Raw genomic sequence first — 57671 nt, 5'->3', positions numbered from 1 at the left:
ATGCTCCGCGTGGGAATGCATCCCGTGACGCTCCGCGTCACCCGTGCGCAGGACTGAGGTCTTGCGTCGACAGCGGGACGCGGAGCGTCCCCGGCGGCATTCCCACGCGGAGCGTGGGAACGATCATGTGCGGGCGGGCTTGCTCGCGATGCTGTTGATCTTGCCGTTGCCGTTGCCGTTGCTTCGGCTTTTGATCTTGATCTGTTGCCCCTTTCCCAGAGGCCGAACGCAGGCGTTGCGCAGGGGGCACCGCGGCAAGGATGCCGCGGTAGCCGCCCTCGGCCAGGGATGGCCGATGGCGGCGGGCCCCCGGAGCAATGCCGGAGTGAGGGCATGCCGAGCCACAGCGAGGCACCGAATGGAGGGGCAAAGCGTTTTGGTTCCTTTTGGGCGTTTGCAAAAGGGACTCGCTGTAAGAGCGAAACCGCCAGCCGCCGTTACCGCAGGAATGGATATGTACACCTGAAAGAAAATGGTCGGCTATCAGGCCGCCATCGCGAGCAAGCCCGCTCCCACATTTGGGCTGTGTACATCCGCAAAAAACCCCGTCAGCAACGACAGGGTTTTCCGCAAGCTCAAGCGAGGTATCGATCAACCGTCAGGATCAGTGGTTGTAAGCACGCTCATTGTGCTCAGCCAGATCCAGCCCCATGTCTTCCACCGACTCATCCGCACGCAAGCCAACCAACGCGTTGACCACTTTGAGAATGATCCAACTGATGACAAAGCAGTAAACCGTCGTCAACAGCACACCCTTGATTTGCGCCACGACCTGAGCGCCCATGGTCACGCCTTCGACCAATCCGCCCATCGACGGCACGCAGAACACCCCGGTCAACACCGCGCCAATCATCCCGCCGATGCCGTGCAAGCCATACACGTCGAGGCTGTCGTCATAGCCGAAGCGGCGCTTGAGCACAGTAACGCTCAAATAGCAGAACACCCCGCACAACAGGCCGATGGCCAACGCACCACCGACACCCACATAGGCGCACGCCGGCGTGATCCCCACCAGACCGGCCAAGGCACCGCTGGCCAGGCCGAGTGCACTCGGTTTGCCGACCTTGAACCACTCGGTAAACATCCAGCCAAGAATCCCGGCACACGCGCCCAGTTGGGTATTGAGCATGACAATGCCGGAGGTGCCACTGAGGCCGCCACCGGAACCGATATTGAAGCCGAACCAGCCGACCCAAAGCATCGCCGCACCGGCCATGGTCAGGCTCAGGTTGTGCGCTGGCATCGGGGTATTTTGATAACCCTTGCGCTTGCCGAGAATCAGGCACGCCGCCAGCGCCGCGACACCGGCATTGATATGCACCGCAGTACCGCCGGCAAAATCCAGCACACCCCAGTTATGCATCAACGCGCCCGAACCGCCCCAGACCATATGCGCCACCGGGGCGTAAACCAGGGTGAACCACAGCGCCATGAACAGCAGCGCCGCCGAGAACTTCATGCGTTCGGCAAAGGCCCCGGCAATTAGTGCCGGGGTGATGATGGCGAAGGTCATCTGGAAGGTCACGAACACGCCTTCCGGTATGTCCCCCACCAGACTTTCGGGGGTCATGCCGGCCAGAAACGCCCGACTCAAACCGCCGACAAAGCTGTTGAAGGTCACCTGCCCCTCGACCATGCCGGTGCTGTCGACCACCATGCTGTAGCCATAAACCACCCACAAAACACCCACCAGACCGGCGATGCCAAAACACTGGGTAAACAACGAGAGCATGTTTTTCGCCCGCACCAGCCCGCCGTAGAACAAGGCGAGACCCGGCAGGCACATAAACAGCACCAACACCGCCGCAGTGACCATCCAGGCAGTGCTACCCGTGTTCAAAGTTGGTGCATCAGCCGCCTGCGCCAACGGTACAAGTGCACCGGCCGCGAGTAAGCCAAGAAGGGATTTGCCAAGAAGACGATTGACCATGTTCAAAGCTCCTGCAAAAAAATGGAAAGTGCCTGGCAGTGAGCAACTTAATTTTCATGGGCCTCTTTGTGGGCCCCTCAATCTGATCGTTCCCATGCTCCTGCGTGGGAACGAGCGTCATCAACCCCGTTTCAGTAACCGGAACCCGAACCAGGAATCCAGCTGGTCCCCGCCAACGGCACCCGCGCCATGGCCGCCGATTCCACCGTCAATGCCACCAGATCCTCAGGATCAAGGTTGTGCAGGTGCGACTTGCCGCAAGCCCGAGCCATGGTCTGGGCCTCCAGCACCATAACGCGCAGGTAGTTGGCCAGACGTCGGCCGCCTTCCACCGGGTCCAGACGCTTGGACAGCTCCGGGTCCTGGGTGGTAATGCCGGCCGGGTCGCGGCCGTTTTGCCAGTCATCATAGAAACCGGCGGCCGAGCCGATTTTTTTCAGTTCCTCGTCCAGACGTGGATGGTTATCGCCCAGGGCAATCAGCGCCGCCGTGCCGATGGCCACCGCATCCGCCCCCAACGCCATGGCCTTGGCCACGTCGGCACCGTTGCGAATACCACCGGAGACAATCAGCTGAACCTTGCGATGCATGCCCATCTCTTGCAAAGCCTGTACCGCTTGCGGGATGGCCGACAAAATCGGGATGCCGACGTGTTCGATAAACACTTCCTGAGTCGCCGCGGTCCCGCCTTGCATGCCATCGAGCACGATCACGTCCGCGCCGGCTTTCACCGCCAACTTGACGTCGTAATACGGCCGGCTCGCGCCAATCTTCACGTAGATCGGTTTTTCCCAGTCGGTGATTTCCCGCAGCTCGGCAATCTTGATCGCCAGGTCATCCGGTCCGGTCCAGTCCGGATGACGGCAAGCGCTGCGCTGGTCGACCCCGATCGGCAAGGTGCGCATACCGGCCACGCGCTCGGTGACTTTCATGCCCAGCAGCATGCCGCCGCCCCCCGGTTTGGCGCCCTGCCCCAGGACGATTTCAATCGCATCAGCCTTGCGCAGGTCGTCCGGGTTCATGCCATAACGGGAGGGCAGATATTGATAGACCAAGTGCTGCGACTGACCGCGTTCTTCCGGGGTCATGCCGCCGTCACCGGTGGTGGTGCTGGTGCCGGCGATGGTCGCGCCACGGCCCAGGGCTTCCTTGGCATTGGCCGACAGCGCACCGAAACTCATGCCGGCGATAGTCACCGGAATCTTCAGGTGAATCGGCTTCTTGGCGAAGCGGTTGCCGAGGATCACGTCAGTGCCGCACTTCTCCCGATAGCCTTCCAGCGGGTAGCGCGAAACACTCGCGCCGAGCAGCAGCAGGTCATCGAAATGCGGCAGCTTGCGCTTGGTGCCACCGCCGCGAATGTCATAGATGCCGGTTTCCGCGGCACGCTGGATTTCCTGGATGGTCAGGCGGTCGAAGGTGGCCGACTCGCGCAGTACCGGAGGGGTTTTCTCGGACATGTTTTGTTCTCCTGGATCAGTACGCGGACGCGTTATCGACTTTGAAGTTGTACAACTGACGGGCCGAACCGTAGCGCTTGAAGTCAGCCGCCTGGTGGTCGAAACCTGCACGGTTCAGCAGCGCTTGCAGCTCTTCCAGGTGTTCGGCGCGCATCTCTTTTTCGATGCAATCCGAGCCCAGGGACTCGACGCTGCCTTTGACGTAGATGTGGGTTTCATACAACGAATCGCCCAGTGCATCGCCGGCATCACCACACACCACCAAGCGGCCGGCCTGCCCCATGAAACAACTCATGTGGCCGATGCTGCCGCCGACGACGATGTCGATGCCCTTCATGGAAATCCCGCAACGCGCCCCGGCATCGCCTTCGATCACCAGCAGCCCGCCATGGGCCGTGGCACCGGCAGCCTGGGAGGCGCTGCCTTTGACCCGGACGTAGCCGGACATCATGTTCTCGGCGCAACCGACACCGACATTGCCGTGCACGGTGATCGAGGCTTTTTGATTCATGCCCGCGCAGTAGTAACCGGCGTGACCCTGGATATCGATGGACACGGCTTCATTCACGCCCACGGCGAGGTTGTGCTTGCCATTGGAATGAGTGACGACCCACTCGCGGTCTTCAACGTTGTTGACCTGATCGTGCAGCGCCTGATTGAGATCGCGCACAGTGGCAGTGGAAAGATCGATGGTTTTCATGTGTGCGCTCCTTAAGCTGACTCGCGTTCCCAGATGTACAGGGTGGCCGGTGCCGGCTCCCAGATCCTGGCGTTTTCGATTCCCGGCAGGCTCGACAGGGCCTGATATTCGGAGGCCATGGCGACGTAGTCGTCGGTCTCGGCGAGGATCGCTGGCTTGCAGGCAATCGGGTCGCGGATCACTGCAAAACCGTTGCGGGTGCCGATGGCGAAGGTAAAGAAACCGTCCAGGTCCTCCAGCGAATGATCCAGCGCCTCCTTCAATGAATCGCCCTGTTGCAGGCGCCAGGTCAGGTAACCGGCGGCCACTTCAGTGTCGTTGTCGGTTTCGAAATGGATGCCTTCGCGTTTGAGTTCCTGACGCAGGCGGAAGTGGTTGGACAGCGAGCCGTTGTGCACCAGACAGAGGTCGGCGCCGGTGGAAAACGGGTGGCTGCCTTCCATGGTCACCGCGCTTTCGGTGGCCATCCGGGTATGGCCGATGATGTGGCTGCCCTTCATGCCGGCCAAGCCAAAACGTTGGGAAATTTCCTGCGGCAAGCCCATGCCCTTGAGGATTTCGATGCTCTGCCCCGCACTCATGATCCGCACGCTCGGCGCCAGTTCGGCGAGGGCCAGGCGGACCGGTGCCTCTTCGGCATGAATCTTCAGCACGGCGGCGCTGGCGTTCTGGAACCAGTCCAGCGAACAGCCGAGGCGGCCTTCCAGTTCGCCCATCAGGACTTTCCAATCGAAGCCATCAGTGGTCGCTTGCAGCGTCAGCTTGACCCAGCCATCCGCCACTTCATCGCCATAGATAGCGAAACCGGCGCTGTCCGGGCCACGATCGGTCATGGCCTGCAACATCGGTTCAAAGAGCTTGCCGAGCTGGGATTCCAGCTGCGGATTTTTCAGGTACAGACCTACGATTCCACACATATCAAGTCTCCTTCGGAGGCACTGAACGCCCGACGCCACGCCGGGTGCCCGAATGGTTGTCGATGCAAAAAGTCAGAAAAATTCGGTGTAGCGCTGGATCTCCCAATCGGAGACGTGGCGGCTGTATTCCACCCACTCCATGCGCTTGAGCTTGATGAACTCGCCAACGATCTGCGGGCCCAGCACCTCGGCGAACAGCGGGTCGGCTTCGAGCGCATCGCACGCTTCCTTGAGCGATTGCGGCAGGGTCTTGATGCCGCGCGCAGCGATCTGCTCCAGGCTCAGGCTGTAGAGGTTTTCATTGCAGACGTGGTCGATTTCCAGCTGACGGTCGATGCCGTCCAGGCCGGCAGCGATGATCGCGGCGCTGACCAGATAGGGATTGCAACCGGCGTCCGGCAGCCGGAATTCCAGGCGTCCGTAAGGCACCCGCACCATCGCCGAGCGGTTGTTGGCGCCGAAGGCAATAAAGGCCGGCGCCCAGGTCGCGCCGGACAACGAATTACCGACCACCAGACGCTTGTAGGAGTTGACCGTCGGCGCGGCGAAGGCGCACAACGCCGGGCCGTGGGCCAGCAAACCGGCCGCGAAGTGATAGGCCATTTTCGACAGGCCCATGCCACTCGGGTCGTTGGCGTCATGGAACAGGTTCTTGTTGTCGGCACTGCTGATCGACAGGTGAAAGTGCATGCCGTTGCCCGCGCGTTTCGGGTCAGGCTTGGGCATGAACGAGCAGATCATGCCGAGGTCATTGGCGATCTCGCCGGCGGCCATGCGGAAGAAGGTGAAGCGGTCCGCCGAGGTCAGGGCGTCGCTGTAGGTGTAATTGATCTCGAACTGACCGTTGGCGTCTTCGTGGTCGATTTGATAGACCTCGAAATCCACCGCTTGCAGGGCTTCGGTCAGGCGTTCGAGGAACACCCGGGAGCGCGACAGGCCTTTGTAGTCGTAGCAAGGCTTGTCGAGGTTGTCGCTGGGGTCGACCAGTTGCAGCTTGCCGCTTTCATCGCGGCGCATCAGGTTGAACTCGGGTTCCAGACCGGTGTTGAGGGTCCAGCCCTTTTCCTCCAGGCGCTGCACCTGCTGTTGCAGGACATAGCGACTGTCATACGGATGCGGCTTGCCGTCGACATGACCGATACACACCACTCGGCCATAACCCGGTTGCCAAGGCACTGGGGTCAGGGTCGACAAGTCACCGCGCGCCATGAAGTCCGGCCCGTGGGGTTCCATGCCCATGCCGCTGATCGCGAAACCGGCGAACCCTGCGCCCTCCTCGGCCACGGCTTTGAGGCCGCAGATCGGCACCGATTTGGTCTTGGCCGCGCCGTGTATATCCACAAACTGCGCAAGCACGTACTTGATCCCGTGCTTGTCGATGATGCGCTGGGTTTCTGCTGGCAACATTGCTTGTCACTCCTCGCGAAAGGCAAAACGTTGTGGATTGGCCTTGACTGTCTTTTTATTCCTAAAAAGAAAGTTAGTTTCCCAATAGGAATGCAAGGCCCTTGCCAGATTCGCGCGTGCAACGCTGATTCGCCCTGAAAGGCGCTTTTGTGCTGTATATATGGGAATATTCTTTTCCCGGTGGGAATACCGCCCGAAGGATGCGAGCCGAACGCCGCGATTTGCACTTTCTCAGTGCGAAACTAATATTACTGAACGGAAAGTGTGCAGGATCTGATGACTATGTCGACCGAAACCGCCCCGCGCCTCAAGCTTGAGCAATACCTGGGTTTGCAGATCAAGCGCCAGCGCCAGGCCCAGGATCTGAAGTTGTCTGACGTGGCGAAGATTGCCGACATCAGTCAGGGGATGTTGAGCAAGATCGAAAACGCCCAGGTGTCCACCAGCCTCGATACCCTGAGCCGTCTGTGCGATGTGCTTGGCCTGCCGTTGTCGAAGTTGTTCAGCGAATATGATCAGCAGGATGGCAGTGCGTTATTGGTCAAGGCGGATGAGGGCATGGAAGTGGTGCGCCGGGGTACCGAGAAGGGGCATACGTACCATTTGCTCAATCACACGCGTGGGCCGAAGAAGAGTTTTGAGGCGTACATGGTGAGCATGGACGATGCGAGTGAGGAGTTTCCGACCTTTTCGCACCCTGGCACCGAGTTCCTTCATCTGCTTGAGGGTGAGCTGATTTATCGCCATGGGAATCAGCTGTATCGCATGGAGGCGGGTGACAGCTTGACCTTTGAAGGCGAAATTCCCCATGGGCCGGAGGAATTGGTGCGGGTGCCGATTCGGCTTTTGTCGATCATGAATTATGGGAGTGACAAGGAGTAAAGGCACGCTGATGGATTTGTGTGCATATCCATTTTTTGGTTGCGGCCGCTATTGGTTTCGCCCTTACGGCGAGTCACTTGGAAGAGCCCCAAGTAACCAAGGGCTCTTGCCCCTTTCGTTCGGTGCCTCGCTGTGGCTCGGCATGCCCTCGCTCCGGTCCTGCTCCGTGGGCCTCACGATGGGGCGGTGCATCAAGATCAAAAGCACGGCGGCCTGCAGGCCGGCCTGACTGGCGAATACGCATTCCCCTATAGGAGCGAGCTTGCTCGCGAAGAACGGTGCCTGTGGGTCCATCGCGAGCGAGCTCGCTACTACAGTGGACGTTGTTTTTTACTCAATCACCCCCCAGGCCAACTATCAGGCCGCCATCTAAATTTCCTCACAGTTAAAAAACTTTCACAAAACCCCTAGACGTCACGCCCTCATTTCCCCTATAAAGCCACCAACAGGAATAATATATTCCCCACAAGAAAACGCGCTCAAGGAATGAGCCTGCTGTCCGCTGACACTTATTTTCGCTATGCGATGAGCTGCCGCCATCATCCCGAGGACGTGTCATGCAACACGAAAAAAACCATTTCATCATCAAGATTACTTGTCCCGCGGTGTCCGGCATCGTGGCCGCCGTCACCACCTACCTGGCGGACAACGGTTGCTACATCGGGGAGATGGCGCAATTCGATGACGATTTCAGCGGCCGCTTTTTCATGCGCGCGGTATTCCGTTTCAACGACGGCCACGTAGGCGATCTGCAACAGATCAAGGACGGTTTCGCCGACGTTGCCCAAGCCTTCGACATGACCTGGGAACTGCACGACACCCGCGAACCGATGCGCGTGTTGCTGATGGTCAGCAAATTCGACCATTGCCTGACCGACCTGCTCTACCGCTACCACAAGGGCGAGATGGACATGACCATCACCGCCATCGTCTCCAATCACCTCGACCTGCGGCCCATGGCCGAACGCGAAGGCATTCGTTTCATCTATCTACCGGTCACCAAAGACACCAAAGCCCGGCAGGAAGCCGAGTTGATGAAGATCGTCGACGACACGGGCACCGAACTCGTGGTGTTGGCGCGTTACATGCAAATCCTCTCCGATGACCTGTGCAAGCAACTCTCAGGCCGGGCGATCAACATTCACCATTCGTTCCTGCCCGGTTTCAAGGGCGCCAAGCCGTATCACCAGGCCTACCAGCGCGGCGTGAAACTGATTGGCGCCACCGCCCACTACGTCACCAGCGACCTCGACGAGGGACCGATCATTGAGCAGGAAGTGCAGCGCGTCGATCACGTCTACCTGCCCGACGACCTCGTGGCGACCGGCCGTGATACCGAAACCGTGGCCCTGTCCAAGGCGGTCAAATACCACCTGGAGCACCGGGTTTTCCTCAACCAGGACAGAACGGTGATCTTCCGGTGAACACGCATAAATTGATCGACGGCAAAGCCACCGCCGCCCGCGTGCTAGTGCAGGTCCGCAAGGACGTGGAGCGCCTGCGCGAGCAAGACATTCAACCGGCACTGGCGGTGATCCTGGTGGGCAGCGACCCCGCCAGTCAGGTCTATGTGCGCAACAAAATCCTGCGCGCCGAAGAGGTGGGTATCCGCTCGCTGGAACATCGGCTGTCCACGGACACCAGCACGGAGCAGCTGCTTATTCTGATCGCCCGACTGAATGCCGATCGCTCGATCCACGGCATTCTTCTTCAACTGCCGTTGCCAGCGCATATCGACGAATTGCGCGCACTGGAAGCTATCGCGCCGGACAAGGACGTGGACGGCTTCCACAGTCAGAACGTCGGCGGTCTGAGCCAGGGTCGCAGCGTACTCGCGCCCTGTACGCCCAGCGGCTGCCTGTATTTACTGGAGCAAACCTGTGGCGATCTGCGCGGCAAGCACGCGGTGGTGATCGGCCGTTCGAACATCGTCGGCAAACCCATGGCCGCCTTACTGTTGCAAGCAGACTGCTCGGTGACCGTACTGCATTCGCGCAGTCTGGATGCGCAGGCCCTGTGTCGTCAGGCAGACATCGTCATCGCCGCCGTCGGCCGACCACAGCTGATTGATGCCAGTTGGCTCAAGCCCGGCGCGGTGGTGATCGACGTCGGTATCAACCGGATCGAGGGCGATGGCCGCAGCCGTCTGGTGGGTGACGTCGATTTCGATAGCGCCCTGACCCAAGTCGCGGCGATTACCCCGGTACCCGGTGGAGTCGGCCCGATGACCATCGCCTTTCTGATGAAAAACACCGTGACCGCAGCCCTTGCGCAACATCAGGCCCTACGCAGCCAATCGGAGGCCGTATGCCATTCAATCTATTGAAATACGGGCTGAGTTCGGAGTACCCGGTTGAGGTGGATTTGCCGCCGCCGAAGGAACTCAAGTCAAGCTATGACGTGGTCATCATCGGCGCCGGCGGACATGGCTTGGCCACCGCCTATTACCTGGCCAAGTACCACGGCATCACCAACATCGCGGTGCTGGAGAAGTCCTACCTGGGCGGCGGCAATACCGCGCGCAACACCGCGGTGATCCGCTCCAACTACCTGACCAGCGAAGGCGTGCGTTTTTATGCCGAGTCAGTGCGGATGTTTCAGTCGCTGTCCAACGAGTTCGATTTCAACATCATGTACTCCGAGCGCGGCCAACTGACCCTGGCCCACACCGATGCCACGGTACGTTCGTTCCGTCAGCGCGCCGAGGTCAACAAACACTTCGGCGGCCGCACCGAAATGATCGACCGCCAGCAGATCCGCGAACTGGTGCCCAGCCTCAACCTCGACCCCGGCCACTTGCCGGTGCTCGCCGGGCTTTGGCACATCGACGGTGCCACCGCGCGCCATGACGCCGTGGCCTGGGGTTACGCCAAGCAGGCGGCCAAACGCGGCGTGGAAATCCATCAGCTCACCGAAGTTCAGGACCTGATCATCGAGAACGGCGCCATCACCGCCGTCAAAACCAATCGCGGCACCATCAAGTGCGGCTGCGCGGTGCAGGCGATTGCCGGGCACAGCTCCTTGTTGATGGCCAAGGCCGGGATCCGTTCGCCGATCCAGACCTTCCCGCTGCAAGCGATGGTGACCCAGCCGTTCAAGCCGTTTCTCGATCCGCTGGTGAGCTCCTCCGCCCTGCACTGCTACGTGCAGCAGACCAGCCGTGGCGAGGTGGTGTTCGGTGGCGGTTCCGACCCGTATCCGCTGTTCAACACGCGCTCGACGCTGGACCTCAAGGAAAGCCTGCTGGCCCATGCCATCGAGATGTTCCCGTTCCTGGCCAACGCCAAGTTAATGCGCCAATGGGCCGGCATCACCGACATGACCCCGGACTACAGCCCGATCATGGGCCTGTCGCCGGTGAAGAATTACTACCTCGACGCCGGCTGGGGCACCTGGGGCTTCAAGGCCACGCCGATCTGCGGCAAGACCATGGCCGAACTGGTCGCCAGTGGCGGCAAGGTCCCGGACCTGATCAAGCCCTTTGCCCTTGAGCGCTTCTCGACCTTCCAGCAAGTCAACGAAATGGGCGCCACAGCGGCCAGCCACTGACGGAGAGCAGACCATGAAAATCATGAATTGCCCGCTCAACGGGCCGCGCAATATCAGCGAGTTCACCTATGGCGGTGAATTCAAACCCATTCCCGACCCGCTGACATGCAGCGACGGCGAATGGGCCGACTATGTGTTCAACACCGACAACCTCGCCGGCGTCGTACGTGAGTGGTGGATGCACACGCCTTCCAGTTACTGGTTTCTCGCGGAGCGGCACACCGTCACCGATGAAATCCTGCGTACCTTCGATCCCAAAGAGCTCTTCAGCACCCGTGTCGAATTCACCGCCGCCGCCAAGGAGATCGCAGGATGAACCGCCTACCCGCCCCCATGGGCCTGCTGATCGACCGTGATCAGTCACTGGATTTCAGTTTCGATGGTGAACGTTATCAAGGCTTGCAAGGCGACAGCATTGCCAGCGCCCTGTTGGCCAACGGGCGCTTCCTGATCTCCCGTTCGTTTAAATACCATCGCCCGCGCGGCCCGCTGACCATGGCCGGCCAGGACGCCAACAGCCTGGTGCAATTGCCTGAAGAACCCAATGTGCTGGCCGATGCTCACGCGCTGTCCGCCGGTTTGCAGGTCACTGCGCAAAACGTCAACGGCTCGCTGGACAACGACAAGGACGCCTACCTCGGCAAGTTCTCCAAATTCATGCCGGTGGGTTTCTACTACCGCTCTTTCTACAAGCCCAAAGGCATGTGGAAAGTCTGGGAACCGATCATTCGAAAAAAAGCCGGGCTCGGTGTACTCGACTTGAAGTTCCAGCCCGAGTACTACGACAAGGCTTACCTGTTCACCGATGTCGCGGTGATTGGCGCCGGACCTGCCGGGCTGCACGCGGCGCTGACAGCAGCCAACGCTGGAGCCAAGGTTTTGCTCATTGAACAGCAGCCGATTCTCGGCGGTTCGCTGACCTATGCCCGGTTCGATATCGACGGTAAAAGAGCTGAATCCCTGCGCCGCGAATTGCTCGCAGCGGTGCAACAGCACGCCAACATCCAGATCCTCACCGACGCCACCTGCAACGCCTGGTTCACCGACAATTACCTGCCAGTGATCCAGGGCAAACGCATGTATAAAGTGCGCGCCCTCCAGTGCCTGGTGTGCAGCGGTTCCTTCGATCAACCGGTGATTTTTCGCAACAACGACTTGCCCGGCGTGATGCTCACCAGCGCCGCGCAACGCTTGATGAAACTGTATGCGGTCAAACCCGGCAAGCGCGCGGTGGTGCTGACCGGCAACGATGACGGTTACCTCGCAGCGCTCGATTTGCATGATCAAGGGGTAGAAGTGGCGGCAGTGGTGGACCTGCGTCATGCGCCGGCAAATACCTCGCTGTTCGGTGCGTTGGCGCAACGCAAGATCCGTTGCCTGAGCAACAGCACGGTGTACGAAGCCCTGCACGAAAAAGGGATGCGTCATGTCACTGGCGTCGACATCCGCAAAATCACCGCGCAAGGTGAGGTTGCCGATAGTGCTCTACAACTGGACTGCGACTTGCTGTGCATGTCCGCCGGTTACATGCCGGTCTATCAACTGCTGTGCCAGGCCGGCGGCAAACTCGCCTACGACGACCAGCGTGCCGAGTTCACCCTCAGCGGGCTGCCAAACAACCTTTCGGTCGCAGGCTCGGTCAATGGCCGCCATGGACTGGACAACGTCATCGCCGATAGCGTCAACGCCGGTGCCGATGCGGCGCTCGCCCTGGGCCTTGAGGTTGGCACCCAGCGTGCGCCTTTCGCTGCAGAAGCCCGGGTCAACTTCAATTGGCCGATCTTCCCTCACCCCAAGGGCAAGGACTTCGTCGACTTCGACGAGGACTTGCAAGTGGCCGATATCGTCAACGCCACCCGCATCGGTTATCGCGACGTGCAACTGGTCAAGCGTTACTCCACCGTCGGCATGGGCCCGTCCCAGGGCCGTCACTCGGCGCTGCCGACCGCACGCCTGGTGGCTTGGGCGACCCAACGCAACATCAGCGAAACCGGTGTGACCACGGCACGACCGCCCTTCGTCGCGGAGAAACTGGCGCATGTCGCCGGCCGTGCCTTCGACCCGTACCGGCAAACGCCGATGCACGCGCGCCACCTGCAAGCCGGGGCGAAGATGATGCCCGCCGGCATCTGGCAGCGCCCGGCCTATTACGGCAGCGCCAAGGACCGCGAGGCCTGCATGCAAGCCGAAGCCCTGCACGTGCGCAACAAGGTCGGCCTCATCGACGTCTCGACCCTCGGTGGCCTGGATGTGCGCGGCCCGGACGCTGCCGAACTGCTCAACCGGATGTACACCTTTGCCTTCCTCAAGCAACCGATCGGCCGTTCCCGTTATGCGTTGATGACCAATGAGCACGGGGTGGTGATCGACGATGGCGTCTGCGCGCGGTTTGCCGAAAACCACTTCTACGTCACGGCCACCACCAGCGGTGTCGACCGGATCTATCAGCAGATGCTCAAGTGGAATGCGCAGTGGCGCCTGGACGTGGACGTCGCCAACGTCACCGCCGCCATCTGCGCGGTCAACGTCGCCGGGCCGGACTCGCGAAAAGTGCTGGAAAAAGTCTGTAGCGATCTCGATCTGAGCGCCGAAGGATTCCCTTATCTGGGCGTGCGTCAGGGCACGGTCGCCGGGATCAAGGCGCGCTTGCTGCGGGTCGGTTTCGTCGGCGAACTGGGGTATGAAATCCACGTTCCTGCGCGCCACGGCCTCATGCTTTGGGATGCGCTGATGGAGGCCGGCAAGGCTCACGACATTCGTCCTTTCGGCGTCGAAACCCAGCGCCTGCTGCGCCTGGAAAAAGGCCACGTGATCATCAGCCAGGACACCGACGGCATGACTCACCCGGCGGAAATCGACATGGGTTGGGCGGTCAGTCGCACCAAGCCGTTTTTCGTCGGCCGCCGCTCGGTGGACATCCTCGAAGCCCAACCGCTGAAACGCAAATTGGTGGGTTTCGCCCTGCCCAAGGGCAGTCTGCAACCGCTTGAAGGCCATTTGGTGCTCAACGGCCCCGACATCAGCGGCAGCGTCACCTCCTGCGAGTATTCCGCCACCCTGGGGAAAATCATCGGACTGGCCTACGCCGACATCGACCAGAGCCAACCCGGCCAGCGCATTCCGATCCGTGTCGAGGGCGGCATTCTGCTCCAGGCCGAGGTGGTGAAGCTGCCCTTCTTCGATCCCGACAACCAACGGCAGGAGCTTTAAGCCATGACCAGCCTGAGAGAACAACACAGCGTCGGGCAACACGCGCTCGCGCCATTGCCGAGCTGCACCCTGACGGATCTGACTGACCTGCCTCGGGTGGGTTTTCGTGGCGCACACAGCGCCGCGTACCTGCAAGCCCGCAATTTTGTCCTGCCGGACGCCCCCAATCGCGCCGTCGTCCAGGCCGATGGTAGCCACGTCGTACGCCTGTCCCAGACCGAGTACCTGCTGCTGGGCAGCCCCTCGGACCTAGGCAAGCGCATCGCCGATGAAGAAGCCCGTTGGGAGCTCGACCACCAGGCCAACTACCTGCTGCCGCGCCAGGACAGCCATGCCTGTTTCCAACTGAGCGGCGAACACCTGGCCGAGGTCATGGCCAAGCTCTGCGGCGTCGACTTGAGCCCACTGGCGTTCGGCGCCGGTGCGGTGGCGCAAACCTCGGCGGCACGCATCAATGTGATCGTGATCAACTCCAGCACCGCGCAACAGCCGGGGTTTCACATCCTTTGTGATCGGGCATCGAAAACGTATTTTCGTGAGGCGCTGCTGGATGCGATGCAAGAATTTGGTTGAGCGCACCTGACGCACGGAGCGAAAAACCATAACGCGATCTGTGTAGCCGCTAGCGAGGCCTGCTGCTACACAGTAGGTGTTGTGGCTGAAAACGGCTACCGCCGAAGCTGAATCTCGCGCCAGTCCCTGGGTGCATGACCATAGACCCCACGAAACACCCGGCTGAAGTGCGAAAGGTCATTGAAGCCCCAACGAAAAGCGATGTCGGAGATCCGCAACGTGGCGTTGGCCGGGTTCAACAGATCAGCGCTGCAACGTTCCAGGCGACGACGCAACAGGTAGCGCATCAGCGAAGAACCTTCATGTTCAAACAGCTTATTGATGTAACGCGCTGAAAGACCTGTGCCCAGCGAGACCTGTTGGGCATTGAGTGTCGGATCACGCAGGTTGTCGTTTACAAAAACCTTCACCCGCATCAAGGTCAGGGCCTGGTTGCGCGAGTGTTCAGGGTACAGGGTTTGCAAGTTACCCAGCGTCAGCGCAATCAGATTGGTGGCCGACTCCGACAACTTGATCATCTCGGTGGCAGAGAACTGGCCAATTTGTGAGGTCACACTCTCCAGGAACAGGCGCATGACGCGGCCGACCGGATTGTCCATGGAGACTCGCGTCGCCATCCGGCTTTCCATTCCCACCACCAGTTGATTCAGGCCGGGCCTTGGCACGCTCACGATGATCTGCCGCCAATCATTGGCAAAGCTCAGTTGATGCGGGCGTGTTGCATCATAAATGGCGAAATCCCCGGGCCCGATAATTGCCCTGTTTCCGTCCTGTTCCAACTGCTCGGTCCCCTCGAGCATCAACACCGCAAAGTATTTGTCTTCGTCCCGCGACCTTGGTTGCAGGTGACGACGGTTGACGGCCTGAGCCGCTGCACTGACGTCACTGATGCGCAATAGCTCGCACTTCTGCGACCTGACTTTGCCGAAGAACGCCGGGTTCGGGACAGCGCCGATTTCGACGTCGGCAAACATCCGCAGAATCATTTCTCGCCAATAATCCACTCGCTCGGACGTGGAACCGCTTTGGGTGGCGACGTCGATGTGTTCGCAAGACCAATTGGTTACCGGCACCTGACTGCCGCCACTCAGGTCAACGGCACTTGCCCCCCATCCCTTCAAGCCCCCTTCCTGTTGCTTACCCATCTGCGAAGCCCCCTTCCTGCGGAAGTGATTTTGGAATGACCCCATACCAGGCACATCCGTGGGCCTAACGAAGCAACCTCTGCATCAAACGTTTTCTCAAACCCTGGAACACTTCTTACCTCACTCCCCGATCGCTTCGCCACCAACAGCGACCAAAGGGCCGCCTGAGAAAACTTTTTGTTCCCGCATAGCCAAGAAGCCAATTCCTGACCGCCGCATCCTTGAGCCACGGGTGAACACCCCGCAAGGCAAGTTCCTTAAATGTCCCCCTACGAAGGGACAATCAACAATAGGCGACAGACAATGAGCAAAGTTAAAGCGTGGCTAGTGCGACAGAAAAAGTCCGTATTGCTGGGGTTGATCCTGATAGGGACATCGTTCGCCACCCTGGCGGTGGAAGTGGCACCGGGTGACTACGAGCAATACCCGATAGGGGCGACGATCGGGGCGGTCTATTACCAGCATGCAACCACCGACTCGTGGCGATCCAACGGCCACCAGGCGATTTCGGATTTCAACCTGACATCCGATATCGGCATTCTGCGGTTGCTGCATGTCTACCAACTGAGCGAATCGGTGACCATCGACCCGCAGTTCCTGCTGCCGTTCGGTCAGCTTTCCGGCCATGGCAGCGCCTCGGCGCTCGGCGACGCCAGCGGCACCGGCGACCTCATCCTGACGGCGCCGATCAAGGTGCTCCTCAACAGTGCCCGAGACACCCTCAGCGCCAACGCCTACCTCTATGTACCCAGCGGTACCTACGACAAGAACGAGCCGATCAACCTCGGTGAAAACCGCTGGAAAGTCGACTTTCAGGGCGCCTACATCAAGCACTTTCTCGACAAGTGGGCGGTGGACCTGGTGGGCGATGCGATCTGGTATGGCGATAACGACGCCTACGGCGCCAGCTCCGCGGTGCTCAAGCAAAAAACCTCCTACAGCGCGCAGGTCATGACTCGCTACATGCCGGATCCCGCCACCTCTTTCGCCGTGGGTTTCGGGCACATCTGGGGTGGGGAAACCGAGGTTGATCGGGTCGAGCGCGATGATGCGATGCGCACCACCAACATTCGTTTGACCGCCACCCGATTCGTCACGCCCCAGGATCAACTCCAGCTCCAGCTAGGCCGGGATCTCTCGGTCGAGAACGGTCCCAAAGAGGACTTTCGCATGAACCTGCGTTATGCGCGGGTGTTTTGACGCCCTTCCCTCCTTCAAACAAGCACCCGCCCACTTGCACCGGTTACGTGCAGTTGGCATGCCAATGGCCTGAATAAAAAGAGAGCAACGTATGGAATCCGCGATTGATAAACACCTGATGTGCCCTCGGTCTCGTGCCCGGCGGATTGAAGATGATTACACACCGCCCTACCCCGGCTGGGTAGGCCGCGCCGATGGCTCGGTCGAGCAAGTGGTCATGGCCTATTTCGGCGTCCAGTCAAAGGGCGAGCATTACCTGGGTCCAGCCTGCGCGGCACTGCGCAACATCGTGCAGCATTTCGGTCTCGCCGACGGACCGGGCCATCACGACATCACTCACTACGTCGACGCCGCCGGCTACGACAACATGATTGCCATCGCCTATTGGGATAGTCCTCAGTCCTTCCTCCGCTGGCAGTCCAGTGAACAGGTCTCGCAATGGTGGGACAGCGACGCACTGGGCAGCGACGGCCTGGGATATTTCCGGGAAATCCTGACCCCGGGCGTCGAACGTTTTGAAACCTTCTTCGCCATGCCCAATGACCTGGAAGGGATCGGTCTGGTCATGGGTTCGCGCAGTGACGAAATTCAGGAACACGGCTACTGGGGCTCAATGCGCGACCGAATCCCTTTGTCCCAGACCGACCCCATGTCCCCAACCGGCCAGCTCGAGGCCACCCTGGCTTCACGTCGAAAAGTGATCAAGGGCCACGAGAATCTGGTGGTCATTCGTTCGGGCCAGGACTGGAGTGAAACCGAAGGAACCGAACGTGACCTGTACCTGAACCAGATGGAACCGGCGCTGCGAGCCGGCATGGAATTCTTGCGCGATGACGGTCTGCCAGTGGGCTGTTACAGCAACCGTTATATGCAGCATCTGAACGCCAACGGGCAAAGGCTGGAGAAAACCTTTTCAGTCAGCCACTGGCGCTCGCTGGCGCACCTGGAGCGCTGGTCCGAATCCCATCCGACGCACATCGAGATATTTGGCACCTTCATGAAGATCGTTCAGGAACTGGGGGGCGAGCTCAAGTGGAAGGGCTATCACGAGGTCAGCGTCCTGCGCGCCGAAGATCAGCTTTACGAGTACATCAATTGCCACGCCGAGACCGGCCTGATGCAGCACAGCTGAGACCCGGTATCGTCAAGAGGATAACGATCATGAACGACCACTCCAATAACGCGCAGGCTTCGGCTGCCGTACGCGCCGTCGCCCTGAAAAACGCCCTTGAGGAACGCGCATTGGTTCCAGAAGGGTATGTCGAGAAATTCACCGAGATCATGCAAAACGATTTCGACCCTGCCAATGGCGCACGCGTCGTCGCCAGGGCCTGGGTCGATCCGCACTACCGCGAGCTGCTACTGAGCGATGGCACCGCGGCCTGCGCGCAGTTCGGTTACACCGGCGTACAAGGTGAGTACATCGTGGCACTGGAAAATACGCCAGCCCTGCAAAACGTCATCGTCTGCACCTTGTGCTCGTGCACGGCCTGGCCGGTCCTCGGCCTGCCACCTGACTGGTACAAAAGCTTCGAATACCGCTCCCGCGTCGTGAGGGAGTCGCGAACGGTACTTCGCGAGATGGGCCTGGATTTGCCGGACGAGGTCGAAATCCGGGTCTGGGACACCAGCGCGGAAACCCGCTACATGGTGCTGCCCTTCCGCCCGTCCGGCACCGAGGACTGGACTGAAGAACAGCTTGCCGCGCTCGTCACCAAGGATGTGCTGATCGGCATCGCACGCCCCGGCGCCCCCACCCAGCAGCCGCGAGTGAAGCAATGATGGATGGCATCCATGATTTGGGCGGCGTTCAGGGATTTGGGCGCGTGCAGCACAGCGCCAACTCGCTGAGTTACAAACCGGTGTTCCATGAAGACTGGGAACACCTTGGCTACAGTCTCCTGTTCCTCGGTGCCGGGGAGCTGGGACTGTTCAATGTGGATGAGCTGCGCCACGCGATCGAGCGAATGGAGCCGAGGCAATACCTCGCGTCCAGCTACTACGATCGAATTATCGTGGGTGTCGCCTCGCTGTTTGTCGAAAAAGGCGCCATCACCCAGCAGCGCCTTGAAGAACTCGCCGCCGGTGCGTACCCGCTGGCGCTGCCGCTCGGCCCCGGACGCGCCGCCCACCCGCCAGCCATCCCGTTCCGGAACGGCGATCGGGTACGCGTTCGCGACGAGTATGTCGACGGTCATGTGCGCATGCCCGGCTATGTACGGGGCAAGTATGGGGTTGTCGTGCACCGCACGACTCATGCATGGCCGTTTCCCGACACGGTCGGTCACGGCCAGCCAAGCGCAAGCGAGCCGACCTACCACGTGCTCTTCACCACCCAGGAACTGTGGGGCGATGCCGCAGACGCGGGCACCGTGGTGGTGGACTTGTTCGGCAGCTACCTGCTCAAGGCCTGAAAACTCCCTTTTTACAGCGAGGACGCAACATGTCTGTTATTCGACCCAACACCGACGAACTCGGCGCGATTGCCAACCGCCTGGGCATTCGCCTGACGGCCAGACAACTCGACGATTATCACTCCGTACTGCAAGCCAATTTCGACGCCTATGACGTGCTTGACCAACAGGCCGACTTCCTTCCGGAGGTCACTTACCCACGGTCGGCCGGTCACGTCCCGAGCACCGAGCAGAACCGTCTCGGTGCGTGGCAGTGCCAGGCGCATATCCAGGGCAACAGCGCGGGTCCGTTATCTGGAAAAACGCTGGTGATCAAAGACAACATTGCCGTCGCCGGCCTGCCCATGCTCAACGGATCATTTACCCTCGATGGCTATCGGCCCGAGGTCGATGCGACGGTCGTGACACGCCTGCTGGATGCCGGTGCCAGCGTCGCGGGCAAGGCTGTCTGTGAAGCCCTGTGCTTTTCCGGGGGATCGCACACGTCGGCCAGCGGTCCGGTGCACAACCCGCTGCGTCCGGGCTACTCCGCTGGCGGTTCGTCCTCGGGCTGTGCAGCGTTGGTCGCCGCCGGTGAAGTCGACTTGGCGGTGGGCAGCGATCAGGGCGGATCAGTGCGCATACCCGCCTCTTTCTGCGGCGTGTATGGGATGAAACCGACCCACGGCCTGGTGCCGTATACCGGCGCAATGCCGATAGAAAGTACCCTTGATCACCTGGGCCCCATTACCCGGACGGTGCAGGACAACGCCCTGATGCTCGAAGCAATGGCCGGCGTCGACGGGCTCGATCCGCGTCAATTGGCCGGGACCAGGACTGCGCGCTACACCGAGGGTCTGGCGCGTGGCATTACAGGGCTGAAGATAGCGGTGCTCAAGGAAGGCTTTGGCCATGCCAACTCTGAGACCGATGTCGACCAGGCGGTACGTCAGGCCTGCGAAGTGTTCCGCGCTCAGGGCGCGACGGTCGAAGAAGTGTCCTTGCCCATGCACCTGTTGGGTCCAGCCATCTGGCTGGCAATCGCCGCCGAAGGCGCCACCCAGCAGATGATGCTGGGCAACAGCCACGGCTTCAACTGGCGGGGGCTCTACCTGACCGACATGATGGAGCACCATGCGAGCTGGCGACATCGAGCGGATGATCTACCCGATACGGTCAAGACCACCATGATCCTGGGCGAGTATTTCAGCCGCCACTACCATGGGCGCTTTTACGGCAAGGCGCAGAATCTCGGGCGCAAGCTGCGCCTGGCCTACGACGAGATACTGACCCGCCACGATCTGCTGCTTATGCCCACACTCCCCCTCAAAGCCACGCCACTACCGCCAGCCGATGCGCCACTGGCGGACTACCTGGGGCGCAGTTTCGAGATGCTCGCCAACACCTGCGGCTTCGATGTCACCGGACACCCGGCCCTTTCACTCCCCTGTGCCACACGCGATGGCCTGCCGATCGGTTTGCAGCTGGTGGGCAAACATTTCGCCGAAGCCGACCTATACCGCGCGGCCTATGCCTTCGAGCAGAACGCTGACTGGAAGGTCTGTTAAATCGACGACACCCCCGACGTGAGTCGCATCACGTCGGGGTCCCGCCCTAATCGTTGTTGAAAGCAAAAGTATCGATCACTGGTAGTGACTCGCGAGATCGGCCACCTGTCCCACCAACAACAGCCATCGATCACTGCCTGAACACCGCAGGCGAGCTCCCGAGTGGGCATTGATCGCAAGCGCCAAGAACAAAAAACCAACCTGGCCTGAACAGCATGCATCCGCAAAGACAAACCCTGCACAACGAACTGCACGCACGCCCGTCACTGTATTTCGATGAGCCGGCCCATGTGTTTCATCTGGCCTTTCTCGGCGGCGAGCAAGCGTGCAACACGCTCCTTCAGGACTGCTGCCCTGCCACCTTCGACCTGACCGCCGCCCAAGGTATTACCGAGCTCAATGGCCACGCACTGAAGTGGGAACGCCACGCCGAGTTCTTCACCCTCACCCTCGTCGTCACTTCATCGAGCAATGACCTGTCCTGGACATCACTGCCAGAGGTGCTGGCGCAAAAGGTCGAAGCGTATTTGCCGCAGCTGATCAACTCGGCGCAGATCGTCGTGCGTGGCGAAGCCGGCCTGGACATCGCCGGCTACGGTTTCAAGGACCCGTGCGGTTCCTGCGTGGGCGGTGGCGATGCGGTGGTCTGGAGCGACTTTCGTCTCTGCGAGGACGGCAGCAACCACTTGTTGTTCATCAACCGGCGCCTCAATGCCTATCGCCAGGGGCGGATGATCCGCCGTCTGCTGGAGATCGAGACGTACCGCATGATGGCCTCGCTGTCGTTGACCACGGCCAAGACCTTGAGCGCGCAACTCGATGGCTTTGACAAAACCCTGGTCACCCTCTCCGAGCGTAACGCCCATGCCAACGGCGGCAACGCAAAAGCCCTGCTGGCGGACATCTCCAACCTGTCAGCCCAAGTGGTCAGCAGCACCGCGAAAACCCGCCACCGCTTCAGTGCCACTCAGGCCTATGCCCAATTGGTGTACGAGCGCCTCGGCGAACTGCGCGAAAGCCACGTAGGCGATTGCCAGCGCCTTGGGGTGTTCATCGAACGCCGCTTCAAACCGACCGTCAGGTACTGCACCGCCACCGAACAGCGCCTGGAGCACCTGGCCGAAAGCGTGGCCAACCTGGGCGATCTGTTACAAGCCCGGGTTCAGGTTGAAATGGAAGAACAGAACTCGGAAATCCTCAAAAGCCTGAACGCCCGCGCCGATGCCCAGATCAAGATCCAGCGCGCCGTCGAAGGCCTGTCGATTATCGCCATCACTTACTACCTGCTGAGCCTGCTGAAGCTCGGCTATTCAGGGCTGCACTTGCTCGGCGTCGACATCGCCCCACGGGAGGCCATGCTGGCCATGACGCCGCTGGCGATCGCGATCCTTGCGCTTATTGTGATACGGATCAGGAAAGTCAAAGGGCATTGATGTCACGAAGCGCAGGACTTCATGAGGCTAAAAATCAAGCCCCGAAAACAACTCGGGGCTTGATGTGAATCACACGGCATCAGGATTTACGTCCGCCATCAGGGCCTTGGTCACCTCCTTTGCGCCCTGCATCAGACATTTTATCCTTGTCGGCAAAGTTACCGTCGCGTCCACTTCCCTGGCCGCCGCTGGTCGACTGATCCGCATCGGTGGATTGCCGGCCGCCCGAAGCCTGGCCGCCTTTCTGGCCTGACTGCGAGGTTTTGTCGCTGTCGTCGGTAAAGCTGCCTCCGCGTCCTGCGCCCTGACCGCCGCCGGACATACGGTCAGCGTCTTTGGACTGCTGTCCGCCTGAAGCCATGCCACCTTTTTGGCCCGCTTCAGAAGCCCGTTGTGGGTCGTTGGCAAAATTGCCGCCTGATGCCTCCCCGCCTTTCTTGCCAGCTTGCGAGGCCTTGTCCCGGTCTTTGTCAAAGTTTCCAGGGTTGTTGTTTCCGGTGTTAGCCATTTTTGTTCACCTCTTTCTCAGGGACGAGCGCGTTGCTCGCCTACAATTACGAGGTCATGAAAAATCGAAAGTTTGAAAGAAAATGCCGCTCTCAGGACGGGCGGAATGAGCCAGATAGTTCCCGGAAAATCTGCCCCGAGCGACTGACGGCCGGGGCACCGCCGATCACCCTGCAATTGGATTATTTTTCAAAAGAGTTCAGATTTTCACTAGGCTATAAAAGCGTTTGAATCCTGCGTGCATTGTGCAATGGGAGGTCAGTCAATGACCGAACACATCGTCCATTTTCACTGCCAGATCGATCAGGGCACGACCGAGCGTTTCAGGGATTGTTGTCTTGAAGCCATCGATCAGGGCGCTACGTCGCTGCTGTTGAATCTGTCGACGTGTGGTGGCAGCACCAATTTCGGTTTTACGCTCTACACCTTCCTGAAGTCATTGCCGGTGCCGCTGTGCGCTATTAATGCGGGCAACATCGAATCGATGGGCATTATCATGTTTTTGGCCGCAAACCGGCGCATCACTTCGCCTCACGCGCGCTTTTTGATTCACCCGATGAACTGGTATTTCAGTCAGAAATCGGTCGATCATCAACGCTTGCGCGAGTACCTGTCGAGCCTCGACAACGACCTCGCGCGCTATGTGCAGATTTTCACCCTCGAAACCGCTGAGGCAGAGACCAAACTGGATATTTTCCATTGCCTTTCAGCGGAAGAAAAAGTCATCGCCGCCCACGAATCCCTGGCCTATGGCATCGCTCATGAGATGCAGCAGATGGTCTTCGCCGATGACGTCAAACACTGGAAAGTCAGCGGTGGATGAGCATCCCACAATCCTGTAGCAGCTGGCGAAGCCTGCGTCCGGCTGCGCAGCAGTCGTAAAATCAGCCGATGCGGTGTATCAGGAATACCGTGCGTGCAGGGTTTACGACTGCTGCGCAGCCGGACGCAGGCTTCGCCAGCTGCTACACGGTTGGGGTTGCGGCTGAGTGACAGGGCTCTTGTGCCGTTTCCATCAGCAATTGGTCCACGACTTGCGACAGAGCCGCAGGCACCTCCGCTCCGCCGCGCAAGGCTCGTGCGTAGGCGTGCCTCTGCCGCTCTGCACTGGTGCCGTCCCGGAGCATTCGGCGAGCGTGGGAAAAGACGTTTTCCACGCGCAGTTTCTGCGCTGTTTCGCCCAGCATCTGCTGCGCCAGGAACAGCCATTGCTCGGCAGAGAATGGCCGGTCGTAACCTTCAACGATGAATGAGCCATGGATGCCAAATCGTTTGGCCCGCCAGCGATTTTCCTTGAGTAGCCATTGGGACGCTTGCGAATAGGCCGAGCCTGGCCGAGGTTGATCCATGGCGTAGGCGACCAGCAATCGAAACAACGAGGCAATGCACAGGGCGTCGTCCACGCGTGGGCAAGCGTCCGTCATGCGTAATTCCAGGGTCGGATACCGGGCGGCAGGCCGAACGCCCCACCAGCATTCGCTGGCCTGCTTGATCGTACCGGTACGGATCAACAAGGCGACGTAAGCGGCATAGGCCGCTTCGTCCTCGAAGAACTCCGGTATGCCCATCCTCGGCCACTCGTCACACACCGTTTGCCGGTAGCTCATAAAGCCGCTGTCGGCGCCGTCCCAAAAGGGTGAAGAGCTGCTGAGTGCCAGCAGCAACGGCATCCACGGCAAGACTTCGTTCATCACCTGAATGCGATCCAGGTGCCCGGCGATTTCAACATGCACGTGCAAACCGGATAACAGGCTACGCCGAGCCACGCACTGGTAGTCTTCAAACAATTGAAGAAAATGATCCTGCTCAGTGGCCTGTTGCGTACGCCAGTCGGCCAACGGGTGGCTCCCGGCGCAGAGCAGTCCCAGGCCGAAAGATTCCAGTGCGCAGCGCAGTCTTTTGCGAGCACTGACAAGGTACTCCTCGGCCTGCGCAAGGCCGGTGAAGATGGGGGACGCCACTTCGATTTGCCCCTGGAACATCTCATAAGCGAAACACTCGCCCATCACCTGTTTGCACGCTTCAATCGAAGCGCCAAGAGGCTGCTCGGACATGCGTCGAGTGCCCAGATCAGTGACGAAGTATTCCTCTTCAATGCCGAATCTCAATGGCCTGTTCATCGAATTCATAGCAATGCAATCCCTGAGCTATTTCTGCTGGGTCAACAGGATTCGATGCAGGTTCACTAGCGCCGACAAGAGGTGCAAATCCGAACGAAAAAGACACCTGATTCAAACGCTTCAGAGGGTCGGCTAAACACTTTGAATTTTTTTTGACGCGCTCACTCCTTTGTCTATGAGCAAAAGGAGGGGGCCTCATGAACCGCACTGATCTCTTCGTTATCGAGTACAAGCTCCATGGCGAGCCGAAGTCTTTCATCATCCGGGCCAAGGCGATGAGCAATGCCGATGCCTGGCACTGGGCGAGTTGTGATGCCGGACTGGCGCCTATTCCAAAACCGGGGAAGCCGCCGCTCAAAGTCGTCTCCAAACCTCAAGCGGAGAGGTACGGGGTCACGCAGGTGAAATGGCGCGAGTCTGCCATGCTGGACTGGACGGAGATTCAGTCCTCATGAACGGTCGATACGAAAACCGCGTTCAACCCAACGCGGTATCGAGAAACATCATGACCCCGAAGCCCAGCATCAGGCCCAACGTCGCGGGCGTTTCGTGGCCATTACGATGGGTCTCGGGAATGACTTCATGGGAGACGACAAAAATCATCGCGCCGGCAGCGAGGCCTAACGCTACGGGGTAACCCAGGGCGAAACTGGTGGATAGTCCGAGGCCGACAACGGCGCCTAACGGCTCCATCAGTCCTGATCCGACGGCAATCACCGCCGCTCGTAGTGTCGAGACACCGGTCACGCGCAGCGCCAGCGCGATGGCCAGTCCTTCGGGAATGTCCTGGATGGCGATGGCCGTGGTCAGCGGCAAACCCACCTGCATATCGCCAGTGGCAAAGCTGACGCCGATGGCCATGCCCTCGGGCAAGTTATGCAGCGTGATCGCCAGAACGAACAGCCAGACTCGATTAATGCGCTGGACATCCGGGCCTTTGCGTCCACTCTTCTGGTGCTCATGGGGGATAAAGCGATCCAGCCCGATCATCAGTGCCACGCCCAACACCAACCCCAGGACCACGACGCACGCTGCCAGCAGCTTGTTGCCGCAAATCGACTGCGCCGCCGCAATGCCGGGGAGGATCAGGGAGAACGAGCTGGCGGCGAGCATCATGCCGGCGGCGAAGCCCAGCATGATGTCCTGGGTCCGGGCGGCGATGTCGCGCAACACCACCGCCACCATCGCACCGAGCGCAGTCGCGCCAAACCCCGAGAGACCACCGAGGAACGCATACTGCAGGTTGACCCGGTTAGCCCCGGTGAAGGCGCTGTAGCCGCTGATCAGCAAAAGAACGCAGACACCCACAAGGGTTGACCAGAAAAACAGGCTCAGCCAACGGCCGCTCTTCCCAATGTCAAACCAGGCGTGCCAGGGCGTTTTGACCGGTGAAGAATGCTCCGACATGAGAACACCTATTTTCCATTGGAGCGCTTATGGGTGGCTCTCGGGTTCACCGTGTGAATTTGTCTCGACAGCCGTGAAGCGTCTCGCTCGAAGGCCATCGCGGTGGCACTGAACAGACGCGAAAAACCCTCCACCGACTCCGCAGAAGAAATGCTTGTTTTAGAGATCATCGGGCTCACCTCAACACGTGGGAAAAACAAAGGAGCCGCACGCCTGAGCAGCGTGCGGTGATCCCGTCAGGCATTGGCTTTTTCCTGCATACCGGCCCCCAGATCGGCGCCGGTGATGGGATCGCTGTCCGGGTCAGACATCGTCCGTACTTTCATGTCCAGCAGCAGGCCTTCTTCCTCCTCGCTCAGCTGAACACTGGCGCTGCCGTCCCCGCCATCGACGGCGGGCATCGGCTCTTCCACGTACTCCCAATCCTCACCCTCGTTCCATGGCCCGCGGGTGCTGCCTTCGCCCTGGGACAAGTTGAAGTAGACGTTGGTGAACTCAGGCATGCCGGGCAACTTGCCTTGAGGGAAGTTCGGCTGGATCGAGTGCAAGGCTTTTTCAAACGACAGTTGGTGAGCGATTTCCCGGGTCATGAGAAATCCCAGCGCCTCTTTCACGCCTGGATCGTCGGTGATGTTCATCAGCCGTTCATAAACAATCTTGGCGCGTGCCTCGGCGGCAATGTTGGACCGCATATCGGCCGTTGGCTCGCCAATGGTGTCGACATAGGCGGCTGACCACGGCACGCCAGCGGAGTTGGTCAGTGGCGCACCCGCCCCGTATAGCAGGCTGGTGATGTGCGAGTCGTTACCGGCGCCATTGATCGCGCGATACAGTTCGCCTTCTTCTTCCACACCTTCGGCCATGCGGCCCTTGGCGCCCTTGTTGAGCATCACAATGATCGAACCGACGATCTCAAGATGACTGAGCTCCTCAGTTGCAATGTCCATCAGCAGATCTTTTCTTCCCGGATCATCTTCAGCCAATGCTTGAGTGAAGTACCTGGACGCGGCTGCCAGCTCACCCTGCGCCCCGCCGAATTGCTCAAGTAAAAGGTTCGCCAACCCCGGGTTGGGTTGGGCGACACGCACGGTGTATTGAAGTCGTTTGTTATGCAAGAACATGACGAATCTCCTCAGGCCTAAAAGACGGTGTCACTCATTCGACGGTTGGCCGAATGCGCCGCCCACAGACATCTGAAGCGGATGCGTCCGGGAAAATTTTATAAAGATCGGTCGCTCGCGACGGGCGGCATTGAGCGGCGTCAATGGTGCGGATTTACCACCAGTCGTCGGTCGTCGACCAATCGATTCAAACTTTTTTTTGCCTGTGATCTCAACCACTGTCACTGCGATGAACGTAATAACGACGGATAAAAAAACGGGAGGTCAATGGCGACCTCCCGTCTTTCATTCAGCCTTTTACGACGTGCCTAAGCCATGTGATAAATCGGCTGGCGAATCAGAGGCTGATCGACGCTCACCTTCCGGCCTGACGTCCATGTCCGAATGATCCGTGGTCTTTGTCACCGTATCGCGCACCGCCTCAAAGCCCTCCCGTGCCTGTTGCTTGACCTTGTCGGCCAGGCCCGCACTGGTCTTGCCAAGGTACCGTTGCTCGGTCGCCGTCGACGGCAATGCCGCCCCCAGCATGGCGCCCAGGGCGATGCCCGCAGCGGCAACCATCAAGGGTTGTTCCTTGAGCAAATGGCTGAATTGATTAGTCATCACCTGAGTGCTGCGCACTAACCGGTCACTGGCGTCATGCACGGCGTGGCTGATGTTATCGGTGGCGGCACCCAGGTTATCCGTCAGGTTGGCAGCCTTGCCTTTGACGGCCTGGTAACCCTCCTTGAGCGAGTCAGTGGTGTGATGCAAATGCTCACGCGCACTGTCGATGCCATCCGACAGGCCCTCGGCCCATTCGCCAACCCTGTCCTGATCGGGGCCAGTTGGATAGACCGGGCGTGGGGTCGGTGGACGGTTCTGACTCATCATCAACCACAGCAACCCGACCGATGTCAGCACGGCAGGAACAGGGTTGTTGCGCACGCTGGTGCCCAGGTTACTCAGGAACATCGTGCCATTGCTCTGCATCATGCCCAGCGCCTGATCGAACATCTGACCCGGGGTGAATTTGCTTTCCAGCGCATCGACGATATTGCCAATGCTGGCCCGCTGCGCATCGATTTCACGCTCGATGGTTTCAGGACTTTTTTGCGATTCAAGTTCAAATTCACGATTCATGAGACTTTCCTCCGCAGTGCTTCCTGGTCTTTATTCAAAGCGTCCAGTGTGCGATCCGGCTTGAAGTTGGACGGCTCGAATTGTTTTTTCCCTGATTGCAACATGGCGAACCCGATGATCATCACCACGACCCCCACAATCAGCGCCGCCAACCAGGGCGCCATCACCAGGCTCAGTCCGTAGACGGCCGACATCAACAAGATGATGAAGCCTGCCAGCAGCACAATCGCACCGCCCGCGACCGCGGCAAGGCCGGCCTTGAGCGTCGTCAGGCTGGCTTGAAGCTCGGCTTTGGCCAAGGCCAGTTCCTTGGTGAACAGCGCGGGCACTTCACGCGATAGCTGGCGTAACAAGCCGACAACTGACGCGTCATGTTCAGTGGCGGACACCGGTCTTGTGCCGGGGAAATCTGAATCTTCTCTGTTCATCACAGTTCTCCTTTGAAGGCTGTCGAGCCGGGTGTGGAGGTCGTTGCGAAGTCCGAAGGATGGTCGTGTTCATTGGCCGATGCCGGCGTGATGCCCGTGGCCAGACCGGCACCTGGATCGGTGCGCGGTACAACGGACGTTTCATAAGGACGTTGGGCGCCAAAACCGCCTGACGGCGGCATTGAGTTGCCTGCTGCCGGGTCGCCGGCATCAGGGAATGTCGCCGCCGGGGCGCTGCCGGCTTTCAGGAATCGCGACAGGCCAAAACCCAGCGCCACACTGCCGGCAATGAAAAGTGCGGGGTTGTTTCGCGCCAGGTTCGCCGCGTCGTGAAGCAGCTGCTCGGCACTCTTTCCACGCAGGTTGCCCGCGAGGCCGCTCATGGACTCCGCCATGTCTGACAGGTAGTCGGACATACCGAGCGTGTCTTTGCTTTCAATCTCGGAAACGAAGGATTTCGCCCCCTGTGCCAGCGCCTCGATCTGGTCTGCTGCCGTGTCGCGGTACTGCCCAAACTGGGCGTCGGCCTGCTGTCTCGCGCTGCCAAGCGTCTCTGTTACGTTCTCCTTCAACTGTTGAAAATCCTGCTCCGGTCTTCCGGAGCCGTTCTGGTCAGTCTGACCGTCCGTTCTGGTGTCTGAAGTATTCATGACTGCCCTCGCCCTCTGGATAAAAAAGCGTTATCGGGTTCGCCACGAAATGCCCGTAGCCCCCCTCATTCCAGATGACGGAGAAGGATTATGGGAGTTCCAATGAAATGATGAGCGATGCGCTGGCAAGACCAGGTCGGCAACAGTGAACGGGCAACCGAATGTTAGCTTTTCGATTTAACTCGCCATCAAAATAACTTCTTACTTGATAATGACAATATAAAGGCGCCATTTAAGTGACTGGCACAACGGTGACAATTCCGGCAAACTGGCGCCATTAAAGCAATACAGCGAGACCTCACTAAACAGTGAATAATTCCGACATCCCGACAAACGGACAGAAAAACAAAAATAACAACAAAATCACGATCATAGCCACTTTAATAACGTTTCTAACAACCCTTCAGAAAAAGTCGAAAAACTAGAAAAGACCCACGCCAAATACAAAAGTTTCAAACTTAATCAGCTAAATAAAAAACGCACATGGCGCTTTGAAATAGGCGCATTCGATGCTAATAATCCCGGCCGGATGCGGGTTCCAGATGATGCACCACCCAACACAAGTGACTGTCCGCTCTCTCTGATTACCCGGTTTCTACTAACTCCAACTAACGCTAGCGAGTTCAAGTTTCAATAAAACTTGAGCCCGCTGTTGTGCTGCGCACTGAATGCGCAAGGAAGACATCATCGTTCACCCTCATTCAAGGATGAAGATCCTTTCGATCTTCGGTACCCGCCCGGAAGCCATCAAGATGGCACCGTTGGTCAAGGCCCTCGCGGCGGAACCCGGCATTCATTCGCTGATCTGCGTCACCGGACAACACCAAAGCATGCTTAAACAGGTGCTGGATCTGTTCGACCTCAAGGCCGATTTCACCCTCGACGTCATGACGCCCCACCAGACGCTCAACTCGCTGACGGCGGCGCTTTACGCGGCGATTGATCCGGTGCTGGAACAGACCCGGCCGGACCGGGTGCTGGTGCATGGCGACACGACCTCGGCGATGGTCGCCGCGATGGCGGCGTTTCACCGACGGATCCCGGTCGGTCATGTCGAAGCCGGGTTGCGAACCGGTGATATCTACAGCCCGTGGCCGGAAGAAATGAACCGGCGCTGCATTGATCTGGGCGCGGACATGCTCTTTGCGCCGACTCACGAATCGCGCAACAACCTGCTCGACGAACGCCTTCAAGGTCGGTCCTTCGTGACCGGCAATACGGTGATCGACGCGTTGCAGATAACGGCGCGGCGCATTGAGCAGGACGCCGGGTTGCGTGCAAGCCTGGACCAGCAATTCCTCTTCCTGCAACCCGGCCGCAAGGTGCTGCTGGTGACCGGGCACCGTCGGGAAAACTTCGGCGAAGGCTTCCTTGATATCTGCAAGGCGCTGAGCCATTTGGCCCGACGGGCTGATATCCAGATCGTCTACCCGGTGCACTTGAACCCGAATGTCATGGGCCCGGTCACCGAGCACCTGGGCGACCTGCCCAACGTGCACCTGATCAAGCCACTGGACTACCTGGCGTTCGTGCGCCTGATGCAACGTGCGCATGTGATCCTCACCGACTCCGGTGGCGTGCAGGAAGAAGCACCGTCCCTGGGCAAACCCGTGCTCGTCATGCGTGACGTGACCGAGCGCCCCGAAGCGGTTGCTGCGGGCACCGTGCGTTTGGTCGGCACGTCGCCGGACTCGATCATCGCAGGCGTCAACGCGCTGTTCGATGATGAACTGCTGTGGCGTCGTAGCTCCCAGGCCGCCAACCCGTACGGCGACGGCAAGGCCAGTGCACGCATCGTCGACGCCCTGATGGGGCGTGCGGTCGATGATTTTGTCGTGACACAGGTGCCCTTACCCAGGTTCCTGCACCAACCGTCAGGGGCGCGTGTGCCCGAAAAAAACCACCCGGCTTTCACCTGAACCGCTCCTCCCCTTATCAGCTCGAGATCTGCCTGAATGAAGTCTTCCGTTGCCATCCATATGGGTGCGCTCAGCGCCCTTGCCTGTGGCGTGAGCCTGCTCGCGCTCATGCCGACCTTTGCCCTGGCCGCGGACAGCCCGCTCACCCAGGCGATTAACCGGCTCAACGCCGACACGCGCCAGGAGCGTGAAATCCGCTTGAGCGATCTGGGGATCGACGCCCCGATCATCCTCGGTTCCACCGATGCCCGGCGCGAACTGTACCTGCCCGTGCCGGCCGGTGTGCCGCTGACGGATGCCACCCTTAATTTCGACGCCAGCTACCTGAATGGCGAAGGTGGCCGCAACACGCTGCTGTTGTCGCTGGACGGTTACCCGGTGCGTGCTGAAGGGCTCAGCGAAGCCCAGGGCGACGCCAGCGTCACGCTCGGCGTGGATAAGAAAGCGCGAGAAAACGGCTCGTTGCGCCTCGGCGTTGCCTGGTCGTCCATCGTGTCCCGTGTACTGTGCGAAGACGAACGCGCCATCGGCAATGTGTTGCGCATCGAACCAGACACCCGCCTCACTTACAGCTACGACGCCAACCAGTTGCAGGACGTCGGTGCCGCCTGGACGGTATTACCCGGCAAGCCGGGCATCATGGTCGCGCCGGGCACCTTGTCCGCCGAAAGCTACGACGCCGCCTGGCGCCTGGGTGTGGCGCTGGAGCGGATTGGCAAACACAGCCGCATCCTGCCCTTCCCCGCCGTACAGGACAGCGTTGACCTGAGCAGTCTGCGCATTCCGGCTGAACTGCAAACGATTCCAGCCTTCGCCAGCCTCAACGTCAAAGGCCCGCACGTGCTGGCGAACCCGGCCGAGATCGGCGCGCTGTTGATGTTGGGACAGACGCCGAACGTTCAGGCGGACCTGGCCATCAACGATCCGCAACTGCTCAATGCCGTCAATCAATCCCTGGACGCGTTGCAGAACCAGATTCAAGGCCTGGACGCCACGGCAGCCAACGCTTTCACGCAATGGCGTGAGCGGCATATCAACGCAGGCCTGGCCGCCACCGGCACTGACAATGTGCGCCTGGCATTGCTGGGCACACGCCCGGTGCTGATGATCGCGCCACAGGCGACCGGCAAGGCGCTGGCCTTGTTCAGTTCGGCCTGGAACGCCCTGGCACGCAGCCGCCAATTGACGGTCAGCGAAGCACAGATGCCCTTGAGCGCCGACGGCCGTGTGGCCTTGTCGCGTTTGGGCGGCAACCCCGGCACCCTCGACGTGCTGGCCAAGTCCGACTGGAGCACCTCGTTCCCGCTGGGCAGCGTCGCCTATGACGGACGCTTGCCGGTGAAGGCCGTGATCGATGTGTCTGCCGCCCCCGGCGCTTCGGATACCGCGCCGGTGGCCTCGCTGTTTCTCAACGATTACCTGATCGGCGCGCAACAGTTGGTGGCCGACGGTGAGAAGCAACGCATCGAAGCGCGAATCCCGCGTTACGCGCTGGGTTCGAAAAACGTGCTGCGTGTCTCTTTCCAGCGTCAGCCCGTCAGCGATCGTTGCCTGGAAACACCACAGGCCTTCCCGGTCTCGGTGCTCCCGACCAGCCACATCGTGCTGGAAAAAACCGCGCTGGATGATGACTTCTCCGGCATGGCCGCGCGCTTTGCCATGAACACGCAAATCCTCGTGCCACAGGCCTACCTCGAGCATCCGGCGAGCAGCTTGCCGCAAGTGATTTCGGTCGCCGACGGCGCCGGCGTTTCACCGTTGCGTGCGCACTTGAGCGTCAGCGCCGACCCCAAGGTTTCGGTCACGCCGGACAAAGCCTTCCTGGCGTTCGAGCTGCCGATCAAGAACAGCAAGGAATCGGTACAGGTCGATGAACAGGGTCGCCTGCGCATCAATCACAAGGATCAAGTGCTGCTGGACGTGCATCCCCTCAACCATCTGGCCTCGCTGCAAGTGGTGGATGCCGGTGGCCAGCACGGCCTGGTCTATCGCGCCCTGGGCAACGATGCGCCGCGCTTCGCCAAGCAGATTCTGCTGACCCGCGGCGACGTGGCCATCCTCGGTGACAACGGCACGCTGTCCACCTTCGATGCCAAGGATCCGAGTGGCAGCCAACTGATCGACAACGAAGAACCCAAGGGCCTGGACGCCTGGCGCACGCCGTCGCTGTTGTGGCTGATTCCGGGTGGCATCCTGTTGGTTCTCATCCTGTTGCTGGCTGGCCGTAACGCCCGTCGCAATCGCCAGTAACGGAACCCTTCGATGACGTCGCTTTATTGGCCCTATTGGCTGGCTCACTACTACAGCTTCCTGGAGATCTCGACCATTGTGGTTGCGGTGCTGATCCTGATCTCCAGCCTGGACGACCTGTTTATTGACCTGTGGTACTGGTCTCGCCGGCTGTTTCGCAAGTTCACCGCGGATCGCCGATATCGGCCGCTGACCGCCGAGCAATTGATGGCCCGGGATGAACAGCCACTGGCAATCATGGTCCCGGCCTGGCTGGAATATGACGTCATCGCGCCGATGATTGAAAACATGGTGTCGACCCTGGATTACCAGAACTATGTGGTCTTTGTCGGCACCTACATCAACGACCAGCGCACCATCGATGAAGTGGAACGCATGCGTCGGCGTTACAAGCAGCTGCATCGCGTGGAAGTCCCGCATGCCGGGCCGACCTGCAAGGCTGACTGCCTGAACTGGGTGATCCAGGCCATCTTCCTGCACGAGAAGACCCACGGCATGACCTTCGCCGGTGTCGTCTTGCACGACAGCGAGGACGTGCTGCACCCGCTGGAACTGCGCCTGTTCAACTACTTGCTGCCGCGCAAGGACATGATCCAGTTGCCTGTGGTTTCGCTGGAGCGCAACTGGTACGAATGGGTGGCCGGCACGTACATGGACGAATTCGCCGAATGGCACGGCAAGGATCTGGTGGTGCGTGAAAGCATGACCGACACGGTGCCGTCGGCCGGGGTCGGCACCTGTTTCTCCCATCGTGCCCTGCGAGTGCTGGCTGGGGAAACCCAGAACCAGCCGTTCAACACTGACAGCCTCACCGAGGACTACGACGTCGGCGCACGCCTGGCCAAGGTCGGCATGAACGCGATCTTCGTGCGTTTCCCGGTGCAGTTTCGCGTGTTGCGCAAATCATGGTTTCGCAAGCCTTACGAATCGACCTTGCAGATGCCGTTGTGCGTGCGCGAATTTTTTCCCGACACCTTCCGCACTGCGTTTCGCCAGAAAGCCCGCTGGACACTCGGCATCGGCCTGCAAGGCTGGGAGCAAATGGGTTGGAGCGGTTCGCTGGCCAACCGATACCTGCTGTTCCGTGACCGCAAAGGTATCGTGACGGCGTTCATCAGCATCCTTGCCTACGTGATTCTGCTGCAGTTGGTGGGCTTGATTATCCTGCGCCAGAGTGGCCTGTGGGACGTGAGTTTCCCGGCGCCGTTTGAAACCGGCGGCGTGATCAAATACTTGCTGTTGGCCAACGGTATCGCGCTGGCCTGGCGTATCGCGCACCGCTGCTATTTCACCACCGTGCTGTACGGCTGGCAGCATGGGTTGCTGTCCATTCCGCGGATGGTCGTGGGCAACTTCGTCAACTTCATGGCCGCCTCACGGGCCTGGCGCATGTTCCTCGTCGGCAAGGTGCTGAACCGCAAGTTGGTGTGGGACAAGACCATGCACGACTTCCCGTCCACCGACCTCGTCGCTGCCGCACCGCGCAAGCTCGGCAGCGTGTTGCTGTCCTGGCAGGCGATCAACGACGCCGACCTGCAAAGCGCTCTCGCCGAACAGAAAACCCGGCACATGCCGTTGGGGCGGATATTGCTCAGTAACGGCTGGCTGGACGACGAGACGCTGGCGGAAGCCATCGCCTTCCAGAACGACTTGCCGCGTGTGTTCGATGTGGCGGCCATGGCTGAGGATGCCACCCAGACCCTGGACGATGAATTCGCCCTGCGCTGGCGTGTGGTGCCGCTGGGCTTGAATGCCGAGGGCCGGGCGCAAGTCGCCGTGGCCAGCCCGCTGACGGCTGAAGGTCTGCAACAGATCAGCGATGAACTGGGCAGCGAACCGGTGCAGCTGATTGCCCGTGAAAGTGAAATCGTCGCGCAGTTGCGTCAACTGAACGTGCGTGAAGGCCAATCGGTGCCGGATGCGCGAGCGCCGCTGCTGGGCGACCTGTTGATCGAAATGGGCCTGCTGGATCGCGAGGTGTTCAGTCGCGCCATGTTGCAGTACCGCCCGCAGCATCACGGACGCATCGGCGACTATCTGGTCGACAGCGGCGTGCTGCCCCGCGCCACCATCGAAAAGGCCGTGGCACGTCAGCACAGCCACTACCCTGCGGAGCTTCCGGCATGAACCGTCCCTTCCTGACCCTCATGGCCACGGGACTGAGCCTGTTACCCGCCGTTGCGCATGCCCAGACGCTGCCATTGCCGTTGACTGGCCCGGCGTATGTCACGGCCAACGAGGCTTACAGCGCTTACGAACGCAAAGACTACGACCTGGCCATCGCCAAGGCCCGCGAAGCGTTGCGGCAGCGGGCCGATATCACCCGTTTGAACACGTTGATTACCCTGGCGCAGCGCGACAAGGACCTGCGTGACCATCCCAAGCGCTACCCGCAGTCACGCCAGGCTCCAGGCTTCGGCGCCGCGGCCCAGGCATTCAAGGCCTATGATCGCGATGACTTCGGCGCGGCCGCCCAGGCGGCACGCAAGGCGATCGCCCAGGCGCCGAAGCGCATGGATTATCGGCTGCTGCTGATCGAGTCCTTGCAGCGTCAACAACAGCTGCAAGCCGCAGATCAGGCCACCACCCAGGCACTGGACATGTTCCCGGACGACGATACCTTGCTGATGCGTCGCGAAGCGATTCGTCGGCAACTGGCGGCGCCGTTGGCGGTTGAGGGTTATCACGCCCTGGAGCAAGGCAATGTCACCCGGGCCGTTGACCAGTCCCGGAAAGCCGTCGCCTGGGCGCCCGAGATCAGCGCCAATCAGCAACTGCTGATCAGTGCGCTGCTGGCAGGCAAGGATTACCCCGCAGCCGAACAGGCCGCGTCTGCCGCACTGGCACAGGACGATGGGGAAATCGCGCCGTGGATTTTGCGCAGCTATGCCCTCGATCGCCAGGGCAAAATCCGGTTGGCCCAGGCTGATTTGAATCACGCACTGGCCATCGATGGCCTGCTGGAAGCGGAAACCCGCGACATTCGGTTTTTCGCCGCCGACGCCGCACTGGCCCATGGCGAGCCGCAGCAGGCGCTCGATCATTTGCAGCCGCTGGCCGACGATGACAGCGGCGAAGTGGCCCGCCGACGGACTGCCGCGCGAATGGCATTGCGGCAAAAAAACAACGGCTTCAACACCGTCGCCCTGTTACCGGCCCCCGCCTTGAACTGTCAGGAAAGCGCCTTCGGCCTGGTCTGCGATATCTGGCCGGGCAACCTGCGCGATGCCGGAACCGACACGGCCACCCAGGCCTACGCGGCCTTGGCCCGCAAGGACGCCGAGACCGCCGTTGCCCTGGCGCAGGTAGCCATTGACCGCGCACCGCAGAATCCGGCGTACCGGCGTCTGTTGGTCAGCGCCCTGAGTGAGCAGAAACGTCTGCCCGAAGCCATCGCGGCCGCCAGCGACGGCCTCGAGATCAATGGCGATGACGCGCGGCTGTTGGCCCAGCGCGGTCGTCTGCGCCAGCGATCGGGTGACGACGCCGGGGCTCGCAAGGACTTCACCCAGGCCTTGGCACTGGGCAGCCTGCCCGCTTACGAGGAAGCCAGCCTGTATGCAGCCATCGGTCAGCGCCGAACGGCGCGCGAGCGCTTGCAGCAAGCGCGGGACACGGGCGAACTGGAATCGATGAGCGACCTGCAAATGGCCTATCTGTCGGTCCAGGCCGGCGATGATGACGGCGCCCATACGTCGTTCCAAAAAGCCGATGCCGAGACCCGACTCACGCCGACGGCGACGCAGGACGCGGCGTATAACGCGATGCGGGTCAATGACGACGAGCAAGCGGTCAGCTACTTCAAGCGCGTCATCGACGCCCAGAACGCCGGCGAGCTGGACATGCCCGCGCAGCAGCTGTTCGACACCCGCCGCGCGGTGGCGGATGTTTCGCGCACCTGGGGTTTGACCAGCACCACCAGCTATCGTGGCAACAATTCCAGCAGCGGCCTGAGTTCAGCCCCCAGCGGTGGCAGCACCAGCAATGACAGTGTGCAAAACAGCACCGAACTGTCCTGGCGTCCCTTGGGTTATCGCAACGCCCGTTTTGTCGAACTCTACGGACGCGTGACTGACACGCTGTGGAGCAAGAACGGCGATTCGGATACCGGTTTCGATGCGCTGCAAGGTGCCGTCGGCGTACGGGTCAAGCCGTTCACCTCGTTGAACGTGATGGCAGCGGTCGAGCGTACGTTCCCGTTGGGATCGTCGGACATTGACGGTGACTGGCTGGTGCGCCTGGGCTATGGCGCCAGCGTCGGCACCGATTTGCGGGTCGATGCTTCCAGCTGGTGGACCTCGCAGCTGTTTGCCGAAGCCGGGCACTACATCAACGACTCGCGGGACTATTTCAACAGCGAATGGCAGGTGGGTCGCAGCTACGCCATCGGCGGCGCCGGCTCGCGCTGGGTGAGTTTCCCGCATGTGGTGGCCGCGTTCGACTACGACTCCAAAATGAACAGCGGGACCGACGCCGATGGCAACACCGACTCTTCATCCGGCAGGGCCGGTGGCGTGGGTGTCGGTAACAACGTCCGCTACTGGTTCCGCGAGGATGCCTACAACGCGCCCCGCTCCTACGTGGATTTTTCCCTGCAGTACCGCGTGAAGGTGCTGGGCGATGATCGCGCTCAAGGCGTGTTCGGCCGCCTGACCTACTCCTATTGAGGATTTGCATGAACGTTCGAGTTTTCTGGTGCCTGGGTCTTGCCCTGGTCCCGACATGGGCGGCGCACGCCGCCCCTGAAATCGCCCAACTGTACGCGCCGAAATTGCCCGAAGGCTCGGCCTGGGTGCGGGTGGTCAATCCCGGCGACACCGCCACGCAGGTTCGCATCGACCAAGGCACGAGCTTTGCCCTGTCCGCCCAAGGGACGGTGGCCAGTCCCTTTCAGGCGGTGGATTCGCGACAGCCGCTGCGCGTGACCGTCAATGGCCGCGAGATAACAGGCCTCGCTGCACCAAAAAGCATGTGGGTCACGCTGATTCTCGACAGCGATCCGGCACGCGCACCCCGCCTGGTCATCGACCCGCCACAACGCGGCAAAGACCTGCGCGCCGAGCTCAACGTGTACAACCTGGGCAGCGGTTGCGAACCGGCCGATATTAAATTGGCCAATGGCGCCGTGGTCTTCAGCCAGGTGCCGTTCAACGGACAAGCCCAACGCACGATCAACCCGGTGCAGGCGACGCTGGTTGCCAGCTGCAATGAGACCTCCAGCCTGCCGTTGAAGCTGGCACCCTTCAAGGCCGGCGATCGTTACAGCCTGTTCCTGATCGGCTCGCGCAAGGCGCCGCGCCTGATTGGCCTGGTGGACGAGACCGCACCATGAACCGTCACTGCAAACCCGAACGCTTTTTCCGTCGATGGTCGGTGCCCGCGATGATCGCCGGCCTGCTGGCGAGCCTGTCCGGCACCGGCGTCCAGGCAGCCTCGGCGGTGATCACCGGCGACGGCGGCTGGTTATTCCCGGCCTGGGAAAGCTTGAGCAAGGTCGATAATCCCGGCACTGCCCGCAACATTGCCCTGATCAAAAAAATCCAGCAGGCACTTGAACACCAACACATCGGGTTGATCGTGCTGGTGGTGCCGATGAAAGCGCCGTTTTATGCCCAGCGCCTGCCCGCCGATCAACCCTTGAGCCCGGCGGTGATGCAGCGCTATGACCACCTGCAAACCGATCTGACCCAGGCGGGCCTCGGCACACTGAACATCAAGCCGATCCTGCAACGGACCGAGCAAGGCAACCAGACCGCGTTTTACCGCGCCGACTATCACTGGACGGCGTGGAGCGCCGAAAACACTGCCGACGCCACGGCGCAGCTCATCAACACCCGCTACCGCCTGCAAGGTGATCCGGGCGGTGGCGCGGCGCTGGGCCAGTGGTTCGACCGACGCGCGTTCGGCGATCTGGCGAGCAATTTCCTCCCGGCGATCAAGCGCAAGGCGATTGGTCGCGACATCTACACCGTTCGCCATCAGGCCGAGAAAGACTTGCTGATCGATGATGCACCGGCGCCGGTCCAGGTGATCGGCAACAGCTTTGTCCAGCCTTATCTTGGCTTTACGCAGAAGCTGTCGAATGCCCTGGACCGTCCCGTCGCACTGACCTGGAATCCGGGCGACGTCGGCCCGTGGGCGACGCTGCTGCAATACCTGGAGTCTGCCGATTTTGCCCAGCACAAGCCGCAAGTGATCGTCTGGCAATTCAATGAAGGCCAATTCCACCTCGGCCCTGACGCGGCGGCCAATTGGAACGCAAAAGGCGTCACCTCGCTGAGCCAGTGGCATCAACGCATCAAAAAGGCACTGCCGTGAACGTCTTCAATTACACCGTCAGTCGCGGGGCGGTTGTTGCGCTCCTGTTGGCCGCCACGCTCGCCGCATCGACCGGCACGCTCTACGTGACGCGCACCCAGGCTGTCGAACCGGACATCGTCGGCATCGTCTGGCAGCCGGACAACCAAACCGTCGGCATCAACGGGCACTGGGAAAAACTCGGCGCCCGTGAGTTGCTGGTGCAGTGGACGGTCGTCGACGATCAGGCGTTCATTCCCGGTACCGGCCTGCCCGGCGTGCCGGTGCTGCCCGATTGGGCGCGCATCGCCAAGGCGCCCTGGGCGCAGGATGTCATCCTTGGGCTGGCGGGTTATTTCAGCGAAAACCGCTCACGGGACAACATCGAGCAACTGGCTGCGGTCTCGGAACGCATCGCCAAACTGCCTACGCCGTTACACGTCACCGGCTGGTATTTCCCCGCCGAAGTCGACCCGAGTTGGACCCGTGCCAAAGAGCTGCCTGCCCTGCTGGCCAAGTTACCGCGACCGTTGTGGATCAGCGTTTATGACGGCGCCAATATAGGCCCGGTCGCCACGGCCGAATGGCTCAAACAGTGGCTGCCGGATGACATCGGTGTGTTCTTCCAGGACGGCGTTGGTGTTTACGCCCGCACCGCGCCGGTCGCCAGAACCTACGCCGACGCCTTGCGCCAGCGTCTGGGGAAAAACCGTGTGCGGATCATCGTCGAAGCCTTTCGCCCCAACTTTGGCGGCGGATTTCGTTCCGCGACGGCGCCCGAGCTGAAGACACAATTGGCGGCCTATGGCGGCTATCCGCTCTACCTGTTCGACGGACCGCACTACGTGACGCCTGAGTTGGTGGAGCAACTGGTGCGCTAACGCTGCAACACCGAGAATGTGACGGCAACCAACAGCGCAATCCATATCGAGCGGCGTTGAGACATCGGAGATTCCGGCTCATCTACGTCGTTGCCCGACACTGTACGTCAGGCCGATCAGAAAACGCCTACCCTGAGTAGCAGCTGTCGGGCGCTGGTTGAATACCGTGTCCACCGCCCGCTGCGGCGCCCTGCTGATTTGGCTAGCGAACGAGGCTCACGGCGGTCACACGGATCAGAATGTCTTCCTGTTGAAAACGCGCTTCAAGATCGCGCTTGTAGCGTTGCCACCACAGCCGGTTAACGGCTTCAACCATGACCTCATAAACGATGACGTCGTCCTCTGATCTTTCGTTGCCTTCCAGCAGCTCAATCCCTTTCGCCGGGTTGCGGGTGAACGCCGTCACGCCTCCGAACTGTTCGGCCAACTGTTCCCGCGCATGGCGAAAAAGCTCGACGGGCTGAGGTGTGCCATCGTTCGTGTTGAGCGGCAAAAAAATCTCGATCAGGTGCATGATGGTTGCCTCCGCGCTTGGCCGTCGTACCGCACGTTACCCTCGTTCACGAGGTTCCGTGGTATGAGCTTACTGAAACCTGTCCGCTACTGGAATAACCGCGTCGGAGTCGGTTGCAGACGCCCATGACAGGCAGCCATCGCTCGGGATTTGTAGCGGCGTTGACCGCCAGGTCACGCGCAAGATATAGACCTACAGGTTGGGAGCTGATGGCTGTCGTGAAGGCAGGGGCAGGCGTTTACCCGCCCCTCCCGTTGCCTAACTTCTGACGAAAGCGAGCAAATCGGCGTTGATGGTATCGGCGTTCGTTGTCGGCATCCCGTGTGGGTAGCCCGAGTAGGTTTTCAGCGTGCTGTTTTGCAACAGCTTGGCTGACAAGGGTCCGGAGTCTTCATAAGGCACGATCTGATCATCATCACCATGCATCACGAGCACGGGGATCGTGATGCTTTTCAGATCGTCGGTAAAGTCGGTCTGAGAAAAGGCCACGATCCCGTCATAATGTGCAATTGCACAGCCCATCATGCCTTGTCGCCACCAGTTGCGAATGATGCCCTCGGACGGTTTTGCACCCGGGCGGTTGTAACCGTAGAAAGGCCCCGCTGGAACGTCATGGTAGAACTGCGCCCGGTTGGCTTTGAGCTGTGCCTGCAAGTCATCGAAAACCGACTTCGGCAAGCCGCCTGGATTGCTCGGGGTCTGAACCATCAACGGCGGTACGGCGCTGATGATAACGGCCTTCGACACTCGGTCTTCGCCGTGGCGAGCAATGTAATGGATGACTTCGCCCCCGCCGGTGGAGTGCCCCACATGCACGGCGCCCTGCACGCCAAGATGGTCGACTACGGCCGCGACGTCATCCGCATAGTGATCCATGTCGTGCCCGTCCCAGACCTGACTGGAGCGCCCGTGCCCCCGCCGGTCGTGTGCGATGACCCGGTAGCCGTTCGCCAGAAAAAACAGCATTTGCGCATCCCAGTCATCCGCGCTCAGTGGCCATCCGTGATGAAAGAAGATCACTTGGGCATCGCGTGGCCCCCAGTCTTTGTAAAAAATCTCGACACCGTCCTGCGTAGTGACATACCCCATGTTCGCATCTCCTGAATGAAATGGCGGTCATGATCAGCGTCGTGTGCTGATCGTGCCCCGTATTGAACAAAGTGCAGCCCATCCGATAGGTGGTTCAGAGGGACTGGTTGCGCCTACCCCTGAACTCCATGGCGCTTGAGCAACGCATTACCTGTGCGCTGCTTGGCCGCCAGATCACGCGAATCAACGTTAAGGTCAGTGGTTTTCAGGGGTGGAGTATGAGAATAGGCCAACTGGCGAAAATCGGCGGACTGGCGCCTTCACCCTGTCGATTTTACGAAGCGAGCGGCCGGATCAAATCTGTCGAGCCCGAAGCGGTGCAGCGCGACGACGGTTTAAACGTCTTCGTTGGGTCGAGCGCTGCTCTTGGCGACTGGCTGAACCTGCGCAGTTAGAACCCGTTGCCGCCCACAGGTGATGCCCGCCGCTCGACAGAAGTCGCCATTCAATCCCAAGCAATCTTGTCATTTGCCAAGGCTTAGGGCAGGGTCGATACCACGGACATCTCTGCCAAAGGAGTCACCCCATGTCAAAGCTCTATCCCAGTATCGATCCTGAGGGGCTGGTCGAGTACTCAGTGGTCTACACCGACCGCTCGCTCAACCACATGTCGCAGTCATTTCAAGCCGTGATGAAGAACATTTCCCGGACCCTGAAACAGGTCTACAACGCCCAGGCCGTTGCGGTAGTCCCGGGCAGCGGCACATTCGGCATGGAAGCGGTGGCGCGACAGTTTGCCACCGGCCAGCAATGCCTGGTGATACGCAACGGCTGGTTCAGTTATCGCTGGAGCCAGATCCTTGAGATGGGCAACATCCCGGCGGCCACCACGGTGCTGAAAGCCCGGCCGGTCGACACAGGTCGCCAGGCGGCCTACGCCCCACCGCCTCTGGACGAAGTGCTGGCAGCCATTCAGGCGCAGAAACCGCAGATTGTCTTCGCCCCCCATGTTGAAACCTCATCAGGGATTATCCTGCCCGACGAGTACCTGCGGGCCATCGGCGACGCCGTGCATGCGGTGGGTGGCCTGTTCGTGCTGGACTGCATCGCCTCAGGCACGCTGTGGGTTGATATGCACAAATGCGCAGTTGACCTGCTGATCAGCGCACCGCAGAAAGGCTGGAGCGCCTCCCCTTGCTGCGCCCTGGTGATGCTCAGTTCTTTGGCCCTCGAACGCATCGAACAGACGCAAAGCAGCAGCTTCGCCTGCGACCTGAAAAAGTGGCTTCAGATCATGCAGGCCTACGAACAGGGCGGACATGCCTACCATGCGACCATGCCCAGCGATTCCCTCGCACGATTCAACGAAGTGATGAAAGAGACGCAAGCCTACGGTTTCGACAAGGTCCGCGACGAACAACAGGCTCTGGGCGATCGGGTTCGCACAATGTTGACCGGCAAAGGCATCAAAAGCGTGGCCGCAGCCGGCTTTCAGGCCCCTGGCGTCGTGGTGAGCTACACCGATGATCCCGACATCAAGAGCGGCAAGAAATTTGCCAACCACGGCCTGCAGATCGCCGCCGGAGTGCCGTTGCAATGCGACGAGCCGGCCGACTTCCAGACCTTCCGCATCGGTCTGTTCGGGCTCGAAAAGCTGCAGAATATCGAGCGCACGGTCAGCACCCTCGAGCAGGCACTGGACGAGGTGATGGTTAACTAAGTCCTCATCTTGCCCGCAGCACATACCGGACTTGTGAGTTCCAGGACGGCATCCTGCCCTGGGCAATGCCGGCCCAAGGCGCTGATCTTCGACGAGTTTGGCGCTGGTCGTCCGGACGTCCTGTTAGAACCACAAGGGAAAGCCCGCGCACGCGTCTTACTGGCACGTGCGCCCTTCTGCGCTATCAAAAAAGGCTTCCATCGAAGCCTTTCACGGGGTGGCCCCGTAAGAACAACGGCAAAGCCATTCGCAGTGTCTGACGGCAATTTGTAGTTCTTTGCCGCAACCTTGACCTCTTCTCCCAATCGATCATCGCCATCGACGGCAGCAAATTCAAAGCAGTCAACAACCGGGACCGTAACTTCACCCTGGGCAAAGTGAAGGCACGCATGCAACAGATCGAACAAAGCATTGATCGATCTCTGGCATCAGCGCCTACATCTCTGATTCATCACTGCTCTCCCGTAACCCGTGTTTTGCTCTTCGTCAAAGTCAGGCTCAACAGGACCGAAATCAATATGATGCCGCCGACTGTGGTCAGCGACCATTGGATCGGCATGTGCCACCACGGCGCTACCAGCATCTTGCCGCCGATGAACACCAGGACGATGGCCAGGCCATATTTGAGCAAGTGGAAGCGGTCCGCCATGTCGGCAAGCAGAAAATACAGTGCGCGCAGGCCCATGATGGCGAAGATATTGGAGGTGAACACGATGAAGGGGTCGGTGGTGACGGCGAAGATAGCCGGGATGCTATCAATCGCGAAGACCAGGTCGCTGGCCTCGATCAGTACCAGCACCAGGAACATCGGCGTCGCCCAGCGCAGGCCGTTCTGGCGCACGAAGAAGCGCTCGCCATGAAAGCCATCGGTGATGCGAAGATGGCTACGCAGCCAGCGCAGCAAAGGGTTCTTTTCGAGGTCTGGCTGCTGGTTGGCGAAGATCAGCATCTTGATGCCGGTGATGACGAGGAAAGCACCAAAGACATAGAGTAGCCAGGCAAACTCCTGCACCAGCCACGCACCGGCGAGAATCATACCGGCGCGCATGATGATGGCGCCGAGCACGCCATAGAGCAGGACGCGGCGCTGCAACTCTGGCGGCACGGCGAAGTAGCCGAAGATCATCACGAAAACGAACATGTTGTCGATCGACAGCGACTGCTCGATCAGGTAGCCCGTCAGGAATTCGAGCGTTGTACGCTGGGCCACTTCGGCGCCGAACATGCTGCGCAAATACCACCAGAGCAGGACGGCGAAGACCAACGCCAAACTGGCCCAGGCGATGACCCAGGCCAGCGCTTCGCGCACTGAAACACGATGCGCCTTGCGTCCGCCGAAGACGAACAGATCAAGCGCCAGCATGGCAAGGACGAACACGATGAAGGCGGCCCACATCCAGGATTGGCCGACGCTGATGGCGGTCATTTACTGTCCTCCGCATGAAGCAGCAATAGGCTGGAGGAGTCATGCTAACGAGCCTATCACATCAAAAAAAATCGTTTATTCGTTGCGAATAGTTCGTTTTTTACGAAGTGTTAATTCAGGTGCTCAACTACCGGCAATCGCATTGGTTCTGCTCCGTGGTCAAGGCAGGTGGCTGGCGCGCGGTTCCAGCAGCCCCGTCTCCTGCTCGATCGTGATGAAAAGGTCTGCTACATCCTTCGACAGGCTTGGCAACTGGTAAGCCGGTGATGCAGGCGTATATTGATAGTGTCGATCCAGGTAGTTGAGGCGATAAAAGATCGCCAATGGTGGGACACGCGAAAGTGCTGGGGGCGCTAGCGAATAACCCAGAACGTTTGGAGGTGTCACATGAGGCAGTATCAACGACTCTTTCTGATCGCAGGTCCGACCATGCGTCACTCGCCGGCGATGGAGCGGGCAATCGCACTGGCCGACGCTACAGGCGCAGCGCTGCATATCGCAGTGTTCATCGAAGACTTCGACCTTATGCGGTTAATGAGCAACAGCGAACAACTTCGTGAGAGTTGCCGGCAGGAGAACCTGCAGTGGTTGACGGATGAGGCCGAACTCATGCGCAGGAAGGGCATCAATGTGACCACCGAAGTTGCATTGACTCGTGACCCGCTGCAAGCAATCCTTGGGCATGTGGCTGAAATGCAGCCGGACCTGGTTATCAAGGACGTACATCATGAATCAGCGCTCAAACGCGTATTCGTCACGCCTTTGGATTGGCAGTTGTTGCGGGAATGTCCGACCCCCGTACATCTGGTCAGCGAAGTCAGGTGTCCGCTTCCTCGGGTGATTGTGGCAGCGGTTGACCCATCGCATCCACAGGGTCAGATCAGCGGAATCAACGACAGCGTCATTCAGGCGGCGAACGAATTGGCGACGCAATGTGATGCTGAATTGCACATGCTGTATGCCTATGAACTGACACACACACATTTCTCTGATGCTGGTGCTGGCGCCGTGACGATGCCAGGCTTCAGCAACGACGTGCGCCGGTCACTCGAAAAGTGCTTCATTGCCTTGGCTGGACGCCACGGCGTGCCACCTGAGCGACAACACTTCATTGCAGGCCCCCCAACCAAAGCAATGGCCGACTTTGCCACTCATACTCGAGCGGATGTCTTCGTAATGGGAAATACCCATCACAAAGGGGTGGACAAGCTGGTTGGCAGTACCACGGAGCATGTTCTGTATCAGGTGCCTTGCAGCGTTTTGGCCATCAAGGGAGAAGCGGATGACTGAAGAAAAAAACCGCCACTATCGCAGCCGGCTGTTGGTGCTGATGTGGTTTTGACCCAAGCTGCTGGCTTCAGCTGACCCTTAGGCGTTCTCTATGAAGACACGCATAAGACCCTCGATTACTGAATATTCAGGTAGGTCATTGAAGTCCGGAGCCAAACGCCCCGTGAGCCACATCAACTCGACGTTGCGCTCGGCCTCACGCTCAAGCCGGCGGCTGGAGTGAATCCGGCGTGTCAGCAGGTCCACGAAGCCTGGCTCTCACTGTCCAGTCCATAGCGCTTGATCGCCTCGGCGCAGAGTTGTCGATCAACCGTGCCTTCATCGGCAAGGGTAGCGAGGGCGGCCAATACGATGTGATGGCGATCGACTTCGAAAAAGTCGCGCAAGGCCGCGCGGGTATCGCTTCGCCCAAACCCATCGGTGCCGAGTACCGTATAGCGTGATTGCAGGTACGAGCCGATCAGTTGCGGCAACGCGCGCACGTAGTCAGACACGGCCACCACCGGCGCGCCGCCGGGCAGGCATTCGTCAAGGTAGCTGGTGCGGACGTCGGCTTGCGGATGCAAGCGGTTCCAGCGCTCGACGTCCCGCGCATCACGCGCCAGTTCACTGAAACTGGTGACGCTCCACACCTCGCTCGCAATCTGCCAATCGTTGGCCAGCAACTCGGCGGCGGCCAGGGCTTCGCGCAGGAGAGTGCCCGAACCGAGCAAGCGTACCTTGCCTTTTGGAGTCGCCGGCTGCTGTTCATTGAAGCGATACATGCCGCGAATAATCGACCGCTCAATGCCCTCGGGCAAGGTCGGTTGCGGGTAGTTTTCATTCATCAGGGTCACGTAATAGAACTCGTCGACGTCCTGTTCGAGCATCTGGCGCATGCCATGGTCGAGGATCACCGCGAACTCGCTGGCGAACGCCGGATCGTAGGCGCGACAGTTGGGTACCGTGGCGGCGATCAGGTGACTGGTGCCGTCCTGATGCTGCAAGCCTTCACCGCCGAGCGTGGTTCGCCCAGCCGTGGCGCCCAACAGGAAGCCACGGGAACGTTGGTCAGCTGCGGCCCATATCAGGTCGCCGACCCGCTGGAAGCCGAACATCGAGTAGTAAATGTAGAACGGCAGCATCCGCAGGCCGTGGGCCGAATAGCTGGTGGCGGCGGCTACCCAGGAACTGATGGCGCTGGCTTCGCTGATGCCTTCTTCGAGAATCTGCCCGTCGGTGGCTTCACGGTAGCTGAGGATCGAGCCGATATCTTCGGGCTCGTAACACTGGCCCACGCTGGAGTAGATGCCGATCTGCTTGAACAGGTTGGCCATGCCAAAGGTGCGCGCTTCGTCGGCGACAATCGGCACAATGCGCGGGCCCAGTTGCTTGTCCTTCAGCAGGTTGCTGAGCATCCGCACGAAGGCCATGGTGGTGGACATTTCCTTGCCCTCGGCCTGTGTGGCGAAGCTGGCATAGCTTGCAATCGGAGGCACCGGCACGGCGGCGGCCGTGCGGTTGCGCGCCGGCATGTAACCACCCAGAGACTGTCGCCGCTGATGCAGGTAACGCATTTCGCGGCTGTCGTCAGCCGGTTTGCAAAAGCTCAACGACTCGACCTGTTCATCCGACAGCGGCAACTGAAAGCGGTTGCGGAAAGCGATCAACGCTTCGCGGTCGAGCTTCTTCTGCTGATGCGTGGTCATCTTGCCCTGCCCCGCTTCGCCCATGCCGAAGCCCTTTTTGGTCTGGGCAAGGATCACCGTCGGCTTGCCCTCTTTCTGGCTGGCTGCAAGGTAGGCGGCGTAGATCTTGATAATGTCGTGGCCACCACGTTTGAGGCGGTCGATCTGCTCATCGCTCAAGCCGTGGGCCAGCCGCGCCAGTGATGCGCTTTGGCCGAAGAAATGTTCGCGGTTGTAGGCGCCATCCTTGGCGGCGAACGTCTGGAATTGACCATCGACCGTCTGCGACAGCGTGCGCACCAGCGCGCCATCCTCGTCCCTGGCCAGCAACGCGTCCCAGTCCGAACCCCAGACCACTTTGATCACGTTCCATCCGGCACCGCTGAACAACGCTTCCAATTCGTCGATGATCCGTCCGTTGCCCCGCACCGGACCGTCAAGGCGCTGCAAGTTACAGTTGACCACCCACGTCAGGTTATCCAGGCCTTCACGGGCGGCCAGGGTCAGCGCGGACATGCTTTCCGGCTCGTCCATCTCGCCATCGCCGAACACCCCCCAGACGTGCCGGTCAGTGGTGTCTTGCAGGCCACGGTGCTGCAAGTAGCGCATAAAGCGCGCCTGGAAAATCGAGCTGATCGGACCGATGCCCATCGAGCCGGTGGGGAACTGCCAGAAGTCCGGCATCAACCAGGGATGCGGATAGCTCGACAGCCCTTGGGCACCGGTTTTTCGCGCGGTGATTTCCTGGCGATAGTGCTCAAGATCGGTTTCGCTCAATCGCCCTTCGAGGAAAGCGCGAGCATAGATACCCGGTGCCGAATGAGGCTGGAAGAACACCAGGTCACCGTCGAAGACGTCGTTACGCGCCCGGAAAAAATGGTTGAAGCCCACCTCGAACAGATCCGCTGCGCTGGTGTAACTGGCGATATGCCCGCCGAGTTCGCCATACGCCCGATTGGCACGGACCACCATGACCAAAGCATTCCAGCGCATGATCGAAGCAAGGCGTTCTTCCGTGGCGAGATCCCCCGGGAACAGCGGTTGCTGCGACACCGGGATGCTGTTGACGTAAGACGTGCCCCGGCGCGGCTGCCAGCCAACGGATGGATCACGTGCCGCTTCAGCCAATTGGTCGAGCAACCGCCGCGCATGCTCGGGGCCGCGAGTGGCCACCAGCGACTCCAGGGCCTCACGCCATTCGCGCAGCTCGTCGAGATCGTTCTGGGTCAGGGGGGCGGCTGTTGCATCGGGTGGGTTGGAATGGAAACGGCTCATAGGCACCTCCTCGCTTTTTTAATAGTCTATGCCGAGGCCCGCAGCTTTTTTGATCGTTATGCAGACCCAATTCGATCATTGGCGGCATAAAACGCTGTCCATCCTAAAAGTAGAAGCACAATGAACTTCGACGGTATTGACCTGAAGATCCTTCGAGAGCTGCAAAACGACAGCAGCCTGTCCAATGTGGAACTGGCCAAGCGGGTTCACCTTTCGCCCTCCCCGTGCCTGGCTCGGGTCAAGGCGCTGGAAGCCTCCGGTTGCATTCGCGAGTACGTGGCGCTACTGGCGCCCGAGGCGCTGGGCTTGCGTTTGAATGTGTTCATCTCCATCAGCCTCAAGCAGCAAGGCCGGGAGTCGTTGCAGAATTTCGAACGCACGATCTGCGAATGCGACGAGGTCATGGAGTGCTATCTGATGACCGGTGATGCCGACTATTTGATTCGCGTCGTGATGGCAGACATGCAGGCGCTGGAGCATTTCATCATCGAGCGACTGTCGCCTATGCCGGAAGTCGAAAAAATCCGCTCCAGTCTGTCGTTGAAACAGGTCCGCTATAAAACCGCACTGCCCTTGAGAAAAGAAAATGGATAACCGCTGCAAGAGCGCAATCAGCCGGAAGCGGCCTGTCAGCGTCGACTGAATAAATAGACAACCGCCCGGTTTAATCTAGCCTTGAGTGAAAGCCTGCGGGAGAAAAACACCATGTACCTCGCCCCCAGAAATCTATTGGCCCTGACGTTGGGTGTCCTTTTTTGCACGGGTGCGTGCGGAGAAGAGGCAGCAGACACCCATCCCCCACCGGCGATACTCCCGTTGGAGTCTGAAGCGCTGCCAAAACTCATTGCCTATCCGCCGCTTGCCGAACCGCTCGCCCGCGGCGTTGTCATCATCCAGTATCGAACAGAGCACGCCAGGATCCTGCCGGTATTTGGCAAAGCGGCGGCTGATGTATCGCCACGTCTCAGTCACCTTCACGTGACCGTCGACGACTGGAAAGGTACCTGGGCGCACACCAGTGAAGACCCGATTATCCTGGTTGGACTGACGCCCGGCACTCACAAGGTTCTTCTTGAAGTGGCCGACCCGACTCACAAAATCCTCACCGGTACGACAGTGAGTTTTATCGTTCCGCAGAAGAAACCAACGGGCACCCCGTGAAGCCCCCAAAAAAAGCCCCGCACTTCAACCGAAGGCGGGGCTTTTGATTGGGCTGGTGTCACGTCACATCGCAGTATGGAAAATCTGTTCGATCTCGTCCTGATTGGCAGGACGCGGATTGGTAAAGCCGCAGGCATCCTTCATGGCATTGGTTGCCAGGATCGGGATGTCGTCGGCCTTGGCGCCCAGCTCGGCGAGGCCGCTCGGAATACCGACATCCGAAGACAGTTTGCGGATGGCCGTGATCGCCGCGGCGGCGCCTTTTTGCGCATCCAGATGCTGCGTGTCGACCCCCATTGCATTGGCAATGTCTTTAAACCGGGCCGGGCATACGCTGGCATTGAAGCTGGCGACATGCGGCAGCAGGATCGCATTACAGACGCCGTGAGGCAGGTCGTAGAACCCACCCAGTTGGTGTGCCATGGCGTGGACATAGCCCAGCGAAGCATTGTTGAAGGCCATGCCGGCAAGAAACTGCGCGTAGGCCATGTTTTCCCGGGCGCTCATGTCGTCACCCTGAGCAACGGCCGTGCGCAGGTTGGCCGAGATCAATTCCACGGCCTTGAGCGCACAGGCATCGGTGATCGGCGTTGCCGCCGTCGACACGTAGGCTTCGATCGCGTGAGTCAATGCATCCATGCCGGTGGCGGCCGTCAGGCCTTTGGGCATGCCAGCCATCAACGAAGGATCGTTGACCGACAACAGTGGCGTGACGTTACGGTCGACGATGGCCATTTTCACGTGCCGGACTTCGTCGGTAATGATGCAGAAACGGGTCATTTCACTCGCCGTGCCAGCGGTGGTATTGATCGCGATCAGTGGCATCTGTGGCTTGGCGGATTGATCTACGCCTTCGTAATCACTGATGTGCCCACCGTTGGCGGCGCACAGGGCAATGCCCTTGGCGCAGTCATGGGGTGAACCGCCGCCCAGGGAAATAATGAAATCACAGTCGCTGCGACCCAGCAGTTCGAGGCCTTTTTCGACATTGCTGACCGTCGGATTCGGTTTGGCGCCATCAAACAGGGTGGAGTCGATGTCCTGCTGGGCCAGAAGGCTGGCCACCTTGGCGGCCACGCCGGCTTTGGCCAGGCCTGCGTCAGTGACGATCAAGGCTTTACGGAAACCATATTTGCGGATGGCAAGCATCGCTTCATCGAGACTGCCGATGCCCATCATGTTCACGGAGGGAATGAAGAAGGTGCTGCTCATGATAAATCCTCTTTTATTCTGGAAACCCGGAAATCAGGTGAGGTTTTCTGCTCATATTGCAGGCTGTGAGGCGGGTCTGATCGTCATCATTGATGAGGTTCAGCGGGGAGACGGGGACTGCACCAAGTGTTCAGGCGAACTTGCTTTAAGACGCAGAGGTGAATGGGCCATCACAGCCGGGATCTTTTGATCATGGGATTGAGACTAAACCCATGACGCCAGACTGGAATGGTCCTTTAGCGTTCATTGGCCTCTCCTTTAGTACTGGGAGGTGTGCTGATCAATTGACAGCCGATTGCTGCCCGACGAGAAGGGCTGGCCTTCATTAGCCAGTCCCAAGTGATGAGGGATCCGGTCATTCAGACCTTAAGAACGCACTTTTGGCGGTTATCTGCCTGTCACGACCGCAGTCAGCTGCCGGAGCGTGTATTAACCCGAGACGCACACAGTCATTTCTGATGCCCATTGAGTCAATTCGATTTCCAGGTGCATCCCATAGAACGCTTCTGTCCGTAGGGTGCCTATCGAGTCGGGCTACTTTCGAACGCAAGTTATCGGCGGGGTACTTTATGACCAATTGCTAGCAAAAATTCGCATCTGATTCACTTTCAGCAGATGCACGAAATGGGCTGAGTCATCACTCATTAAACTAACGAGCTTGAGAGTTTCGCTGAGGCGCCACGTCGACGTAGCCTATCTCGATCAAATACGCAGTATTAGGAGTCAGCTCAGCATCGCATGAAATATCAGTGGACCTTTCAAATCTTTTCTCTCGATACTGTTTCTTTTTATCGTCTCCGATCGCGGTACTAAAAGCTTTTACTAGTGGGATGTCGGCTAGTGCAGTCTGCGACAAGTACCCTCTGAGATACTCTGCTGTTTCAGAGCGAAGATTCTCAACAGCCAAGGAGTCTATATCCGTGTATTGAACATACATTGTTGATGATGGTTTCACCTCATATTCTCGATACATGAAATTTGGAAATTGTGGATTCACATACTGAAGTGCACCCCATTGGTCTAGAAGGAATGGGTCGATAGCGGATGGCATGGCGAATTTTTGCAGCGGCAATAAAATATCGTCCCTTGGATTTTTGGATGCATACTCATTCGATATAGTTGTATGGGTCGCTATGTTGAAATTATCTAGCTTTGTATTTTTGTCAATTTTTACCAGCTTTAAACGCGGAGATGCAACTGTGAATTCTTTTTCGCGAGTCCATATGGTTTTTGTGCCATAGTTGCGTGTAAAAACCAAGAGCGGTGTGCCGGATAAATCTGCCCCTTGTAGATTTGCACACTCTAGTATAGGAAAATCAACACCTACTTTATTGTTATCTTTGAATAGATCTGTATTGTTATACAAAAAAGCATCTGATAGATCTGCTGAAAAAAATACTGTGCTACTGAGATCGGCGTTATAAAAATATGACTTTTTCAAGCTGACGCGTGTGAAGTTTGCCCTCGCCAGAAATGATTTTTCAAAATTTGTATCGTTGAGATCTGAGGCATTTTGAAAATCACAGCCCTCGCAAAAAATTCCGGAAAAGTCATAGTTTTTAGCACCCAGATTAACAAGGATTGAAACCAGCATTGCTAACCCCTTCAATGGGACTTCCTGGGCTGCATCCAATCCTTCAAAACGACCTAAAGTGTAAGTTTTAATCTTCAAGTAGTCGGCTTGTGAAAGCTTATCGAGGAAGCTCTTAGGGATGGGGTCAGGTATCTCGTTCGGCGATAATTTTTTATTCATCGAGCCGGCTATTATTTCAACATTGCGAGCATGAACTCGCGATTTATACCTTGCAAGTATTGAGCTTGTGAGATTTCGGTTTTGCTCTAGGGTTGCGCGCAGAGTGCTGTCAAGTAAGTCGGCGTCTGGGTGTGAATACTTCAAGTCATGGAATACGTTGATGATTGCAGTTTGTACGATTTCATTTGTTTCAATTGAAACGGCATTTACGAGGTATTGAAGCGCATTCTTGCGAAGCCGCGTATCGCCATCAACCAGAAATAATCGTAATCCCGAAACCCCTGTGAGTCGCTCAATGGTGCTTGAGTCCGATAGACGCGATAAAGCTGCATCAAAACGGTCGGCACTACGATTCTTTTCCATCTGCTCGATTTGGCCGAAGCCGATATAGAGAGTTATTGCAGCGCCCAGTATGGCGGCGGGTACTGTAGCTGATTTCAGCCACTCCATAGTTAGCCAAGTGCGGGAAAGCTGATGGCGGAGAAGTTGTTGTTCCAGTCGCAATTTTTCCGTTTCCAGAACAATTTTCTCCTCTTGAGGGGATAGCTTCTGCGGGCCGTCATCGCTGGGAGGGCGTTGAATGTGGTTTGTTGGCTCGTCGTTCATTTGTCGGACACCAAATGTGGCGTAACAGCTTAAACAGAGTTCATAAAAAACATTCATTGAACGGTGCTGTTGGTTGTTTATTATGACTCGGCCTTTAGGCGCAGGCGTAGTAAGCGATCGTAAGCAATCGCATAATCCTCTTGAGTTTGTGTTCAGCGTAGTAGGGCTTTGCCAAAATACAATCTGAGGTGCCGTTTAATTACGAACGTCGAACTTGAGGTGCCTGTCAAGAGGAAGAAGCGAAGCTTGCAAACCACTTAAAAAGTCATTTGTGAGCGTCCAGAAGTTTCTAGATCGTTCAATCGAGCCATCTCGCCCACATTCAGGCAGTGGCGTCCTCGTTCACTTATCGGGGCTCAAGGGCGCGTTACATTTGGGCCCCCCGCAGGGCAAGGGTGCCCCTTTTCTGAGTTCTGCTTTGCTAAGTTTATTGTCCGCTCTTGGCCGATTTCTGCCTGTCGCGACCGGCTGAAAACGGCCAGAAGCAATGGGATGGACTCCTCCTCACTTCGGCATCTTGAGTGCCAGACTGAAAGTGCGAACCACAGTCAACGGTGAGAAGGAGTCCACACATGAAGCTTATGCGAATTGGGGTCGACCTGGCCAAGAACGTGTTTCAGATCCACGGCGTGGATTGTCATGAGCTACCCGTCTGGCGGCAGCGTTTATCGCGCGATCGCTGGCTGCAAACGGTGCTGGAAAAGATCGAACCCGGCTGTGAGATCGGCATGGAAAGTTGCGGTGGTGCGCACCATTGGGCGCGGCAACTACAAGCACGCGGATTTCGGGTGAAGCTGATCGCGCCGCAGTTCGTCAAACCGTACGTCAAGAGCAACAAGAACGACGCCAACGATGCCGAGGCGATCTGCGAAGCCATGAGCCGCCCCAGCATGCGCTTCGTCGCCGTCAAGACCATCGAACAACAGGATATCCAGGCGACGCATCGCATCCGGGCCGGCTTAATCGAACAGCGGACCGCCAAAGCCAATCAGATTCGTGGGCTGATCGCCGAGTACGGCCTCATTGCGCCGAAGGAATTGCTGATGCTGCGTCGCGCAATACCATGCTGGCTAGAAGATGCGGATAACGGTTTGACGGTACGCTTTCGTCGTCTGCTGAATGGCTTGTGGGACGATCTGCGCGCACTTGATGAGCGCGTGAGCGAACTCGATGGCGAGATATCTGCGATCGCGGCAAGTGAACCAACGGCCGTCCGCTTGCAGCAGTTACGCGGTGTAGGCCCAATGATCGCTACCGCGCTCATCGCCGCTATCGGTGATGCCCGCCAGTTTGCCAATGGCCGACAATTGGCGGCCTCATTAGGGCTGACACCCAGACAACACAGTTCTGGCGGAAAGGACCGATTACTTGGCATCAGCAAACGAGGAGATGCCTATTTGCGAACGTTGATGGTCCATGGTGCTCGATCGGCACTACGCACGGCCAAATCCAAAAATGACCGGCTCAGCCAGTGGGCCGTCCGTTTGGCCGAGCGATCACATCCCAATGTGGCCGCTATCGCGCTGGCCAACAAAACTGCACGCATGGCTTGGGCGATGCTGCGCAACGACACTGATTACCAACCGGACAAGGCCGCAGCCTGATCCACGAACCTATTACGCCAACGAGTAAAAAACTGCCTACCACGATTGCGAAGCAACCCGAACGATGGCAAACCGGTCGAACCGGCGTCGGCAAACCCCTCAAGTGTCCAGGTGCGCGAAGCACGTAGAAGCGATTGGGAGCCGGCGCGCGAATAGCCCATCATGGCCCTGCATCGAAACGATGCTGTATCCAGAGGCCGAATATACGTGTGCAGTCGGCACGGGCGCCAAAGCGAAGGAAGCTTCCCAACGAGGAGGAGTCCATATACGGACACCTGTGTTGTCACGCCCATGATGTTCTCGCACAGCGTCATCGAGGCTCGCGTCATCTGATTGAGCGTCACGTCAACAGCTGGATGCACCCAGCAAAGTGTGCTGGGAAAGCATCCAGGCTTTTCGTTTGTGCCGCCCCGTCAGAAGGGAGAAAAGCGTCCCGGCATCCAGCCCCTGATGCTCAGCCCTGCCTCAACGCGCCATCGAACGCTGGCGTCAATCCCGACAACTGCAGCTGGCGGACAAAGGCTCCGAGCCGTTCCTGCTTGTAGGCTTCCACATCCAGGTCACGGTAATCGTAGAAACCCTGGCCATCTCGCAAGCCATTGCGGCCGTTTTGCATGTTGTCGGCAATCACCTGTGGCGACTCGAAACGCGGTGACAGCGCGCCACTCAGGTAACGCGAGGCGTAGTAGAGAATGTCGCCGCCACCCCAATCGATGAATTCAAGCAGGCCCAGCACCGAGAAGCGCAAGCCAAAGCCGACGCGCACCGCGGTGTCGATGTCTTCGGCGCTGGCCACGCCCTCTTCCACCATCCGCGCGGCCTCGTTCATCGCCAGTGCCTGGATGCGCGGCACGATGTAGCCCGCCACCGGATTGCACACCACGGGCACTTTGCCGATGCGCTTGAGCAGTTGCAGCAGCCGCTCGACCACGTGTGGGCAGGTCGCGTCGCTGCGACTGACTTCCACCAGCGGCATCAGGTACGCCGGATTCAGCCAGTGCGCGTTGACGAAGCGTTGCGGCTCGCTGACCATTTCACTCAACGCGGTGACCAGAAACGTCGAGGTGGTCGAGGCGATGATGGTCGACGCCGGGACATGCTCGCTGACCCAGGCGAAGGTCTCCTGCTTGACCTCGATGACTTCCGGCACGGCTTCGAACACCAGGTCGCACCGGTGCAATGTCTCTGCAGCCTGGGATCGGGCTTGCAACGTCAACCGGGAAAGCGCGGTGTCCGCCTGCGCCGGTTGGAGCACGCCGAGGCGTACCAACATTTGCAACTCGACGCGGACGTTGTGGCGCACCCGCTCGAAGTAGCCGTGCCGCTCCTCCTCGGCTCGATCCTT

General features: G+C 59.3%; 47 protein-coding genes and 3 pseudogenes (1 of these 50 cut by a window edge). 29 read left to right on the top strand and 21 right to left on the bottom strand.

Translation table 11 applies throughout. The features are described from left to right. Positions 1–604 precede the first annotated feature (604 nt). The 5 genes from ACA057_RS13565 to glnT all read right to left on the bottom strand — a co-directional run bounded on the left by ACA057_RS13565 (position 605) and on the right by glnT (position 6414). Positions 605–1930, bottom strand: coding sequence for an ammonium transporter (locus ACA057_RS13565; RefSeq protein ID WP_497349100.1), 1326 nt, complete (start codon positions 1928–1930; stop codon positions 605–607). Positions 1931–2061: 131 nt separating this feature from the next. Then, complete coding sequence (locus tag ACA057_RS13560; protein ID WP_497349098.1) at positions 2062–3390, bottom strand: FMN-binding glutamate synthase family protein; 1329 nt, start codon at positions 3388–3390, stop codon at positions 2062–2064. 16 nt (positions 3391–3406) lie between these two features. After that, positions 3407–4090 (bottom strand): protein glxC, encoded by a 684-nt coding sequence (locus tag ACA057_RS13555; protein ID WP_497349096.1) that lies wholly within the window; start codon positions 4088–4090, stop codon positions 3407–3409. A gap of 11 nt (positions 4091–4101) precedes the next feature. Next, positions 4102–5007: a class II glutamine amidotransferase gene (locus ACA057_RS13550; protein WP_497349094.1), complete on the bottom strand. Its 906-nt coding sequence runs from the start codon at positions 5005–5007 to the stop codon at positions 4102–4104. Between the two features lie 72 nt (positions 5008–5079). Then, positions 5080–6414, bottom strand: coding sequence for a type III glutamate--ammonia ligase (gene glnT, locus ACA057_RS13545; protein WP_497349092.1), 1335 nt, complete (start codon positions 6412–6414; stop codon positions 5080–5082). Positions 6415–6696: 282 nt separating this feature from the next. Here glnT and ACA057_RS13540 point away from each other — a divergent pair, with 282 nt between their 5' ends. The 7 genes from ACA057_RS13540 to ACA057_RS13510 all read left to right on the top strand — a co-directional run bounded on the left by ACA057_RS13540 (position 6697) and on the right by ACA057_RS13510 (position 14628). Then, positions 6697–7296: a helix-turn-helix domain-containing protein gene (locus tag ACA057_RS13540; RefSeq protein ID WP_497349090.1), complete on the top strand. Its 600-nt coding sequence runs from the start codon at positions 6697–6699 to the stop codon at positions 7294–7296. Between the two features lie 557 nt (positions 7297–7853). Continuing rightward, entirely contained in the window at positions 7854–8720 is an 867-nt protein-coding gene (gene purU, locus ACA057_RS13535) for a formyltetrahydrofolate deformylase (protein WP_497349088.1), read from the top strand. Further along, on the top strand, positions 8717–9622 hold the full coding sequence (folD, locus tag ACA057_RS13530; protein WP_497349086.1) for a bifunctional methylenetetrahydrofolate dehydrogenase/methenyltetrahydrofolate cyclohydrolase FolD: 906 nt from the start codon (positions 8717–8719) through the stop codon (positions 9620–9622). Before purU ends, folD begins: the two co-directional genes overlap by 4 nt. After that, positions 9604–10845, top strand: a complete 1242-nt coding sequence (locus ACA057_RS13525; protein ID WP_497349084.1) for an FAD-dependent oxidoreductase — start codon at positions 9604–9606, stop codon at positions 10843–10845. Before folD ends, ACA057_RS13525 begins: the two co-directional genes overlap by 19 nt. 13 nt (positions 10846–10858) lie before the next feature. Continuing rightward, positions 10859–11161, top strand: coding sequence for a sarcosine oxidase subunit delta (locus ACA057_RS13520; protein ID WP_497349082.1), 303 nt, complete (start codon positions 10859–10861; stop codon positions 11159–11161). Further along, positions 11158–14055, top strand: a complete 2898-nt coding sequence (locus tag ACA057_RS13515) for a 2Fe-2S iron-sulfur cluster-binding protein (RefSeq protein WP_497349080.1) — start codon at positions 11158–11160, stop codon at positions 14053–14055. Before ACA057_RS13520 ends, ACA057_RS13515 begins: the two co-directional genes overlap by 4 nt. 3 nt (positions 14056–14058) lie before the next feature. Beyond that, positions 14059–14628 (top strand): sarcosine oxidase subunit gamma, encoded by a 570-nt coding sequence (locus ACA057_RS13510; RefSeq protein ID WP_497349078.1) that lies wholly within the window; start codon positions 14059–14061, stop codon positions 14626–14628. A gap of 95 nt (positions 14629–14723) precedes the next feature. Here the strand turns inward: ACA057_RS13510 and ACA057_RS13505 are convergent, their stop codons facing one another. Next, positions 14724–15773 carry an AraC-like ligand-binding domain-containing protein gene (locus ACA057_RS13505; protein WP_497349076.1) on the bottom strand — a complete coding sequence of 350 codons (1050 nt, stop codon included), beginning with the start codon at positions 15771–15773 and terminating at the stop codon, positions 14724–14726. Between the two features lie 303 nt (positions 15774–16076). Here ACA057_RS13505 and ACA057_RS13500 point away from each other — a divergent pair, with 303 nt between their 5' ends. The 6 genes from ACA057_RS13500 to ACA057_RS13475 all read left to right on the top strand — a co-directional run bounded on the left by ACA057_RS13500 (position 16077) and on the right by ACA057_RS13475 (position 22367). Beyond that, a complete protein-coding gene (locus tag ACA057_RS13500; RefSeq protein WP_497349074.1) occupies positions 16077–16973 on the top strand; it encodes a transporter in 897 nt (298 codons plus the stop codon). 91 nt (positions 16974–17064) lie between these two features. Beyond that, positions 17065–18105, top strand: coding sequence for a phenylacetaldoxime dehydratase family protein (locus tag ACA057_RS13495; protein WP_497349072.1), 1041 nt, complete (start codon positions 17065–17067; stop codon positions 18103–18105). A gap of 29 nt (positions 18106–18134) precedes the next feature. Beyond that, entirely contained in the window at positions 18135–18755 is a 621-nt protein-coding gene (gene nthA / locus ACA057_RS13490) for a nitrile hydratase subunit alpha (RefSeq protein ID WP_497349070.1), read from the top strand. Then, on the top strand, positions 18755–19387 hold the full coding sequence (locus ACA057_RS13485; protein WP_497349068.1) for an SH3-like domain-containing protein: 633 nt from the start codon (positions 18755–18757) through the stop codon (positions 19385–19387). The genes nthA and ACA057_RS13485 overlap by 1 nt, the downstream gene beginning before the upstream one ends. 29 nt (positions 19388–19416) lie before the next feature. Then, on the top strand, positions 19417–20934 hold the full coding sequence (locus tag ACA057_RS13480; RefSeq protein WP_497349066.1) for an amidase: 1518 nt from the start codon (positions 19417–19419) through the stop codon (positions 20932–20934). Positions 20935–21149: 215 nt separating this feature from the next. Further along, the gene (locus ACA057_RS13475) at positions 21150–22367 is read left to right on the top strand and encodes a DUF3422 domain-containing protein (RefSeq protein WP_497349064.1); all 1218 of its coding nucleotides are present in this window, start codon (positions 21150–21152) and stop codon (positions 22365–22367) included. Between the two features lie 79 nt (positions 22368–22446). Here ACA057_RS13475 and ACA057_RS13470 read toward each other — a convergent pair whose 3' ends face one another. Then, on the bottom strand, positions 22447–22875 hold the full coding sequence (locus ACA057_RS13470; protein WP_497349062.1) for a con-10 family general stress protein: 429 nt from the start codon (positions 22873–22875) through the stop codon (positions 22447–22449). Positions 22876–23139: 264 nt separating this feature from the next. Between ACA057_RS13470 and ACA057_RS13465 the strand changes: the two genes are divergently transcribed. After that, on the top strand, positions 23140–23697 hold the full coding sequence (locus ACA057_RS13465; protein ID WP_497349060.1) for an ATP-dependent Clp protease proteolytic subunit: 558 nt from the start codon (positions 23140–23142) through the stop codon (positions 23695–23697). A gap of 142 nt (positions 23698–23839) precedes the next feature. Here the strand turns inward: ACA057_RS13465 and ACA057_RS13460 are convergent, their stop codons facing one another. Next, positions 23840–24994 (bottom strand): carboxylate-amine ligase, encoded by a 1155-nt coding sequence (locus tag ACA057_RS13460; protein WP_497349890.1) that lies wholly within the window; start codon positions 24992–24994, stop codon positions 23840–23842. Between the two features lie 197 nt (positions 24995–25191). Here ACA057_RS13460 and ACA057_RS13455 point away from each other — a divergent pair, with 197 nt between their 5' ends. Then, positions 25192–25449, top strand: coding sequence for a DUF6555 family protein (locus ACA057_RS13455; RefSeq protein WP_497349058.1), 258 nt, complete (start codon positions 25192–25194; stop codon positions 25447–25449). A gap of 22 nt (positions 25450–25471) precedes the next feature. On the opposite strand, the gene ACA057_RS13450 is transcribed toward ACA057_RS13455, so the two are convergent. The 5 genes from ACA057_RS13450 to ACA057_RS13430 form a co-directional block, all read right to left on the bottom strand. After that, positions 25472–26401: a ZIP family metal transporter gene (locus tag ACA057_RS13450; protein ID WP_497349056.1), complete on the bottom strand. Its 930-nt coding sequence runs from the start codon at positions 26399–26401 to the stop codon at positions 25472–25474. Positions 26402–26637: 236 nt separating this feature from the next. Beyond that, positions 26638–27522, bottom strand: a complete 885-nt coding sequence (locus ACA057_RS13445; protein WP_497349054.1) for a manganese catalase family protein — start codon at positions 27520–27522, stop codon at positions 26638–26640. A gap of 297 nt (positions 27523–27819) precedes the next feature. Continuing rightward, on the bottom strand, positions 27820–28644 hold the full coding sequence (locus ACA057_RS13440; RefSeq protein ID WP_497349052.1) for a DUF3618 domain-containing protein: 825 nt from the start codon (positions 28642–28644) through the stop codon (positions 27820–27822). Next, positions 28641–29072 (bottom strand): phage holin family protein, encoded by a 432-nt coding sequence (locus ACA057_RS13435; RefSeq protein WP_497349050.1) that lies wholly within the window; start codon positions 29070–29072, stop codon positions 28641–28643. The genes ACA057_RS13440 and ACA057_RS13435 overlap by 4 nt, the downstream gene beginning before the upstream one ends. Continuing rightward, entirely contained in the window at positions 29072–29722 is a 651-nt protein-coding gene (locus ACA057_RS13430) for a hypothetical protein (RefSeq protein WP_497349048.1), read from the bottom strand. The genes ACA057_RS13435 and ACA057_RS13430 overlap by 1 nt, the downstream gene beginning before the upstream one ends. 752 nt (positions 29723–30474) lie before the next feature. Between ACA057_RS13430 and wecB the strand changes: the two genes are divergently transcribed. From wecB to ACA057_RS13395, 7 genes are read left to right on the top strand one after another with little or no spacing between them, the layout of a single operon-like run. Then, positions 30475–31641, top strand: a complete 1167-nt coding sequence (gene wecB, locus ACA057_RS13425; protein ID WP_497349888.1) for a non-hydrolyzing UDP-N-acetylglucosamine 2-epimerase — start codon at positions 30475–30477, stop codon at positions 31639–31641. Positions 31642–31677: 36 nt separating this feature from the next. After that, positions 31678–33891: a hypothetical protein gene (locus ACA057_RS13420; protein ID WP_497349046.1), complete on the top strand. Its 2214-nt coding sequence runs from the start codon at positions 31678–31680 to the stop codon at positions 33889–33891. Between the two features lie 12 nt (positions 33892–33903). Beyond that, positions 33904–36018 (top strand): glycosyl transferase family protein, encoded by a 2115-nt coding sequence (locus ACA057_RS13415; protein ID WP_497349044.1) that lies wholly within the window; start codon positions 33904–33906, stop codon positions 36016–36018. Beyond that, entirely contained in the window at positions 36015–38558 is a 2544-nt protein-coding gene (locus ACA057_RS13410) for an NfrA family protein (protein ID WP_497349042.1), read from the top strand. The genes ACA057_RS13415 and ACA057_RS13410 overlap by 4 nt, the downstream gene beginning before the upstream one ends. A gap of 8 nt (positions 38559–38566) precedes the next feature. Beyond that, the gene (locus ACA057_RS13405) at positions 38567–39223 is read left to right on the top strand and encodes an alginate O-acetyltransferase AlgF (RefSeq protein ID WP_497349040.1); all 657 of its coding nucleotides are present in this window, start codon (positions 38567–38569) and stop codon (positions 39221–39223) included. Beyond that, positions 39220–40209, top strand: a complete 990-nt coding sequence (locus ACA057_RS13400; RefSeq protein ID WP_497349038.1) for an alginate O-acetyltransferase AlgX-related protein — start codon at positions 39220–39222, stop codon at positions 40207–40209. Before ACA057_RS13405 ends, ACA057_RS13400 begins: the two co-directional genes overlap by 4 nt. Further along, the gene (locus ACA057_RS13395) at positions 40206–41069 is read left to right on the top strand and encodes an alpha-amylase family protein (RefSeq protein WP_497349036.1); all 864 of its coding nucleotides are present in this window, start codon (positions 40206–40208) and stop codon (positions 41067–41069) included. Before ACA057_RS13400 ends, ACA057_RS13395 begins: the two co-directional genes overlap by 4 nt. 202 nt (positions 41070–41271) lie before the next feature. Here ACA057_RS13395 and ACA057_RS13390 read toward each other — a convergent pair whose 3' ends face one another. Beyond that, the gene (locus tag ACA057_RS13390) at positions 41272–41583 is read right to left on the bottom strand and encodes a hypothetical protein (protein ID WP_497349034.1); all 312 of its coding nucleotides are present in this window, start codon (positions 41581–41583) and stop codon (positions 41272–41274) included. A gap of 258 nt (positions 41584–41841) precedes the next feature. Beyond that, positions 41842–42672, bottom strand: a complete 831-nt coding sequence (locus tag ACA057_RS13385; RefSeq protein ID WP_497349032.1) for an alpha/beta fold hydrolase — start codon at positions 42670–42672, stop codon at positions 41842–41844. Positions 42673–42890: 218 nt separating this feature from the next. On the opposite strand from ACA057_RS13385, the pseudogene ACA057_RS13380 reads away from it, so the two are divergent. The 3 genes and pseudogenes from ACA057_RS13380 to ACA057_RS13370 form a co-directional block, all read left to right on the top strand. Then, positions 42891–42989, top strand: a pseudogene (locus tag ACA057_RS13380) (MerR family transcriptional regulator); the annotation flags it as partial. Positions 42990–43198: 209 nt separating this feature from the next. Then, positions 43199–44332, top strand: a complete 1134-nt coding sequence (locus ACA057_RS13375; RefSeq protein WP_497349030.1) for an aminotransferase class V-fold PLP-dependent enzyme — start codon at positions 43199–43201, stop codon at positions 44330–44332. A 224-nt stretch (positions 44333–44556) separates the two neighbouring features. Beyond that, positions 44557–44763: pseudogene (locus tag ACA057_RS13370) on the top strand (IS5/IS1182 family transposase); the annotation flags it as partial. A gap of 20 nt (positions 44764–44783) precedes the next feature. Here the strand turns inward: ACA057_RS13370 and ACA057_RS13365 are convergent. Next, complete coding sequence (locus tag ACA057_RS13365; RefSeq protein WP_497349028.1) at positions 44784–45758, bottom strand: TerC family protein; 975 nt, start codon at positions 45756–45758, stop codon at positions 44784–44786. Between the two features lie 387 nt (positions 45759–46145). On the opposite strand from ACA057_RS13365, the gene ACA057_RS13360 reads away from it, so the two are divergent. Beyond that, on the top strand, positions 46146–47048 hold the full coding sequence (locus tag ACA057_RS13360; RefSeq protein WP_497349026.1) for a universal stress protein: 903 nt from the start codon (positions 46146–46148) through the stop codon (positions 47046–47048). 123 nt (positions 47049–47171) lie between these two features. Here ACA057_RS13360 and ACA057_RS13355 read toward each other — a convergent pair. Continuing rightward, positions 47172–47276, bottom strand: a pseudogene (locus tag ACA057_RS13355) (hypothetical protein); the annotation flags it as partial. 5 nt (positions 47277–47281) lie between these two features. Then, positions 47282–49990: an alpha-ketoglutarate dehydrogenase gene (gene mdeB, locus ACA057_RS13350; RefSeq protein ID WP_497349024.1), complete on the bottom strand. Its 2709-nt coding sequence runs from the start codon at positions 49988–49990 to the stop codon at positions 47282–47284. Between the two features lie 120 nt (positions 49991–50110). Here mdeB and ACA057_RS13345 point away from each other — a divergent pair, with 120 nt between their 5' ends. Together ACA057_RS13345 and ACA057_RS13340 are read left to right on the top strand one after the other, a co-directional pair. Further along, positions 50111–50584 carry an Lrp/AsnC family transcriptional regulator gene (locus ACA057_RS13345; protein WP_059405656.1) on the top strand — a complete coding sequence of 158 codons (474 nt, stop codon included), beginning with the start codon at positions 50111–50113 and terminating at the stop codon, positions 50582–50584. Positions 50585–50695: 111 nt separating this feature from the next. Next, entirely contained in the window at positions 50696–51151 is a 456-nt protein-coding gene (locus ACA057_RS13340) for a DUF6130 family protein (protein WP_497349022.1), read from the top strand. 63 nt (positions 51152–51214) lie between these two features. On the opposite strand, the gene yiaY is transcribed toward ACA057_RS13340, so the two are convergent. Beyond that, entirely contained in the window at positions 51215–52363 is a 1149-nt protein-coding gene (yiaY, locus tag ACA057_RS13335; protein WP_497349020.1) for an L-threonine dehydrogenase, read from the bottom strand. Between the two features lie 649 nt (positions 52364–53012). Further along, a complete protein-coding gene (locus ACA057_RS13330) occupies positions 53013–54722 on the bottom strand; it encodes a pentapeptide repeat-containing protein (protein ID WP_497349018.1) in 1710 nt (569 codons plus the stop codon). 572 nt (positions 54723–55294) lie between these two features. On the opposite strand from ACA057_RS13330, the gene ACA057_RS13325 reads away from it, so the two are divergent. Continuing rightward, entirely contained in the window at positions 55295–56326 is a 1032-nt protein-coding gene (locus ACA057_RS13325) for an IS110 family RNA-guided transposase (protein WP_497349016.1), read from the top strand. 454 nt (positions 56327–56780) lie between these two features. Here ACA057_RS13325 and ACA057_RS13320 read toward each other — a convergent pair whose 3' ends face one another. Beyond that, positions 56781–57671, bottom strand: partial view of a 3-hydroxybutyryl-CoA dehydrogenase gene (locus ACA057_RS13320; protein ID WP_497349014.1) — the 3' portion only. The gene runs 108 nt beyond the window's last position; the window shows 891 of its 999 coding nt (coding positions 109–999); its start codon lies beyond the right edge, outside the window — the gene reads right to left on this strand; its stop codon occupies positions 56781–56783.

Source organism: Pseudomonas sp. LBUM1661 (genome assembly GCF_059695925.1).
Note: the sequence above shows the minus strand (reverse complement) of the source record. Positions and strands in the feature narration are given on the sequence as shown.

Bases quoted from the DNA above. Each gene is read 5' to 3' on its own strand.
- ACA057_RS13565 (WP_497349100.1), bottom strand. From the start codon at position 1,930: ATGGTCAATCGTCTTCTTGGCAAATCCCTTCTTGGCTTACTCGCGGCC.
- ACA057_RS13560 (WP_497349098.1), bottom strand. From the start codon at position 3,390: ATGTCCGAGAAAACCCCTCCGGTACTGCGCGAGTCGGCCACCTTCGAC.
- ACA057_RS13555 (WP_497349096.1), bottom strand. From the start codon at position 4,090: ATGAAAACCATCGATCTTTCCACTGCCACTGTGCGCGATCTCAATCAG.
- ACA057_RS13550 (WP_497349094.1), bottom strand. From the start codon at position 5,007: ATGTGTGGAATCGTAGGTCTGTACCTGAAAAATCCGCAGCTGGAATCC.
- glnT (WP_497349092.1), bottom strand. From the start codon at position 6,414: ATGTTGCCAGCAGAAACCCAGCGCATCATCGACAAGCACGGGATCAAG.
- ACA057_RS13540 (WP_497349090.1), top strand. From the start codon at position 6,697: ATGTCGACCGAAACCGCCCCGCGCCTCAAGCTTGAGCAATACCTGGGT.
- purU (WP_497349088.1), top strand. From the start codon at position 7,854: ATGCAACACGAAAAAAACCATTTCATCATCAAGATTACTTGTCCCGCG.
- ACA057_RS13525 (WP_497349084.1), top strand. From the start codon at position 9,604: ATGCCATTCAATCTATTGAAATACGGGCTGAGTTCGGAGTACCCGGTT.
- ACA057_RS13520 (WP_497349082.1), top strand. From the start codon at position 10,859: ATGAAAATCATGAATTGCCCGCTCAACGGGCCGCGCAATATCAGCGAG.
- ACA057_RS13515 (WP_497349080.1), top strand. From the start codon at position 11,158: ATGAACCGCCTACCCGCCCCCATGGGCCTGCTGATCGACCGTGATCAG.
- ACA057_RS13510 (WP_497349078.1), top strand. From the start codon at position 14,059: ATGACCAGCCTGAGAGAACAACACAGCGTCGGGCAACACGCGCTCGCG.
- ACA057_RS13505 (WP_497349076.1), bottom strand. From the start codon at position 15,773: ATGGGTAAGCAACAGGAAGGGGGCTTGAAGGGATGGGGGGCAAGTGCC.
- ACA057_RS13500 (WP_497349074.1), top strand. From the start codon at position 16,077: ATGAGCAAAGTTAAAGCGTGGCTAGTGCGACAGAAAAAGTCCGTATTG.
- ACA057_RS13495 (WP_497349072.1), top strand. From the start codon at position 17,065: ATGGAATCCGCGATTGATAAACACCTGATGTGCCCTCGGTCTCGTGCC.
- nthA (WP_497349070.1), top strand. From the start codon at position 18,135: ATGAACGACCACTCCAATAACGCGCAGGCTTCGGCTGCCGTACGCGCC.
- ACA057_RS13485 (WP_497349068.1), top strand. From the start codon at position 18,755: ATGGATGGCATCCATGATTTGGGCGGCGTTCAGGGATTTGGGCGCGTG.
- ACA057_RS13480 (WP_497349066.1), top strand. From the start codon at position 19,417: ATGTCTGTTATTCGACCCAACACCGACGAACTCGGCGCGATTGCCAAC.
- ACA057_RS13475 (WP_497349064.1), top strand. From the start codon at position 21,150: ATGCATCCGCAAAGACAAACCCTGCACAACGAACTGCACGCACGCCCG.
- ACA057_RS13470 (WP_497349062.1), bottom strand. From the start codon at position 22,875: ATGGCTAACACCGGAAACAACAACCCTGGAAACTTTGACAAAGACCGG.
- ACA057_RS13465 (WP_497349060.1), top strand. From the start codon at position 23,140: ATGACCGAACACATCGTCCATTTTCACTGCCAGATCGATCAGGGCACG.
- ACA057_RS13460 (WP_497349890.1), bottom strand. From the start codon at position 24,994: ATGAACAGGCCATTGAGATTCGGCATTGAAGAGGAATACTTCGTCACT.
- ACA057_RS13455 (WP_497349058.1), top strand. From the start codon at position 25,192: ATGAACCGCACTGATCTCTTCGTTATCGAGTACAAGCTCCATGGCGAG.
- ACA057_RS13450 (WP_497349056.1), bottom strand. From the start codon at position 26,401: ATGTCGGAGCATTCTTCACCGGTCAAAACGCCCTGGCACGCCTGGTTT.
- ACA057_RS13445 (WP_497349054.1), bottom strand. From the start codon at position 27,522: ATGTTCTTGCATAACAAACGACTTCAATACACCGTGCGTGTCGCCCAA.
- ACA057_RS13440 (WP_497349052.1), bottom strand. From the start codon at position 28,644: ATGAATCGTGAATTTGAACTTGAATCGCAAAAAAGTCCTGAAACCATC.
- ACA057_RS13435 (WP_497349050.1), bottom strand. From the start codon at position 29,072: ATGAACAGAGAAGATTCAGATTTCCCCGGCACAAGACCGGTGTCCGCC.
- ACA057_RS13430 (WP_497349048.1), bottom strand. From the start codon at position 29,722: ATGAATACTTCAGACACCAGAACGGACGGTCAGACTGACCAGAACGGC.
- wecB (WP_497349888.1), top strand. From the start codon at position 30,475: ATGGCACCGTTGGTCAAGGCCCTCGCGGCGGAACCCGGCATTCATTCG.
- ACA057_RS13420 (WP_497349046.1), top strand. From the start codon at position 31,678: ATGAAGTCTTCCGTTGCCATCCATATGGGTGCGCTCAGCGCCCTTGCC.
- ACA057_RS13415 (WP_497349044.1), top strand. From the start codon at position 33,904: ATGACGTCGCTTTATTGGCCCTATTGGCTGGCTCACTACTACAGCTTC.
- ACA057_RS13410 (WP_497349042.1), top strand. From the start codon at position 36,015: ATGAACCGTCCCTTCCTGACCCTCATGGCCACGGGACTGAGCCTGTTA.
- ACA057_RS13405 (WP_497349040.1), top strand. From the start codon at position 38,567: ATGAACGTTCGAGTTTTCTGGTGCCTGGGTCTTGCCCTGGTCCCGACA.
- ACA057_RS13400 (WP_497349038.1), top strand. From the start codon at position 39,220: ATGAACCGTCACTGCAAACCCGAACGCTTTTTCCGTCGATGGTCGGTG.
- ACA057_RS13390 (WP_497349034.1), bottom strand. From the start codon at position 41,583: ATGCACCTGATCGAGATTTTTTTGCCGCTCAACACGAACGATGGCACA.
- ACA057_RS13385 (WP_497349032.1), bottom strand. From the start codon at position 42,672: ATGGGGTATGTCACTACGCAGGACGGTGTCGAGATTTTTTACAAAGAC.
- ACA057_RS13375 (WP_497349030.1), top strand. From the start codon at position 43,199: ATGTCAAAGCTCTATCCCAGTATCGATCCTGAGGGGCTGGTCGAGTAC.
- ACA057_RS13365 (WP_497349028.1), bottom strand. From the start codon at position 45,758: ATGACCGCCATCAGCGTCGGCCAATCCTGGATGTGGGCCGCCTTCATC.
- ACA057_RS13360 (WP_497349026.1), top strand. From the start codon at position 46,146: ATGAGGCAGTATCAACGACTCTTTCTGATCGCAGGTCCGACCATGCGT.
- mdeB (WP_497349024.1), bottom strand. From the start codon at position 49,990: ATGAGCCGTTTCCATTCCAACCCACCCGATGCAACAGCCGCCCCCCTG.
- ACA057_RS13345 (WP_059405656.1), top strand. From the start codon at position 50,111: ATGAACTTCGACGGTATTGACCTGAAGATCCTTCGAGAGCTGCAAAAC.
- ACA057_RS13340 (WP_497349022.1), top strand. From the start codon at position 50,696: ATGTACCTCGCCCCCAGAAATCTATTGGCCCTGACGTTGGGTGTCCTT.
- yiaY (WP_497349020.1), bottom strand. From the start codon at position 52,363: ATGAGCAGCACCTTCTTCATTCCCTCCGTGAACATGATGGGCATCGGC.
- ACA057_RS13330 (WP_497349018.1), bottom strand. From the start codon at position 54,722: ATGAACGACGAGCCAACAAACCACATTCAACGCCCTCCCAGCGATGAC.
- ACA057_RS13325 (WP_497349016.1), top strand. From the start codon at position 55,295: ATGAAGCTTATGCGAATTGGGGTCGACCTGGCCAAGAACGTGTTTCAG.